General features: G+C 69.7%; 50 protein-coding genes. 33 read left to right on the plus strand and 17 right to left on the minus strand.

Annotated features, from left to right (window positions below; translation table 11 throughout):
• Positions 1 to 1275 (plus strand): HNH endonuclease signature motif containing protein (locus B141_RS0121705; RefSeq protein ID WP_020577291.1); only part of this gene is annotated, 1275 nt, incomplete at its 5' end.
• 205 nt (positions 1276 to 1480) lie between these two features.
• The gene (locus B141_RS0121710; RefSeq protein ID WP_026257451.1) at positions 1481 to 1909 is read left to right on the plus strand and encodes an OsmC family protein; all 429 of its coding nucleotides are present in this window, start codon (positions 1481 to 1483) and stop codon (positions 1907 to 1909) included.
• Between the two features lie 155 nt (positions 1910 to 2064).
• Here the strand turns inward: B141_RS0121710 and B141_RS0121715 are convergent, their stop codons facing one another.
• Complete coding sequence (locus tag B141_RS0121715) at positions 2065 to 2991, minus strand: mechanosensitive ion channel family protein (RefSeq protein WP_157181188.1); 927 nt, start codon at positions 2989 to 2991, stop codon at positions 2065 to 2067.
• 275 nt (positions 2992 to 3266) lie between these two features.
• Between B141_RS0121715 and B141_RS42010 the strand changes: the two genes are divergently transcribed.
• The 3 genes from B141_RS42010 to B141_RS0121730 are packed head-to-tail and all read left to right on the plus strand — an operon-like array spanning position 3267 to position 4904.
• The gene (locus B141_RS42010; protein WP_157181189.1) at positions 3267 to 3665 is read left to right on the plus strand and encodes a hypothetical protein; all 399 of its coding nucleotides are present in this window, start codon (positions 3267 to 3269) and stop codon (positions 3663 to 3665) included.
• Positions 3652 to 4041 carry a DUF5130 family protein gene (locus B141_RS0121725; protein ID WP_020577295.1) on the plus strand — a complete coding sequence of 130 codons (390 nt, stop codon included), beginning with the start codon at positions 3652 to 3654 and terminating at the stop codon, positions 4039 to 4041. The genes B141_RS42010 and B141_RS0121725 overlap by 14 nt, the downstream gene beginning before the upstream one ends.
• Before the next feature lie 14 nt (positions 4042 to 4055).
• Positions 4056 to 4904: an aminoglycoside 6-adenylyltransferase gene (locus B141_RS0121730; protein ID WP_020577296.1), complete on the plus strand. Its 849-nt coding sequence runs from the start codon at positions 4056 to 4058 to the stop codon at positions 4902 to 4904.
• Between the two features lie 102 nt (positions 4905 to 5006).
• On the opposite strand, the gene pepN is transcribed toward B141_RS0121730, so the two are convergent.
• Entirely contained in the window at positions 5007 to 7562 is a 2556-nt protein-coding gene (pepN, locus tag B141_RS0121735; protein WP_020577297.1) for an aminopeptidase N, read from the minus strand.
• A 141-nt stretch (positions 7563 to 7703) separates the two neighbouring features.
• Here pepN and B141_RS0121740 point away from each other — a divergent pair, with 141 nt between their 5' ends.
• Entirely contained in the window at positions 7704 to 8333 is a 630-nt protein-coding gene (locus tag B141_RS0121740; RefSeq protein WP_020577298.1) for a mycothiol-dependent nitroreductase Rv2466c family protein, read from the plus strand.
• Positions 8334 to 8341: 8 nt separating this feature from the next.
• On the opposite strand, the gene B141_RS42015 is transcribed toward B141_RS0121740, so the two are convergent.
• The 3 genes from B141_RS42015 to B141_RS0121755 form a co-directional block, all read right to left on the minus strand.
• The gene (locus tag B141_RS42015) at positions 8342 to 11461 is read right to left on the minus strand and encodes a M36 family metallopeptidase (RefSeq protein ID WP_020577299.1); all 3120 of its coding nucleotides are present in this window, start codon (positions 11459 to 11461) and stop codon (positions 8342 to 8344) included.
• Between the two features lie 997 nt (positions 11462 to 12458).
• A complete protein-coding gene (locus B141_RS42020) occupies positions 12459 to 13730 on the minus strand; it encodes an MFS transporter (protein WP_020577300.1) in 1272 nt (423 codons plus the stop codon).
• Positions 13727 to 15055, minus strand: a complete 1329-nt coding sequence (locus B141_RS0121755) for an MFS transporter (protein ID WP_020577301.1) — start codon at positions 15053 to 15055, stop codon at positions 13727 to 13729. Before B141_RS0121755 ends, B141_RS42020 begins: the two co-directional genes overlap by 4 nt.
• A gap of 183 nt (positions 15056 to 15238) precedes the next feature.
• Here B141_RS0121755 and B141_RS42025 point away from each other — a divergent pair, with 183 nt between their 5' ends.
• Positions 15239 to 16414: an ROK family transcriptional regulator gene (locus tag B141_RS42025; RefSeq protein ID WP_020577302.1), complete on the plus strand. Its 1176-nt coding sequence runs from the start codon at positions 15239 to 15241 to the stop codon at positions 16412 to 16414.
• A 72-nt stretch (positions 16415 to 16486) separates the two neighbouring features.
• Entirely contained in the window at positions 16487 to 16948 is a 462-nt protein-coding gene (locus B141_RS0121765) for a ribose-5-phosphate isomerase (protein WP_020577303.1), read from the plus strand.
• Between the two features lie 49 nt (positions 16949 to 16997).
• Here B141_RS0121765 and B141_RS0121770 read toward each other — a convergent pair whose 3' ends face one another.
• Positions 16998 to 18227 carry a GNAT family N-acetyltransferase gene (locus B141_RS0121770; protein WP_020577304.1) on the minus strand — a complete coding sequence of 410 codons (1230 nt, stop codon included), beginning with the start codon at positions 18225 to 18227 and terminating at the stop codon, positions 16998 to 17000.
• A 267-nt stretch (positions 18228 to 18494) separates the two neighbouring features.
• On the opposite strand from B141_RS0121770, the gene B141_RS0121775 reads away from it, so the two are divergent.
• The 6 genes from B141_RS0121775 (at position 18495) to B141_RS0121800 (ending at position 24298) form a co-directional block, all read left to right on the plus strand.
• On the plus strand, positions 18495 to 19406 hold the full coding sequence (locus tag B141_RS0121775; protein WP_020577305.1) for a Gfo/Idh/MocA family protein: 912 nt from the start codon (positions 18495 to 18497) through the stop codon (positions 19404 to 19406).
• Positions 19407 to 19542: 136 nt separating this feature from the next.
• Positions 19543 to 20637 (plus strand): Gfo/Idh/MocA family protein, encoded by a 1095-nt coding sequence (locus tag B141_RS42030; RefSeq protein ID WP_272944099.1) that lies wholly within the window; start codon positions 19543 to 19545, stop codon positions 20635 to 20637.
• Complete coding sequence (locus B141_RS51575) at positions 20634 to 21689, plus strand: Gfo/Idh/MocA family protein (RefSeq protein WP_020577307.1); 1056 nt, start codon at positions 20634 to 20636, stop codon at positions 21687 to 21689. Before B141_RS42030 ends, B141_RS51575 begins: the two co-directional genes overlap by 4 nt.
• Before the next feature lie 43 nt (positions 21690 to 21732).
• Positions 21733 to 22506 (plus strand): TrmH family RNA methyltransferase, encoded by a 774-nt coding sequence (locus tag B141_RS0121790; RefSeq protein WP_020577308.1) that lies wholly within the window; start codon positions 21733 to 21735, stop codon positions 22504 to 22506.
• A 40-nt stretch (positions 22507 to 22546) separates the two neighbouring features.
• A complete protein-coding gene (locus B141_RS0121795; RefSeq protein ID WP_020577309.1) occupies positions 22547 to 23308 on the plus strand; it encodes a class I SAM-dependent methyltransferase in 762 nt (253 codons plus the stop codon).
• Positions 23309 to 23800: 492 nt separating this feature from the next.
• Positions 23801 to 24298 carry an NUDIX domain-containing protein gene (locus B141_RS0121800; RefSeq protein WP_020577310.1) on the plus strand — a complete coding sequence of 166 codons (498 nt, stop codon included), beginning with the start codon at positions 23801 to 23803 and terminating at the stop codon, positions 24296 to 24298.
• A gap of 29 nt (positions 24299 to 24327) precedes the next feature.
• On the opposite strand, the gene B141_RS0121805 is transcribed toward B141_RS0121800, so the two are convergent.
• Entirely contained in the window at positions 24328 to 26220 is a 1893-nt protein-coding gene (locus B141_RS0121805; protein WP_020577311.1) for an ABC transporter ATP-binding protein, read from the minus strand.
• Between the two features lie 102 nt (positions 26221 to 26322).
• Between B141_RS0121805 and B141_RS0121810 the strand changes: the two genes are divergently transcribed.
• The gene (locus B141_RS0121810; protein ID WP_020577312.1) at positions 26323 to 26769 is read left to right on the plus strand and encodes a MarR family winged helix-turn-helix transcriptional regulator; all 447 of its coding nucleotides are present in this window, start codon (positions 26323 to 26325) and stop codon (positions 26767 to 26769) included.
• Between the two features lie 105 nt (positions 26770 to 26874).
• Here B141_RS0121810 and B141_RS42035 read toward each other — a convergent pair whose 3' ends face one another.
• The 6 genes from B141_RS42035 to B141_RS0121840 form a co-directional block, all read right to left on the minus strand.
• The gene (locus tag B141_RS42035; RefSeq protein WP_020577313.1) at positions 26875 to 27786 is read right to left on the minus strand and encodes an SWIM zinc finger family protein; all 912 of its coding nucleotides are present in this window, start codon (positions 27784 to 27786) and stop codon (positions 26875 to 26877) included.
• Positions 27783 to 30698 (minus strand): DEAD/DEAH box helicase, encoded by a 2916-nt coding sequence (locus tag B141_RS0121820; RefSeq protein ID WP_237742768.1) that lies wholly within the window; start codon positions 30696 to 30698, stop codon positions 27783 to 27785. The genes B141_RS42035 and B141_RS0121820 overlap by 4 nt, the downstream gene beginning before the upstream one ends.
• A 120-nt stretch (positions 30699 to 30818) precedes the next feature.
• Positions 30819 to 31370 carry a Uma2 family endonuclease gene (locus B141_RS0121825; RefSeq protein ID WP_020577315.1) on the minus strand — a complete coding sequence of 184 codons (552 nt, stop codon included), beginning with the start codon at positions 31368 to 31370 and terminating at the stop codon, positions 30819 to 30821.
• Positions 31371 to 31453: 83 nt separating this feature from the next.
• Positions 31454 to 33109: a DUF1841 family protein gene (locus B141_RS0121830; protein ID WP_020577316.1), complete on the minus strand. Its 1656-nt coding sequence runs from the start codon at positions 33107 to 33109 to the stop codon at positions 31454 to 31456.
• 99 nt (positions 33110 to 33208) lie between these two features.
• Positions 33209 to 33886 (minus strand): TetR/AcrR family transcriptional regulator, encoded by a 678-nt coding sequence (locus B141_RS0121835; RefSeq protein ID WP_020577317.1) that lies wholly within the window; start codon positions 33884 to 33886, stop codon positions 33209 to 33211.
• Positions 33883 to 35391 (minus strand): FAD-dependent monooxygenase, encoded by a 1509-nt coding sequence (locus B141_RS0121840; RefSeq protein WP_157181191.1) that lies wholly within the window; start codon positions 35389 to 35391, stop codon positions 33883 to 33885. The genes B141_RS0121835 and B141_RS0121840 overlap by 4 nt, the downstream gene beginning before the upstream one ends.
• A gap of 368 nt (positions 35392 to 35759) precedes the next feature.
• Here B141_RS0121840 and leuS point away from each other — a divergent pair, with 368 nt between their 5' ends.
• The 5 genes from leuS to B141_RS0121865 all read left to right on the plus strand — a co-directional run bounded on the left by leuS (position 35760) and on the right by B141_RS0121865 (position 43060).
• Positions 35760 to 38261 (plus strand): leucine--tRNA ligase, encoded by a 2502-nt coding sequence (gene leuS / locus B141_RS0121845; protein WP_020577319.1) that lies wholly within the window; start codon positions 35760 to 35762, stop codon positions 38259 to 38261.
• Positions 38262 to 38526: 265 nt separating this feature from the next.
• Complete coding sequence (locus tag B141_RS0121850; protein WP_020577320.1) at positions 38527 to 40815, plus strand: class I tRNA ligase family protein; 2289 nt, start codon at positions 38527 to 38529, stop codon at positions 40813 to 40815.
• A 115-nt stretch (positions 40816 to 40930) separates the two neighbouring features.
• Complete coding sequence (locus B141_RS0121855) at positions 40931 to 41665, plus strand: hypothetical protein (RefSeq protein ID WP_020577321.1); 735 nt, start codon at positions 40931 to 40933, stop codon at positions 41663 to 41665.
• Positions 41662 to 42345, plus strand: a complete 684-nt coding sequence (locus tag B141_RS0121860; protein WP_020577322.1) for a DUF4166 domain-containing protein — start codon at positions 41662 to 41664, stop codon at positions 42343 to 42345. The genes B141_RS0121855 and B141_RS0121860 overlap by 4 nt, the downstream gene beginning before the upstream one ends.
• A gap of 85 nt (positions 42346 to 42430) precedes the next feature.
• A complete protein-coding gene (locus B141_RS0121865; RefSeq protein ID WP_020577323.1) occupies positions 42431 to 43060 on the plus strand; it encodes a TetR/AcrR family transcriptional regulator in 630 nt (209 codons plus the stop codon).
• Positions 43061 to 43136: 76 nt separating this feature from the next.
• On the opposite strand, the gene B141_RS0121870 is transcribed toward B141_RS0121865, so the two are convergent.
• Positions 43137 to 43664, minus strand: a complete 528-nt coding sequence (locus B141_RS0121870) for a pyridoxamine 5'-phosphate oxidase family protein (RefSeq protein ID WP_026257454.1) — start codon at positions 43662 to 43664, stop codon at positions 43137 to 43139.
• 86 nt (positions 43665 to 43750) lie between these two features.
• On the opposite strand from B141_RS0121870, the gene B141_RS0121875 reads away from it, so the two are divergent.
• The 5 genes from B141_RS0121875 (at position 43751) to B141_RS0121895 (ending at position 49448) form a co-directional block, all read left to right on the plus strand.
• On the plus strand, positions 43751 to 44626 hold the full coding sequence (locus B141_RS0121875; protein WP_020577325.1) for a DegV family protein: 876 nt from the start codon (positions 43751 to 43753) through the stop codon (positions 44624 to 44626).
• 62 nt (positions 44627 to 44688) lie between these two features.
• Entirely contained in the window at positions 44689 to 45636 is a 948-nt protein-coding gene (locus B141_RS42040; RefSeq protein ID WP_020577326.1) for a phosphotransferase family protein, read from the plus strand.
• Between the two features lie 189 nt (positions 45637 to 45825).
• A complete protein-coding gene (locus tag B141_RS0121885) occupies positions 45826 to 46734 on the plus strand; it encodes a ComEA family DNA-binding protein (RefSeq protein ID WP_026257455.1) in 909 nt (302 codons plus the stop codon).
• A gap of 7 nt (positions 46735 to 46741) precedes the next feature.
• Complete coding sequence (locus tag B141_RS42045) at positions 46742 to 49003, plus strand: ComEC/Rec2 family competence protein (RefSeq protein ID WP_020577328.1); 2262 nt, start codon at positions 46742 to 46744, stop codon at positions 49001 to 49003.
• Between the two features lie 76 nt (positions 49004 to 49079).
• The gene (locus tag B141_RS0121895; protein WP_157181192.1) at positions 49080 to 49448 is read left to right on the plus strand and encodes a hypothetical protein; all 369 of its coding nucleotides are present in this window, start codon (positions 49080 to 49082) and stop codon (positions 49446 to 49448) included.
• Here B141_RS0121895 and B141_RS0121900 read toward each other — a convergent pair.
• Genes B141_RS0121900 through B141_RS0121910 form a run of 3 tightly spaced genes read right to left on the minus strand, consistent with a single transcriptional unit; the run spans position 49445 to position 51062 of the window.
• The gene (locus tag B141_RS0121900; RefSeq protein WP_020577330.1) at positions 49445 to 50296 is read right to left on the minus strand and encodes a helix-turn-helix domain-containing protein; all 852 of its coding nucleotides are present in this window, start codon (positions 50294 to 50296) and stop codon (positions 49445 to 49447) included. The two genes, B141_RS0121895 and B141_RS0121900, sit on opposite strands and share 4 nt — an antisense overlap.
• A 17-nt stretch (positions 50297 to 50313) precedes the next feature.
• Positions 50314 to 50877 (minus strand): DUF6879 family protein, encoded by a 564-nt coding sequence (locus B141_RS0121905; RefSeq protein WP_020577331.1) that lies wholly within the window; start codon positions 50875 to 50877, stop codon positions 50314 to 50316.
• On the minus strand, positions 50862 to 51062 hold the full coding sequence (locus B141_RS0121910) for a hypothetical protein (RefSeq protein ID WP_020577332.1): 201 nt from the start codon (positions 51060 to 51062) through the stop codon (positions 50862 to 50864). The genes B141_RS0121905 and B141_RS0121910 overlap by 16 nt, the downstream gene beginning before the upstream one ends.
• A gap of 426 nt (positions 51063 to 51488) precedes the next feature.
• On the opposite strand from B141_RS0121910, the gene B141_RS45945 reads away from it, so the two are divergent.
• The 8 genes from B141_RS45945 (at position 51489) to B141_RS0121955 (ending at position 57503) form a co-directional block, all read left to right on the plus strand.
• Positions 51489 to 53654 (plus strand): hypothetical protein, encoded by a 2166-nt coding sequence (locus B141_RS45945; RefSeq protein WP_020577333.1) that lies wholly within the window; start codon positions 51489 to 51491, stop codon positions 53652 to 53654.
• Between the two features lie 3 nt (positions 53655 to 53657).
• Positions 53658 to 54263, plus strand: coding sequence for a hypothetical protein (locus tag B141_RS49495; RefSeq protein WP_020577334.1), 606 nt, complete (start codon positions 53658 to 53660; stop codon positions 54261 to 54263).
• 1 nt (position 54264) lies between these two features.
• Complete coding sequence (locus tag B141_RS0121925) at positions 54265 to 55029, plus strand: metal-dependent hydrolase (RefSeq protein ID WP_020577335.1); 765 nt, start codon at positions 54265 to 54267, stop codon at positions 55027 to 55029.
• Positions 55029 to 55736 (plus strand): hypothetical protein, encoded by a 708-nt coding sequence (locus tag B141_RS48730; RefSeq protein WP_020577336.1) that lies wholly within the window; start codon positions 55029 to 55031, stop codon positions 55734 to 55736. Before B141_RS0121925 ends, B141_RS48730 begins: the two co-directional genes overlap by 1 nt.
• Positions 55736 to 55987: a hypothetical protein gene (locus B141_RS0121935; RefSeq protein ID WP_040422017.1), complete on the plus strand. Its 252-nt coding sequence runs from the start codon at positions 55736 to 55738 to the stop codon at positions 55985 to 55987. Before B141_RS48730 ends, B141_RS0121935 begins: the two co-directional genes overlap by 1 nt.
• A gap of 41 nt (positions 55988 to 56028) precedes the next feature.
• Positions 56029 to 56220: a hypothetical protein gene (locus tag B141_RS0121940; protein ID WP_020577338.1), complete on the plus strand. Its 192-nt coding sequence runs from the start codon at positions 56029 to 56031 to the stop codon at positions 56218 to 56220.
• 466 nt (positions 56221 to 56686) lie between these two features.
• Positions 56687 to 56875: a hypothetical protein gene (locus B141_RS0121950; RefSeq protein WP_020577340.1), complete on the plus strand. Its 189-nt coding sequence runs from the start codon at positions 56687 to 56689 to the stop codon at positions 56873 to 56875.
• 160 nt (positions 56876 to 57035) lie between these two features.
• Complete coding sequence (locus tag B141_RS0121955) at positions 57036 to 57503, plus strand: hypothetical protein (RefSeq protein WP_020577341.1); 468 nt, start codon at positions 57036 to 57038, stop codon at positions 57501 to 57503.
• Positions 57504 to 57671: the final 168 nt, after the last annotated feature.

Genomic DNA, 57671 nt, shown 5'->3' on the forward strand with positions numbered 1-57671 from the left:
GCGGGCCGGCACCCGTTCTCGGTGCTGGTCGAACGGATACGTGTCCGCCTCGCCGAGGAGTCTGGTGCGCCGTTGTGGTCGACTCCAGGGGACGAGCTCACCGACCTGCTGGTCAGTCTTGAAGCTCTCTCGGCGCAGCTCGAGGCGGTCCAGCTGCAGGTGATCCGCGAGGCGGACCGGCGTGACCTGGGTGCCAGTGTCGGTGCGACGGGTACGGCGGCGTTGTTGTCGTCGCTGCTGCGGATGCGCCCCGAACACGCGCGGGCGGCAGTGAAGCTGGCCAACGACCTGGACACCGTGCTCCCGCTTGTGCAGTTGGCGTTGAACGCGGGCGAGATCAGCGCCGATCACGCCCGCGTGATCGCGAAGGCGATCCGCGATCTGCCGAAGGAAGCCGGCCAGGAGACCCGGGCCGAGGCTGAGCAGGTGCCGGTCGAGCACGCCCGGGTCTTTGACCCCAAAGACCTTGCCGGCTTGGGCAAAGCGGTGTTGAACGCGGTCGACCCGGAGCTGGCGGACAAGGTGTTGGCGAAGAAGCTCGCCGAAGAGGAAGCGAAGGCTGCCCGGCAGCGCGAACTCACCCTGTACGACGACCCCAACGGCTCCGGCACCCATATCCGCGGGAAGTTGGATCCGGTCACAGCGGACATGCTGCGCACCGCCCTCGAACCCTTGTCGAAGCCGCTGCCCACCACCGCCGACGGGCCGGATCCCCGCAGCGCGGCCCAGCGTAGAGGCGACGGGTTCGCCGAACTCATCCGCCGCTACCTCAACGCAGGTGTTTCGCCATCGCAGGGCGGGGAGAAACCGCACATCGTCGTCACCATCACCGACACCGACCTGGTCAACGGCACCGGACTCGGCCGGCTGCTCCGCACCGGCACCTACGTCTCGGCTCGCACCGTGCAGGAGTGGGCGTGTGATGCCAAGATCAGCTGGTTCGGCATCCGCGACGGCGAAGTCGCCCTCTCCGACGGCACCCGCTTCTTCACCGGACGACTCCGCAAGCTGCTGGAGCTACGAGATCGGGGCTGCGCCTTCCCCGGCTGCGACCGGCCACCGGCGTGGTGCGACGGGCACCACGTCAGGTCGTGGCTGGAAGGCGGGCCGACCACGCTGTCCAACGGGGCCCTGCTTTGCGGTCACCATCACCGCCTCATCCACCAAGACACCTGGCAAGTCCAGCTTGCAGCCGACGGGATGCCTGAATTCATTCCCCCCGAATGGATCGACCAGCAACGCAACCCCATCCGCAACAACCGCCTCCGAACCTGACAGGTAAGGAGCAGCAGAACTTCGCCCGACCGCGACCGGAGTTTCGCGGTCGGACCCCATTCCGGCTGGTGGCGTTCAGACGTCGTGTGGCCGCGCCGCCACACCGGTGCGAAGCGGCGGTCGAGAGCCACCTGCGGCTGTGTAGTTTGAGGACATTGCTACCCCCTCACGTGTCGGCTGGGGGTAACGACCAACAGGAGGATCCATGGCCACAACGCGAACGGCGAATGCCCATTGGGAGGGCTCCCTCATGCAGGGCGCTGGCCGTGTCTCGCTCGACTCGTCTGGACTCGGGACGTACGACGTCACCTGGGCGGCGCGTTCGGAGGAGAAGTCGGGCGGGAAGACCAGCCCCGAGGAGCTCATCGCCGCCGCGCACTCGACCTGCTTCTCGATGGCACTCTCGCACGGGCTCGCGCAGGCGGGCACCCCGCCGGAGACCGTCGACACCCGGGCGGACGTGACCTTCCAGCCGGGGGAGGGCATCACCGGTATCCACCTGACGGTCCGGGCCAAGATCCCGGGCATCGATGCCGACACGTTCGCCAAGGCGGCGGAGACCGCCAAGGCCAACTGCCCGGTCTCCAAGGCACTCGCCGGCACCACGATCACCCTCGACGCCGCCCTGGTCTGAAACCGCGGACGACACACCCGGTGCCGCAACCGCAGGACGCGACGGCGACCTGCCAGAGGAAAGCTTCCGAGCTGAGCCGCTGGCGGGTCGCCGTCCCCCTGAGCGGAGCGGGAACGCCTAACGGAGCGGGAAACGCCTAACGGAGCGGGGAGTGGCTAGCTGGGTACGTCGACCGCACCGGCCGCGCCCGCCGACTGGCCGGGCCAGAGCGGCGCGGGTACGCGAACACCCTCCCGGTCGAACACGTCCTTGAGCCGGAGCCGCAGCTCCCGCTGGACCCCGAACTGCTCGTTCGGAGCGCACCGGCCGACGACCCGGATCGTGACGGCCGCGCCGTTGATCTGCTCGAGCCCGACCACGTGCGGCGCCTCCAGGATCCGGTCGCGCCACTCCTCCTCGTCGGCCAGCGACCGGGCCACGTCGTTGATCAGCCCTTCCAGCCGCGGGATGTCCTCGTCGTAGGCGACTGAGACGTCGAGCACGAGGCTCGACCAGCCCTGGCTGCGGTTGCCGACACGGATGATCTCGCCGTTGCGGACGTGCCAGAGGATGCCGTCACCGTCCCGGAGCCGGGTCACGCGCAGGCCGACGCCCTCCACGGTGCCGGTGGCCTGGCCCATGTCGATCACGTCGCCGACGCCGTACTGATCCTCCAGCAGCATGAACACGCCGGAGATGAAGTCCTTGACGAGGTTCTGGGCCCCGAACCCGAGGGCGACACCAACGACACCCGCGCTGGCGAGCACCGGCCCGAGTTGGAAGCTGAGTTCGTTCAGGACCATCAGCGCGACCATGCCGCCGACGACGACGGTCGTGATGCTCTTGAAGAGCGAGCCGAGCGCTTGGGCCCGCTGGCCCCGGCGTTCGTTGTAGAGGGTGGAACTGTTGCCGATGATCTGGGCCGCCCGCTTGCTGCCGAACAGATGCTTGGGCGGCGCGAGTCCCGCGGCCTTGGCGACGAGCCGGTCGATGACTCGTTGGACCACCAGCCGCAGCACGATGCCCATGACGATCAGGAACACGATGCGGGTGGGTGCTTCTGCCGCCTTGGCAAATTCGTCCCAGGTCAGTGCGGAAACCATCTGGCCATTCTGCACAGCCTGACCAAACCGCACAGTCGTGGTCCTGCGGCTACCTGAAAGCGCGAAGGTGGTTCGTCACCTTCCTCCCTTGGTGTCCTGTCCGTGCCCCGTCCTACTCTGAGGTGGACCACGAAGGGAGCCCGCGTCGATGTCCACGCACACCACCATCCATCGCTCGGCGAGGGCCGGATGGTGCTGCTCGGCGACGTGCGTGGATCATTCGCGATCCCGGGTCGACCGCTGGAAGCAGGAGTGGAGTGGGTACGGTGTCGTTCGTGAAGAATGCTCAAGGGATGGTTGGCCGGGCCGTACGCCGGGCCCTCGTGCTCGGTGCCGCGACCGGCCTGGCCATGACGGCCATGGTTTCCGCTGCCGGAGCGGCGACGCCCGACAGCTGGGAGAAGGAAGACCCGATGCCGATGATCGAGGTGCTCGGCATCTATGCCGGCATCCCGCTGGCGATGTTCGGTCTGATCACCCTTCTGGTCTTCACACCGTCCCTCATCCGCGGGTCCGGCAGCCGGCCTGGTGGCTCCTGGCAGGCGGAGTCCGAGTGGTTCGGTGCCCGGCCGGCCAGCGACTCCACCGGCGGCGAGGAATCCACGAGCGGGGCCAAGGCCTCGCTCGAGGCGCCCTCGAACCCAACCCAGGGGGGCGCGGGTGGCCAGTGGTGACACCTTCAGCCCGCGCGAGCGTGACGAGCTGGATCGGGCGGTCCGGGTCGCGGGGGAGTTCTCCGGCCTGAGCTTCTCGGCCTACGTCGGGGAGCCCGACGGAGACTTCCGCTCCTACGCCGAACACCTGCACGCCGCCCTCCCCAACGCCGCCCGTAGCGTCCTCGTCGCCGTCGATCCCAGGGGACGGCAGCTGGAGATCGTCACCGGCAAGGAAGCCCGTCGGGTGTTGAGTGACGCCGACTGCCAGCTGGTGATTCTCGGGATGCAGTCGGCCTTCGCCGGGGGCGACCTCGTGGGCGGCCTGGTCACCGGCATCCAGCAACTCGGTGAGCACGCCCGGCAACCCCCGACCGTCCATACCGACGAGCCGTAAGGAGCGGGGTACCCGTGAGTGAGCTGTTCGTTGACCGGCAGCCCGCCGCACTGGGGCCGCTACCCGCCGGTTACCACCGTCTTTTCGCCCGGTTGCTTGACGTCGTGGAGCACGACGAACGGATCCGGGCGCTCTGGCTTTCGGGATCGCTGGCCCGTGGGGTCGCCGACGCCGGGTCGGATCTCGACATCATCCTCGCCGTTCGCGACGCGGACTTCGACACGTACGCCGCGACGTGGCGGGACTGGCTCGCCACGGTGACGCCTACCCTCCTGGCGCGGGAGTTGTCGTACGCCGCCGGCTGCTTCTACTCGACGACGACCGAGTGCCTGCGGCTCGACGTCGTAGCCGAACCCGTCAGCGGTCTGGGCGAGACGCCGCACCGTCGCCGGGTGGTGGTGCTCGACCGCGACGGCCTGGACGCACTGGTGCCGGAGCCGAAGCCTCGGCCGGGACCTGACCCCGCTCGGATGGCCGGGCTGGTTGAGGAGTTCTACCGCCAGCTGGCAATCTTTCCGCCCGCCGTGGTCGCCCGCGCCGACTGGCTGCTCGGTGTGGTCGGCGTACAGGGAAACCGGCAGATGCTCTATGACCTGTTCGTCGAGGCGAACCAACCGCTGCCGCCGATGGGCGTCAAGCAGTGGAGCTCGAAGCTAACCCCCGAACAACGCGCCGCGCTCCAGGCCCTTCCTCCGCTGGACGCGCGGCCAGAGTCGTTGGTCGCGGCGATGCGGGCCACCGAGCAGGCGTGGCGTACGACCGGCCGCGCCACTCTCGAAGCCGCTGGCGGCGCGTGGCCGGCGGAGCTGGCCGACGCCGCGACCGTGTACTTCGAACGCGAGGTCGGCCGCGGCCCTGAATGATCACGTTTACGTGGTCATTACCTGCCTCACATGGCATCCATGCCATGCAAAGCGGACAATGACTACGTAAACGTGATCATTCAGGGCGGCTCGCGCGCCCCGTCAGCCTTGGGCGTCGCGGGCCTGTGCCCGCAGGGCGCGTTGTACGTCGGCGACGCCCTCCATCACCAGCCGGCGCACGGCTGGGACGGGTTGGTTGTCGTCAAGCCAGGCTTGCACCCTGTCAACCGTCGCCTGCGTGGCCAGCTGGCGCGGGAACAGCCCGATGAGGACGTACTGCGCCATCTCGTTGCCCTTGCGGTCCCAGACCCAGCCGGCGGCGTCGAGGTAGCGGTCGACGTAGGGCTCGAGCAGCTCCTCCTGACCCGGCTGCCAGAAGCCCCGGATCGTCTTGAACTGCGTCTGGTTGGGGACGTCGTCGCGGTCGACCGCGTCCCGCCAGGCGCGCGCCTTGGCCTCGGCGCTCGGCTGGGCGGCCCGGGCGTGCCCGGCTTCCTCCTGGCCCTTGATCGTGCCGTCGCGCTCCTGCTCGGCGTCGATCTCCGCCTCGCCGATCGCGCCCAGGCGGGCGAGGTTCTGGACGAGCGTCCACCGCAGCTCGGCGTCGACCGCGAGGCCCTCGAGGACCACCGATCCGTCGAGGATCCCGGCGAGGTAGCCCGCGTGCTCCGGCGTGGCCGCCGCGACGAACGCCCGGACCAGGGCCAGCTGGTGGTCGCTCCCCGGTGCCGCGCTCTGCGCGAGCGGCAGCAGGCCGGCCGCGAACGCCAGCCGAGCCTCCTCCCGGCGCTCGGGCGCGGTGTAGATCTGCACCGCGGACGTGACGGTACGGAGCAGGAGCTGGACGACGTTGATGTCGGGCTCGGTCGCGACCCCGGCGAGGACCAGCGCGATGTAGTCACGCGCGGACATCTCGGCGTCGCGGCACATGTCCCATGCGGCGGTCCAGCACAGCGACCGGGGCAGGGAGTCGGTGAAGTCGCCGATGTGCTTGACGAGCGTGGCGAGCGAGCGGTCGTCGAGCCGGATCTTGGCGTACGTCAGGTCGTCGTCGTTGAGCAGGATGAGGTCGGGCTGCGCGGCGCCGACGAGCTCCGGCACCTCGGTCCGCTCGCCCACGACGTCAAGCTCGACGCGGGCACGCCGGACGAGCCCCGCCTCGGTGCGGTCGTACAGCCCGATCGCGACGCGGTGTGACCGCAGCGTCGGCTGCTCCTCGATCGCGGACTGCAGGACGTCGAAGGAGGTGAACCTGCCGTCGCCGTCGACCTCGAACGCCGCCCGGAGCGTGTTGACCCCGGCCGTCTCCAGCCACTCCTTGCTCCACGCGTCGAGGTCGCGGCCGCTGGTCGCCTCCAGACAGGCACGCAGGTCGGCGAGGGTGGCGTTGTTCCAGTCGTACGTCTTGAAGTAGTGCCGCAGCCCGGCGAAGAACTCCTCGCGCCCCACCCAGGCCACCAGCAGCTTGAGCACGCTCGCGCCCTTGGCGTAGGTGATGCCGTCGAAGTTGACCTCGACGTCCTCCAGATCGCGGATGTCGGCGGCGATCGGGTGGGTCGAGGGCAGCTGGTCCTGGCGGTAGGCCCAGGTCTTGTCGGTGTTGGCGAACGTCGTCCACGCATGCGACCAGCGGGTCGTCTCGGCCTGGCAGAGCACGCTGGCGTAGGTGGCGAACGACTCGTTGAGCCACAGGTCGTCCCACCAGCGCATGGTTACCAGGTCGCCAAACCACATGTGGGCCAGCTCGTGCAGGATGGTGTTGGCCCGTGACTCGTAGTAGGCATCGGTCACGCGGCTGCGGAAGACGTACTCGTCCCGGATCGTCACGCAGCCGGCGTTCTCCATCGCGCCCATGTTGTATTCGGGCACGAAGAGCTGGTCGTACTTCTCGAACGGGTACGGATAGTCGAAGAGCTCCTCGAAGAACGCGAACCCGCGCTTGGTGACGTCGAGGATCTCGTCGGCGTCGAGGTGCTCCTTCAACGACTGGCGGCAGAACACGCCGAGCGGGACCTCGCCGCGCTTGCCGAGGTAGGTCTCGCGCACCGCGTGGTAGGGCCCGGCGACCAGGGCGGTGATGTACGTCGAGATCCGGGGCGTCGGCGCGAACCTAAAGACCGCCCCACCGTCGCCCACCGACTCGGGCTCTGGCGTGGGGGAGTTGGAGACGACCTGCCAGTCAGCGGGCGCGGTGACGGTGAGCGCGAACGTCCCCTTGAGGTCGGGCTGCTCGAACGTCGCGAACATCCGGCGCGCGTCGGGCACCTCGAACTGCGTGTAGAGATAGGGGCGCTGGTCCACCGGGTCAAAGAATCGGTGCAGGCCCTCACCGGTGTTCATGTAGCTCGCGTCGGCGACGATGCGGACCTCGTTGTCGGCGGCGAGGCCGTCGAGGGTGATCCGGGAGTCCTGATAGACGCTCGCTGGGTCGAGGGTGGTGCCGTTGAGCGTGACCTCACGCACGTTGGGTGCGATCAGGTCGACGAAGGTGCTGGCGCCGGGTTCGGCACAACTGAACCGGATGACCGTCGTGGACTGGTAGGTCGTCGCGTCAGGGTTGGTCGCCGAGGTGAGGTCGAGGTCGACCTCGTATCCGCTGACCGACAGGAGGCGGGCCCGCGCGTGGGCCTCGTCGCGGGTGAGGTTGGTGCCTGGCATGAGGCTCATCTTTGCACGGTGGCACGCGCGGTGAGCGGTCGTACGTGGCCGGATGCTGATCGCTTTCCGGCAGGGGCCGTGAGGACGGGAATGCGTGCGCGCACAGACGTTGTTGTCCTGCCAGGCGACTAAGGAGCGATCATGGCTGGGAAGCGGGAGACCGCCGATTTCTGGTTCGACCCGATCTGTCCGTGGGCGTGGATCACCTCCCGCTGGATGCTCGAGGTGGAGAAGGTACGCCCGGTGGAAACCCGCTGGCACGTGATGAGCCTGGCGGTCCTCAACGCCGGACGTGACCTGCCCGAGGACTACAAGAAGTCGATGGAGACGGCGTGGGGTCCGGTCCGGATCGCGATCGCCGCCGCGCAGCGAGCCGAGCAGGCCGGGGAGGACCCGAGTCCGGTGCTCGGCCGCCTCTACACCGAACTCGGCACCCGCTTCCACCACGAGAAGAAACCCCGCGAGCGCGCGACGTACGAAGAGGCGCTCGAGGCGGCCGGCCTGCCCCGCGACCTCGCGGACGCCGCCGACGTCACCGACCATGACGACGCGCTGCGCAAGAGCCACACCGAGGGCATGGACCAGGTGGGGTACGAGGTGGGTACGCCGGTGATCAGCGTGGCCGGCTCGGCGTTCTTCGGTCCGGTCCTGTCGCCGATCCCGCGCGGTGAAGACGCCGGCAAGCTCTGGGACGGCGTACGGCTCGTCGCGGGCACCGACGGCTTCTTCGAGCTGAAGCGCAGCCGTACCCGCGGGCCGGTCTTCGACTAGGAGTCGGCTCAGTCCCACACCGCGTAGGGCAGCGGCGACCGGGCCGGGGCGGGATCAGAGCCGTAGACCATGAACTCCGCGAGCGCGGCGTCGTCAACCTTGCCGGACGCCAGGCAGTTGGAGGTTGACAGCGGATCCGACTCCTGCTCGCCGTGGTAGGTGCTGTTGCCGGTGCACTGCGTGTCGAGGATGACCAGCCGTACGTCCGTGGCGGGCGTGTCGGGAACGTCGAACGCACGGAAGGTGAGGTCCGGCGTGATCGGACGCGGCCGCCCAGCGGGGAACGCATCGCCCGGCGAGGTGTAGATCCGCTGCCACTGTCCCGGCGCGTCGACGGCACAGGGGTTGGATGGGGCGCGGACGCAGGTCTCGATCGCGAACCTCCGGAGCGCGGCGAAGCGGTCGGCGGTGCGGGCACTCACCTTCACCGACCGCACCGTCCGGGGCGCGGACCCGGCGAGGTCGACCGCGATGGCGCTGCCCCGCACGTCGGGAGTGGACCTGCTGACCGTCCAGCTCGACGCCTCGTTGTCGTCGATGAGGGCGGCCGGTCGCGTGCCGCCCGGGCTGGTCACCACGGTCGCGCCGTTGCTGGCTGAGGCGAGGTTACGGCTGAGGTGGAGCGTGAGATAGCGGGTACGCCCCGCCTTGATGGTGGTCGTCGTACGCCCCATCCCGAAGCCCGGTGCCGACCAGGTGAGGTCGTAGGTCCCGGCCACCAGGGCGAGGTCGCGGGCCAGCGGGCTGCCGGGATCGGTGTCGACCACCGGCGTCGAGGGCGCGGCGTACCTCCCCAGGTACACCGTGACGTTGATGGGTGTTCCGGTGTGGCGGTCGCGGGCGTCGACGATCAGGCGGCCCGACCGGATGCGGGGAGTGAGGTCGGCCGGTGCGGTGAAATCCGGAACGCCGGGCCGGCGGCCGGCGGGTGGCTTCGCGTCCGGTCCGAGGCCCCGACGCGCGAAGGCCGCCCAGAGTTCGCTGGCGTTCGCGCCGTCGAAGCGCATCCGGTCGGCGGCGAGAAGCGCGTCGCGGGCATCCACCATCGTGACGCTGCTCTGCTGGAGCAGGAGCGAGTCGAACAGCAGCTGTATCCATCGCCGGTTGCCCGGACACCGTGCGACCGGGCGGTCGCCGCCGGCACACAGCTGCTGCGCGACCTTGTCTGATGCCGGGGCCTCGCCGTCGTACTTCCTGACCAGCGCCTGCCGGATGTCCCAGTTGATGGCGGACCAGATCTCGCCGTCGGCGGCTCGGTTCCCGGGGTCGAAGCCCGCGTTCGTGACATTGAGCGGGCTGGATCCGAGGCGGTAGTTGCGGACGCCGTGCCGTGGATTGCCGGCGACGTACGCTCCGATCGCGGTCGGCGGGCTGCCGTCGAGACTGCTGCCGCCGTACTCCAGGAGGAACTCCGCGGCCAGCAGGTCTGACCATGCCTCGCCGACCGGGTGTCCCTGCGTACCGATGATCCCGGTGTCGGGTCCGCCGACCATCCGGTTGGTGACCGCGTGGGCGTACTCGTGCGCTACCACGGTGGCGTCGAAGGCGCTGTCGACACAGGGTCCGTACCACCCGGCCGCCAACGGCTGGAAGAGATAGTGGCTGGCGATCGCGGGGAGGCCGTCCTGCAGGGTCACCTGGTTGGCGTTGTTGCGGCCGAGATAGGTCGGGTACCCACCGGTGAGGGCGCCGGCCTGGACATAGCCGATCTGCCGGTCCCCGCCCAGGCCCCCGTGCCCGGCGTCCTGCTGGAGGTTGTGGTTCGCCTCGGTGAAGCCGAGCCGATAGGTCCAGTCGTGCAGCTGGTTGTGGAGGTCGAAGACGTGCGCCGCCGCGATGGCGGCGTCGTTGCCGCCCGGCCGCAGGTTGGCGGCGTCGCATCGCGACCGCCGCCAGGCATTGCCGAACTCCCCGCCCACGGGCATCGGTTCGGCGGCTGACGACGCGCCGGCCCCGACGGCGAGTGGGCTGGTCCAGGCCGGTGAGGTGATCGCCTTGGAGTTCACGGTGAGGTGGGCGCCGGCCTGCTCGGTAAGGGTGAGGGTGCTGCCGTATGCACCGGCGTCCTCGCCGTAGGGTTCGCTCGGCCGGTAGATGAACGCCCACACGGGACCGGACGTGGTGGTGGTCCTGAGGAGAATTCCGCAGCCGGGGACGCACCCGGACGCGTCGGGGTCGAGGAGGCTCGGGTCGAGCAGGCTTGGGTCGAGCAGGTGGTCGACCCGGTCGTGGCGGATGAGGACGGCGCCGGTACCCGCGTCCACGAACGACGTCGAGGCGGCCGCGGTGCCGTCCTGCACGTCGACGACGTTCGTTTCGTACGCCGGCCGCACCCCTCGGCCAGGTATCCCAACCGCGACGAGCCGGGCCTGCTGGGACTGTGCCATCCCCGCGACGGTGAACGTCGTCCAGTCCCGGAGATTGGCGGCTTGGTCAATGGGACCGACGGCGTTGGGGGACACCGGCTGCCCCACCGCCGTGGCCGCGCGCAGCCAGGCCTGGACGGCGCTCAGCCTGGGGGGTTCTGGTGCGGGCGCATCGCCGTACGCCGACGAGGAGACGTAGACGACCGCGTCGTCGGCGACGCCCACGGTGATGAGGCCGCCGGCGCCGGCCGGCAGGTCCCCGAAGCGCTCGCGGAAGACGACCACGTGCGCACGGCGACCGCCGTCACCGGCACCGGCGGCGGCGAGGGCTCCGACGCTGAGCAGCTCGAGGCCGCGAACGCGGGCTGCCGTCATGTGGAAGAGCACGCGGTTGTCCTCGACGAACCGGCGTGCGACGGCAGCGGGCGTCCCGCGAAGGTCGGACGCGAGTGTGCCGTCGGCGGGCAACACTGACGCGGCCGTGCCAAACCGGGTCCAGCGCGCGGTCGCTCCCAGCGCGCGGATCCGGCGGAGCTGCTGAGCGGACGGAGCCACCCGCCCTTCTCGTACGTCGATGTCTTTGTTGATGGCGGGACGGCTGAGCACGTCTGTCCTGCTCGCCTGACTTGAGCCCTCCTCGCCCTCGGCGACAGCCGAGGTGGCGGGCAGGGTGAGGCTGCCCGTCAGGGCGAGCATGGGTACTCCCACGGCGGTCGCGGCCTGCCGAGCGATCCGCGTGACCCAGCTGCGCGGTGTCCGCATCGCACCCCTCCGGAGCCGATCCCGTCGTGCGGGACGAAGAAGAGATGGGTTCCTTACCGAAACGACCGTGCCACAGAGGGTTACACAATGAGACGAAATCGCCGAAAATTCTACGGAGAGTAGTCACTGAAGCTTTTGTGTGGTGCCCGTCCACGAACCCGCTGCCCACTCCCGTGATCATGATCGTGATCGTGAAGGCGGGAGGGGACATACGTCCCGATGGCCTTCATGATCATCGGCTTCGCGGGCTTCGCGGGCTTCGTCGGCGTTTCTCGCTCACTATCCGATACACCTGGGTGTACGCCATTCGAGACGGTTGCTGTATTCAGTGAGACCCTGAAGACTTCAGGGTGTTATAGAGCCTGTTGCTTAATGCGCGCCCTTTTGTAAAGAGTGGGGAAAGCCCGCGGATTCCAGCGTTGGACGAGCACTCAGTGGAACCCTGCGCTCAGAGCAGCTCGCCTGCTGAGCGTGGGGCTGCGGCCTCCGGTAGACCTCAGGGATGAACATCGTTCTCATCTATCAAAAAGCAACAGGCTCTATAGCACCCCAAAATCTTCACGATCTGAGATGGCCCGCCCATCCGAGACTGCCGCGCCCGCCTGCTGCCGGACGTCGCGCGGCAGAGTTCCCTTGCATGGTGGGAACTTCCGCGTTCCACCCCGGAGAAGGCGTAGACAAGTAGGCAAGGTGAGCCGCTACCCGCGGCGCGACCGGTATGGCGGTCCAGGCCCGCCTGATGCAGGGCGCCCACCGGCGGTTTCGAGTACCCACCGAAGAAGTTCGAATAACCCTCCACTGAGACCGAGTAGCCGCAGGTGGCAATTTCTCCACGCGGGTCCCCCTGATCATTTCCGCGTGCGAGCAGTTCTTCGGCTGTCTTGCTGACCTTCAAGATCATGAAGGCAAAGAGGGCTATATGTCCTGATGGCCTTAACGATCACGATCACGATCACGATCACGATCACAGGGAGCGGTGATGGGATCGGGGGCGGGGTCAGGCGGGGATGCTCTGCTCTGCTTCCTCCGGGGATCGGCGGCGGGAGGTCGTGTGCTCACGCAGGACGAACCCGAGCACTGCGGCGATGGCGGCGAGAATGGCGATCGTGCTCAGGGCCGCCGGGAGTCCGAGCTGGTCCGCGAGGAACCCGATCAGCGGTGGCCCGGCGAGCATGCCGGTGTTGCCGATCGTCGAGGCCAGCCCAACCCCGCGCGGTCCGCCGATCGCCCCCGCCCGCGCGATCGCGATCGGGAACATGTTGGCGAGCCCGAACCCGACCGCGACCAACCCCGCGAACGCGAGACCGAGATCCTGCGCCCATGCCGCGACGAGAATGCCCGCACCCGCGATCAGCGCACCACCCGTGAGGACCCAGGTCTCCCCGGCGAGATTGATCAGCCGGCCGCCGATCAGGCGCCCCGCCGCGATCGCGACCGAGTACGCACCGAACCCGTACGCCGCCACGCCAGCCGCAGCGCCCAGGTCGTCGCGCAGATGCAGGGCGGCCCAGTCACCGACCGCGCCTTCGCCGTACGCCGTACACAATGCGACGACGCCGAACAGCACCACCACCAGGCTCACCGGGCGGCGTCCAGAGCGGCGTCCCGAACGGCGGTCCGCCGGCTCGGCTGGCGCGGGCTCCCCGGCATCCCCGTTGACGCCGGCAGCGCCCACACCGCCCAGGCTGGCAGCCGCGTCCGGGCGCAGCATCCGGCCTCCGACAAGCAAGGTGACCAGTACGCCGGCAACCGCGATCAGGCTCAGGTGCTGCGGGGTGGACAACAGGTCTGCCAGGACGCCGCCGATCACCGCGCCCACCAGTCCGCCGAGGCTCCAGAGTCCGTGCAGCGGCGACATGATGGCGCGCCCGGTCGCGGCCTCGACCTCGACGGCCGCGCTGTTCAACGCGACCAGCAGGACGCCGTAGATCACCCCGAAGAGCAGGAGGATCGCCCCGAGCTGGACCACCGAACGCGCGAGTCCGGGCAGGATCAGCGCCGCACATACCAGGGGGAACGACGCCACCGTGACCGCGCGGGTGCCGAAGCGTTCGCAGAGTCCGCCGGCGAAGTACATCGACACCGCCGAGCTGAACGTCATGCAGAGCAGTGCGAACCCGAGGGCCGTGGCGGACGCGCCGACCTGCTCCTTGATCTCGGGTACCCGCACGACCCAGCTGGCGAACACCACGCCGTCGGCGGCGAAGAAGACCGTCAGTGGGTACAACCGGGTCACCGGACGGTGGCTGCGCAGGCGTGCTCGGGTCATGCGGACCGTCCTTCGGTAGAAGCAGAAGCAGAAGCGGAAGCGGCGACCGGGGAGGGTGCGGGCGGTGCGGTGCTCCAGCGGCGCACCACCAGGGCGAGCACCGCGGCGCACACCGACAGGACGGTGACCGTCGAGAGGGCGGTCGGTAGGCCGTACCTGTCCGCGAGGAACCCGATCAAAGGTGCCTGTCCGAGGACTCCGAGGCTCGAGATCACGGAGACCCGACTCACGCCCCTGGGTCCGCCGAGCACACCGCCGCGGGCGATCGCGATCGGGAACACGTTGGCGAGACCAAGACCGACGACGACGTAGCCGGCGACCGCGAGTGGTAGGCCAGCGTGGGGGAGGTGGCCGGACCAGCTGGCCGCGACCGAGCCGACCGCCGCCAGCGCGAAGCCGCCACTGAGCACAACGGTGTCGCCGAACCGGCGGATCAGCCGGGCGCCGAGGAACCGCCCGACAGCGATCGCGCACGCGTAGGCCGCGTAGCCGAAGCCCGCGACCGCGGCGGTGGTACCAAGGTCCTCGCGCAGGTGCAGGGCGGCCCAGTTGTTGCTCGCGTACTCACCGAACGCCGTACACAGGGCGATGACACCGAACGGCAGCACGATCCAGCGAGCAGCCCGCCAGTCTGGTACGAACGCCGCCGGCGTCGAGGTGGCCCGGTCCGTTGTGGTGACGCTGTCCGTCGTGGCGGCCCTGTCGGTCGTCGGCTGGGGCGAAGGGAGGGGACTGCGGAGCCGGGGTCCGAAACGAAGGGTCACCGCCAGTCCGAGGACCGCCATCAGCCCAAGGTGCGGTGCGGGTGCGAGATGGTCCGCGGCGAACCCACCGACCACGGCGCCGGCGAGCGCCCCGACGCTGTAGATGCCGTGCAGCGTAGGCACCATCGGGTTGCCGCTGGCGGCGGCGGCCTCGACGGCGGCGCTGTTGAGCGCGATGTTGAACGTGCTCTGGGCCAGGCCGTGCACCACCAGCGCGACGCCGAGCCAGGCCACCGAGCCGGCCAGGGCGGGCAGGACCACGACGAGGCTGAGGAGGGTGGCGCCGGCGACGAGGACCTGCCGGGTCCCGAACTTCAGACAGAGCCGGCTGGCCAGCAGGGTCGCGGCGAGCCCGGCGAGCGAGCCGGTCAGCATGGCCAGCCCGAGGCCGCCGGCCGTCGCACCGACCTGGGCCTTGATGTCGGGGACGCGGACGAGCCAGTTGGCGGGAAGGAAACCGACGAGGCCGAAGAAGACGGCCAAGGCGTACGGGCGGCGGGCTGGCCCGGGACCAGTCGGAGTGGCTGGCCGGGCAGGTTCGCCGCCCCGTCGTTCTGACACAGGTGCTCCTTGGCAGGACGGGGGAGCGGGGTGAGAGGGGCGCCGGGACGAGGAACCGTCCTTGACCGTGCGCACCATCGGTCGTTACGGTCACAGAAACTAACAGGCAGGCTTCCTAATGAAAAGAGGCCGTCGATTCCTCATGCGGCCACACCCCGGACCGCCCGGCTGATCAACGACCGGGTGGCGTTCGAGTTGCTCCTTGACCGCGGCCCGCTCACCCGCCGCCAGCTGCGGTCGCTGACCGGGCTGTCCGGCCCCACCGTCGCCGACCTGGTCCAGCGGCTCGAGGCCGCGGGACTGGTCGCGCCGGTGGGCGAGGCGGGCACCGAACGCCGGGGTCCCAACGCGACGTTGTACGGCGTGCTCGCCGAGCGGGCTCACGTGGCCGGCGTGGAGGTACGCCCTGACCGGGTCATCGCCGTCGTCACCGACGTCACCGGCGCGCCGGTCGGGGTCTCCGAGGTAGCGCAGGATCCGCGGATCGCACCGCACCAGTTGGTGTGCGCGGCCATCGACGGCGCGCTCGCTGACGCCGGGCTGGCCCCCGACCAGCTCCGCATGGTCGTCGTGGGAACGCCTGGACTGGTCGACCCGGCCAGCGGCGACGTGACGTTCGTGGCCAGCCTGCCGACCTGGCACGCCAACCTGCTGCCCGGACTTCGCGAGCGGTACGGCGACCGGGTCCTGCTGGAGAACGAAGTCAACCTTGTCGGCCTCGCCGAGCACCGGCTTGGTGCGGCTCGCGGTCGCGACACCTTCGCCCTGCTGTCTCTGTCGACCGGGATCGGCGTGGCGATCGTCCTCGGTGGCCGGCTGCACCGGGGTGCGTCGGGCGGCGCGGGCGAAGCGTCGTACATCCCGCTCGGCGCGCTCGGCAGCGGAACCTTCCAGGACCATGCCGGCGGTGATGCCATCGTGGCGCTGGCCCGCGAGCACTGCCTGGACGACCCCGACGGCGGTCTCGGTGCGCTCGTCAGCGCGGCGGTCGCTGACGGTCCGCGACACGAGGCGTTCCTCGACGCCATCGCCGACCGGATCAGCGTGGGCGCCGTTGCCATCTGCGCGGTCCTCGATCCGGGGGTCGTGGTGCTCGCGGGGGAGGTGGGGCTTGCTGGCGGCGCGGACCTCGCCTGCCGGGTGGCGGAGCGGCTCGCCGCGCGGATCCCGCTCCCGACCGAGGTCGTCCCCGGCGCCGTCGGCGTGGGCGGCTGGGGCGTGCCGGAGGGAGGCGTGGTCGGGCCCGGTGACGAGGCGCGCAGCGCGGTCGACGGCAACCCGGTGGTGCGCGGGGCCGTCCTCGTCGCGCTCGACCTGCTGCACCAGGAGACCTTCGGTGAACCAGCCGGGGGACGTTGACCTCGCGGACCTCGTGGCGACAGTGGGTGGGGACGTGTCGGGCAATCCATCCCAGCCTGGAAGACTGCCGCCATGCGCGTGCATCTGGGATCGGACCACGCGGGCTACGAGCTCAAGCAGCACCTCGCCCGTTGGTTGGCCGAGCAGGGTTATGAGGTGGTCGACCACGGGCCGTCGGTGTACGACCCCGAGGACGACTACCCGCCGTTCTGTCTGGCGACCGGACAGGGAGTGGTGGCTGACCCGGGGAGCCTCGGCGTCGTGATCGGAGGCTCGGGCAACGGCGAGCAGATCGCGGCCAACAAGGTCACTGGCGTGCGTGCCGCGCTGGCCTGGAACACCGACACCGCCCGGTTGGCCCGCCAGCACAACGACGCCAACGTGCTGTCAATCGGTGCCCGGATGCACACCACCGACGAGGCGACGGGCTTTGTCAACGAGTTCTTGACGACGGTGTTCTCCGGCGAAGCCCGCCACGCCCGCCGGATCGCGATGCTCACCGCCTACGAGGAGTCCGGGACCATCGGCCTCTGACCCGGCCCTACCGGCGGTGCGTGGCTCCGACCTACCGGTGTCGAGCGCTCTAGAACGACGTGTCGAGCAGGGGTAGCGGGTCGTGAAGGAACGCCTGGGACACCGCGGCCAGGCTGCCCGCCGTGCGTTCCTCGATTAGGCCTGCACCGCCGGCCGCCTGGAGTGAGGGCCGGCCGAGGTATGCCGAGGCAAGGTCGCGAATGTCGAGCACCAGGTTGGGTTCGCGGGTGACCCGGCCACAGGAGGCCCCGGTGGCGTCGCCGGCCAGGTGCCAGCGTCCGGCGTTCCACGGACAGAACTCGTCCCGCACCTCGAGCACCACGTCGACAGGGCGGGTGTAGGTGCGGGAGCCGAGCGCCCGGCCGACCTCGACGAGCCGCACCCACAGGCTGTCGCGGAATCCGAGTGCGGCCTGGCGAATGTCGACGAGCCAGCGCAGGAGCGGGTCGTCCATGGCGAGGCGGCGGTGGATGGTCGTGGCCATGAGGTCCTGGTCGAGCAGGAACCTCCACAGTGCGGCGTACGACGCGAGGTCGGTCGCCTGGACCCGCTGCACCGTGGTCCTGCCGGCGGGCCCGCGTTGCTCCCAGGACTGGCGGGTCTGGAAGTAGGCATAGCCGGTGGGCGCTCCGGAGCGTTCGGCGACCACGCAGCGCAGCGGCGAAGCGCCCCCGCGCATGCTCGGCGGGTCAGCGATCTCGCCGCGCGCCCATGGCTCGGTGTAACGGAACATCCCGGGACGCGTGGCCACGACCGACTCGCGAATCGCGGTGCAGATGTCGAGCGACTTCTCGGCGTCGGCGTAGCGGATCGTCACCTCGTCGGTGCCCGGCACGGGGCGGAGGGCGCTGCCTACCTTGGGGATCTCGACGCTTGCCCAGTCGCTCGCGTGGCCGTATCCGAACCGGCCGTAGATCGCTGGCTCCGATGCGGTCAGGGCCGCGACCGGCTCGCCGCCGGTCTCGTGCAGCGCGGTGAGTTGGTGCCGCATGAGGGAACGAAGCACGCCACGACGGCGATGGGTGGGCAGGACGCCGACCATGCTGACGCCGGCCACGCCGAGCGGGCCGCCCGGGACCGTCATCGTGAAGGTGTAGGCGCCGGTGTGCCCCACCAGGTCGTCACCGTCGAAGGCGCCGATGCTGCGGTCGGCCTCGAACCGACGGCGCTCGACCTCCAGCGCGTCCTCGGGCCAGGCCTCGCCCCCGAAGGACAGCTCTATCAGCCTGATAGCTCGTTGCGACTCGTCCGCGCCGAGCGGGCGTACTTCGATCGTCATGCGGCCTGCCTATCAGAGGGCTCCGACCATCGACCATGGGATTTCGGGCGAGCAAACCTCCGACGCGTCGGCCACCGCCGGGGAAAGCCCGATCTACGGGCTGCACCGGCTGGAGATCACGGCAGTGTCAGGCGCGGGCGAGAAATCCCAACGTTGACAGGCCGTTACGGCGCCTTTACGTTCAAGGGCCGGGGACGAAGGCCGGAGCGCACCCGGCCAGCAGGGCAGCTCTGCGGATCACATCCGCTGTCGAAAGGGCAGACCCTGGTGACCAACACAACCGTCCAGCATGATCCGGTCCAGCTCCGGGTCGGACTGCTCGGCGTCAACACCAGCCAGGCATCCGTGTTCGCGCGGATGCTGAACGCCGAACGCGTGATCCCAGGTGCGCGCATCAGCTGGGTCTGGGGTGGTGAGCTGCGCCCTGACCAACCCGATGCCACCACGTTGGCAAGGACGTACGCCATCGAGGAGGTCGTCGGCGAGCCCACCGAAGCGCTCGCCGAGACCGATCTCGTGCTGGTGGTCGAAGGTTCCGACAACGGCGCCAACCACGTACCCCTGGCCCGTCCGTTCGTGGCGGCTGGCGTACCCACGTTCATCGACAAACCGATGAGCGCGGAGCTGGTCGAGGCGCGGATGCTCTTCCGGTTGGCGGCCGAGAGGGGCGTGCCCGTGACGAGCTCGTCGGCGTTGAGGTACGCCCGGGAACTCCGCGAGAACCGCGACCGCATCGCCCGCATGGGTCGGCTCTCGTCTGTCGTGAGCGTCGGGCCGGGGCGGTGGTTCTTCCACAGCATCCACGGACTGGAGCAACTCCACACGCTGCTCGGGCCCGGAGTCGAGTGGGTGCGGCGCTTCGCGTGGCCCGACCGCGACGTCGCCGTGCTCGGCTATCCCGACGGGCGACCCAGCGCCGTGGTGCAGACGCTGCGCGACGCGGAGTACCGCTTCCATCTCACGATGTACGCGGAGAAGGGCTGGTACTCCCTGGAGACCAACGACTACGACGCCTTCTACAGAGGGCAGTTGCGGGCAGTGGTCGAGATGGCGCGGACCGGTATCCCGCCGGTGGCGCCGGAGGAAACCCTGGAGCTCTTGGCGATTCTTCACGCCGGTGTCCGGTCGGAGGAAGCGGGTGGGCAACCGGTCCGGGTCGCGGACGTCCTCGCGGAATAGGCGTTCGCGGAGTAGGCGTTCGCGCAGCGTTCCCGGGGGTGGCCGGGAGTAGCGTGCTCGCCGTCCGCAGGATGGACGGGGCTTCCGCTCGGGGGCCCGTGCGGCTATGAATATGGTCCGTACCAGATAGCGGTGACTGGCGCGCGGTTCGTGTGCGGGTCGCCGTGGTGGTACGCCACGAGAACGAAGCTGGAGGGTGACCCGGGTGAAGGTCTCACGCGTAGGGGTCGTCGGCCTCGGCGGCATTGGTCGCGTCCACATCGCCGGCCTGCGGCGGTTGGGTGTCCAGGTCCACGGTTACGACGACATACCCGATGCGAGGTCCAAGGCCAACGAAGAGCTCGGGGTCGTGGTGCACCCCGATCTCGCCTCGCTCATCGATGCGGTGGATGTCGTCGACGTGTGCACGCCGACCGACACTCACGCCGCCGCGGCCCTCGCGGCGATCCGCGCCGGGCGTTCCGTCATCTGCGAGAAGCCGCTGGCCCGCACGTTGGGTGAGGCGGACGCGCTCATCGCGGCCGCCGACGAGGCCGGAGTGGCGCTGCACGTGGCGCACGTCGTGCGGTTCTTTCCGGAGTACGCCGCGGCGCGAGCGGCGGTCGCGGCAGGCCGGATCGGCCAGCCGGGTGTGCTCCGGCTCACCCGCGAGGGTGGCATGCCCAACCCCAACGGCTGGTACCACGACGTCGCCCGCTCCGCCGGGATCATCGGCGACGTCATGATCCACGACATCGACTTCGCCCGGTGGATCGCGGGCGACGTGGTCCGGGTCTATGCCCGCACGCTCCGGCCCGCGGGTCCATACAACGGCGCGACCCATGCGTACGCCCTCCTCACCCACGCGAGCGGAGCGATCAGTCACCTGACCGCCTCGTGGGCCCGCACCGGCGCGTCCTTCCGCACCAGCTTCGAGTTCTCCGGCAGTCAGGGGATGCTCGACTACGCCACCGACCAGCGGCCGTTGCTGCGCACCGCACCACCCGACCTGGCGCACGCGGGCGGGCCCATGCTCGACGAGGATCCCTGGGCGGCGGAGCTGCGGGAGTTCCTCGCCGCGATCGAGGGCGGCCCGACGCCCCGGGTGACTGCCCACGACGGCCGGGCAGCGCTCGCCATCGCGCTGGCGGCGCTCGAGTCCGCCGAGACCGGCCGTGCGGTGGACCTGCCGCCCGCGGCGAACCCGTTCCCTGGAAGCGCCCCCTCGCCCGCGGAGGTCGTGTCGGTATGACCAGTCCTGAAAGCCCAGCCGCCGCGTCCGGTGAGGCGAGGCCGGTCAAGATCGGCATCATGTCGTTCGCGCACCTGCACGGCGCGGGCTACGCGGGTGTCCTCGCGGGGCGACCCGACATCGAGTTGCGGGCCGCCGACGAGAACGCCGACCGCGGCAAGCCGATCGCCGACGGCTTCGGGATCCCGTTCACCTCGTCGTACGCCGAACTCCTGGACTGGCAGCCCGACGCCGTCATCGTCTGTTCCGAGAACGCCCGGCACCGGGTCCTGGTCGAGCAGGCCGCCGCGGCTGGTGCGCACGTCCTGTGCGAGAAGCCGCTGGCCACCTCGCTCGTGGACGGGCGCGCGATGATCGACGCCTGCGAGGCGGCCGGTGTCACGCTGATGACTGCGTTCCCCGTGCGGTTCGCCCGACCGGTGGTCGGTTTGGCGAAGCTCGCCCACGACGGCGCCCTCGGTCGCATCCACGGCGCCGCCGGGACCAACCCGGGCAGGATGCCGGGTGGGTGGTTCGTCGACCCGGACCTGGCCGGTGGCGGCGCGGTCATGGACCACACCGTGCACGTGGCCGACCTGCTCCGCTGGATCCTCGGAGTCGAGGCAGTAGAGGTCTACGCCCAGGTCAACCGCATCCTCTACCCCGACCTGCCGGTGGAGACGGCTGGGACGTTGGCGATCACCTTCGCGGACGGCACGGTCGCGACCATCGACTGCAGCTGGGGTCGCCCGAAGTCCTATCCGACGTGGGGCGGCGTGACCCTCGAACTCGTTGGTGAGCAGGGGATCGCGACCGCCGACGCGTTCGGCCAGACCATCAACTCCTACCACGACGGGCCGGGGCGTGCCGGCGGGCAGGATGTCGCCTGGTCGCCGTGGGGTGACAACCCCGATGCCAGCATGCTGGCGGAGTTCATCGCGGCGATTCGTGAGGGCCGGCAACCACGGCCTGACGGCTGGGACGGTTACCGCGCGACGGAGATCGCGTTCGGCGCCTACCTTTCCGCGGAGTCCGGCCAACCGGTGTCACTGCCGCTGCCGGTCGACGGTTAGGGCGTGGCTGGCGTCCCGCGCGCCGGGTGCGAGACTGGGCGGCGTGCGGGAAGAGGTGTCGCCACGGGACCGGTTCGTCACCGTCTACGGCTTCCGGCCGGTGCTCGCGGCGCTGGCGGACGACCGGCTCTCCATCGACAAGGTGCTCGTCGCCGAGGGGGCGCGGGGCCCGTCCTTGCGCGAGATCGTCGCGGCTGCGGATGCGCGTGCGGTGCCGGTTCGCCGGGTCCCGCCGCACCGGCTCACGTTGCTGTCGGGCAACCCGCGCCATGACAACGGCGTACTCGCCGATGTGGTGGCGCCTCGGATGCGAACGCTGGCGACGGCACTCGAGGCGCGACCACACGAGCGGCCCCAGACCATTCTGGTCCTCGACGGCATCAAGACCCCGGCGAACGTCGGGATGATCCTGCGGACCGCGACCGCCGCTGGCCTCGACGGTGTGGTGGTGCCGCATCGCGGGGTCGCCGACCTCGACCCCCTGGTGGTGAAGGCGTCCGCGGGCGTGGCGTTCCACGCGCCGGTGCTGCGCTGCGACACCGCGGAGGAGGCGGCCGAGCGGTTGGTCGAGGCCGGCTACACCCTGGTGGGGCTCGCGGCCGACGGGTCGGAGTCACTCTTCGAGGCGGAGATCCCGAGCCCGGTGGCATTCTTCCTGGGGGGCGAGACCGACGGCGTGAGCCCGGCCGCGCGGGCGTACATCGGCGCATGGGTGAGCATCCCGATGCCGGGCGACGTGGAGTCGCTGAACGTCGCGAGTGCCGCGGCGGTCGTGGCGTTCGAGGTCGTCCGCCGCCGTCTCACGGTGCGCGCGTAGGGATACCGAGGGCTGAGCCGGTCGCTGTACGGTGCGACCGGTGGACAGCACTTCTGAGCACACGCGGCGGGCCAGCTCCTTCGGGGCGCAGGCGTCCGCGTACGCCGAGTACCGCCCGAGCTATCCCGACCAGGCTGTCCGGTGGGCGCTGGAACCCGTCACCGACCGGGAGCAGGTGCGTGTCTGCGACCTGGCGGCGGGCACCGGAAAGCTCGCCGAGGTGGTTGCCCGGCAGGGGTACGACGTTCTGGCGGTGGAGCCTGACCTGGCCATGCTGGCGGAGCTGCGCCGGCGGCTGCCGGGCGTACCCGCGTTGAACGGCCGCGCCGAGGAGATCCCGCTGCCGGACGGGAGTGTCGACGCGGTCGTGGTCGGCCAGGCGTTCCATTGGTTCGACGTCGACCGGGCACTGGGGGAGATCGCGCGCGTGCTCAGGCCGGGCGGCGTCGTCGCCGGGCTCTGGAACTTCGAGGACGACCAGGAGGATTGGGTCGCCGGCCTGGCGGCGGTGTACGGGCGCCTCGGGTCCATCGGGCAGTGGCGCGGCGATCGGACCTTCCCTGCGCACGAGAGGTTCGGCGCGTCGGAGAGCGCGGAGTTCGCGTACGTCGAACGCCGGACCACCGAGTCGCTGGTCGGGGCGATCAGCACCCAGTCGACAATGCTGGTGATGCCGGACGGCGATCGCGCCCGGCTGCTCGGGCTGATCCGGGACTACCTTCGCGGCCGACCCGAAACCGCATCCGGGGAATTCGGCGTTCCGATTATCGCCGGCGTCATTCGGGCCGTCCGCCTTTCCTGAAAAGGACCTCGGTCTCCTGCGCGGGTGGCGCGTGCGTCGACGTTGGTGGCCGATTTCTGCACGTTGATCATGAACGAGCTGACCACGAGTTTCGAATAGGCCTCCAGCGGGGGCCCGCATGTCTCGGCATTCGGATAGACGAGGCTGCGCGGCGTACAACACCAGTCCGGACGCGGTTTCACCGGGCGCGGGGGCCTGGTGAAACCACTGGAAGGCCCGTGGTGGGCAGGCCATCTCAGATAATGAGAAACCAGCCTTCTGTCTCACATTGTGTACACCCTTTGCTGGACCTCACGCGCCAATTCCCCACCCCGCTAGGTGAATTTGCCTTGCCTGGTGGGGACATACCCTGCCTCGCACCTGAGAAGGTGTACGCAATGTGAGGCGCCACCCGCGGCTCGCCCCGACTTGGCGGAGGTATGCCGGTTTCTTTCCCGAAACAGCTCCACCGGGCGGAAGGAAGCGCCAGCGGACGGGTCATACGCTGCGCGGATGGGTTTCGAGGATTCTTATCTGGGGCGGCTCCGGCAGCGGGTCGGCCACGACCTTCTTCTGGTCCCCGGCGCGCAGGTGCTCGTGTTCGATGACAGCGATCGGCTTCTGCTCGTCCGCCGCACCGATACCGACACGTGGGGAGTGATCGCGGGTAGCGCCGAGGAGGGTTTGTCGTTCGTGGGGACGGCGCTCGCTGAGCTTGCCGAAGAGGCAGGGCTCACCGCAACACCCGCGGACCTCGAGCCGTTCGCGTGCACCTCCAACCCGGCCGATGTTCTGACCTATCCGAACGGCGACCGGGTGCACGCGTTCGCGATGTGTTTTGCCGTACGACGCTGGACCGGAGTTCCGCGCCCCGACGGCGTTGAAAGCAAGGCGGTCGCTTTCTTCGGTACAGGCGCAGGCGAGCTACCCGAGAGCCGGCACCCCGAGGTGGACATTGCGCTCCGCCTGTGGCGGGCCTACCAGGCGAGCGGAACCTTCCAGGCCGGCTGATCGCTCGCCCGACCTTCAGGTCCTCCCGATCATGAGGGAAGGACCTCGGCCTGGGGTTCGAACTGCGTGCGGTAGAGCTCGGAGTAGAGCCCGCCCGCGTCGACGAGTTCCTCGTGCGTGCCGCGTTCGACCAGCTGGCCCTGATCCAGCACGAGGATGGTGTCGGCGTTGCGGACCGTCGAGAGCCGGTGTGCGATGACGAGGGAGGTCCGGCCCTCGAGTGCGGTGGCAAGTGCGCGTTGCACCGCCGCCTCGGACTCGGAGTCCAGGTGGGCCGTGGCCTCGTCCAGAATCACGATCGAGGGCGCCTTGAGGAGAAGTCGGGCGATGGAGAGTCGCTGGCGTTCGCCTCCCGAAAGCCGGTAGCCGCGATCACCCACGACGGTGTCGAGCCCATCGGGAAGGGCTGCCACGAACTCACCGATCTGGGCGGCGTCGAGCGCGTCGAGGAGTTCCGGGTCGGTCGCGCCCGGACGGGCCATCAGCAGGTTGGCGCGGATCGTGTCGTGGTACATGTGCGAGTCCTGGGTCACGACACCGATCACCGCCCGCAGGGACTCCTGCGTCACCTCACGTACGTCCCGATCGCCGACGAGCACCGCACCGTCCGTCACGTCGTACAGCCGGGAGACCAGCGAGGCGAGCGTGCTCTTGCCCGCACCTGACGGGCCCACGAGCGCGACCATCTGGCCAGGTTCGACGCGGAAGCTCACGTCCCCCACGACGTCGACACCCGTCTCGGTGGACAGGATCGCGGTCGACTCCAGCGAGGCGAGTGAGACCTCTGACGCGGCTGGATAGTGGAAGCGCACATGGTCGAACTCCACGGAAGGCCGCACGTCCTTCGGCAGCGTCCGGGCGCCCGGCAGGTTGGCGACCATCGGTGGTAGGTCGAGGACCTCGAGGACGCGTTCGAAGCTGACCAGGGTCGTCATGACGTCGACCTGCAGGTTGGAGAGTGCGGTCAGCGGCCCGTAGAGCCTGGTGAGGTAGGCCGTCAGGGCGACCACGGTCCCGATGCCCAACGCGCCGCCGACCGCGAACACTCCACCGACGCCGTACACCAGCGCCACCGCGAGGGCTGCGACCAACGTGAGGGAGACGCGGAAGATGCCGGCGTACATCGCGGTCGTGACGCCGATGTCGCGCACCCGAGCGGCCTTCCCGGCGAACTCGCCGGAGGAATCCTGGGACCGGCCGAAAATCTTGGCCAAGGTGGCACCGGCGACGTTGAACCGTTCGGTCATCGTCTGGGCCATGTCAGCGTTGAGGCGATAACCCTCTGCCGTCGCGGCCCGCAGCCGGCCGGCCATGAGTCGCGCCGGCAGGACGAACAACGGCAGCAACGCCAGCGCCAGCAGGGTGATCTGCCAGGACATCACAAACATCGCTCCGAGCACGAGCACCACACTGAGCAGGTTGCTGACCACGTTGGACAGCGTGGACGTGAACGCCTGCTGGGCGCCGAGCACGTCGCCGTTGAGTCGCTGGATGAGCGCGCCGGTCTGCGTACGACTGAAGAACGCCACCGGCATGCTCTGCACGTGGTCGAAGACGGCGGTGCGCAGGTCGAGGACGAGTCCCTCCCCGATCCGGGCCGAGAACCACCGCTGGGCGAGCGTCGCGCCGGCAGACGCGAGCGCGAGTGCCGCGACACCGAGCGAAAGAGCGACCACGACGTCGGTCCGGCCGCGCGCGATCCCGCGGTCGATGATGTCGCGGAAGAGCAGGGGAGTGGCGGCACCGATCGCGGCGTCGATCGCGACCAGGAGCAGGAAGATCGCCAGAAAACCCTTGTAGGGAACGGCGAACGACAGGATGCGACGGGCGGTGCCGGGGGCCAGCTTGTGGCCCTTGACCGAGGAATCCTGCAGGAACGACCGCATCGCGCGACCGCCACCCGCGCCGCGAAGCATCGACATCCGGGTCCTCCCCTCCGCGCCGTCCTGGGCAGACGCGCGATTTAGAGAGGTTACCTCCCTATGAGGTAGCCTCTCAACCAGTGGCCGGCGTACGCTGTCCGCGTGCGGAAGAAGGACGACTCGGCGGAGCGGATCGCCGCGTTGTTGGAAGGGATCGTGCGCCGGCAACGGCGGGCGTCGTGGGAGCAGCTGGGTGCGCTGGACGTCACGCCCGCTCAGGTGCGGGTGCTGCGTACCCTCCACCATGCCGGCGCGGCCATCCGGGTGAGCGACCTCGCCGCCCGGTTGGGGATCGTCCCCCGCTCAGCCACGTCTGTGGTCGATGACCTGGAGACCGCGGGGTTGGTACGCAGGGCAGCCGATCCGGGTGATCGCCGCGCGACGCTCGTCTCCATGACGGCCAAGGGTGCTCGGGTGCTTGCCGCGGTACGCCGGAGCAAGCGGGACGCCACCGTGGCGCTGGTCGAGCGGCTTGATCGGAGCGAGCGGGAGCAGTTGCTGTCCCTGCTCGCGCGGCTGGCGCCCGATGACGCGGTCGAGGATCGGTGACGGGGAATGATCACGTTTGCGTGGTCATTCCCCACGATGCGCGGCAAATTGAGCTTGCTTCGTAGGGAATGACCACGCAAACGTGATCATTCCCGGCTCGAAAGGTTATGCGTCCGCTTCGCCTTCATGATCAGGATCACCGGGGGTTGCGGTCGCCAGCTGCCATGCGCGGTGGGCCGCGGCGGTGGCGAGGGCGCGTAGCACTTCGGGATCGATCCCTGACTCAGGTGGCGGGTCGAACGCCACGGTGACCGGGTGCCCGGGGCGCTCCGGGGGTAGGGGAGGGGCCGGGAGTTCGGGCCGGGGTTCGGACGCACCGGCGTACGCGTCGCGGGCCACGACTCCCTCCGCGCTGCTGCCGGCGAGTCCGGCGCTCGGTCCCGCGGACGAGCCGGGCCCGGGGGTGCGCCGGGCGCGCAGGGCACTCAACACGTCGGCACGGGACTTACCGCGCAGCCGCAGCAGGGTGAAGGGGTCCTTGTCCAACGCGTCCGCGACCAGGTAGCAGACCGCGGCGGCATGCTTGCACGGATCACCCCAGTCTGGGCAGGAACACCGGGGCTGGATCTCGCCGGCGCCGGGAAGCAGGTCGAGTCCGGCCGCGGCGACGTCCGACACGACCTCGGGCGGGAGCTCGCCATCGAGCAGGGCGGCGGTACGCCCGATCTGCGCGGCGATCGCGTCGAGAACCCGCTCCCAGTCGTCGCGCCGAAACCTCGGAACCCGCACGGTCACGGTGTAGGGGACCGCCCGGCTGCCCTGAACCGCCGCCATCACCAACCCCGGCGCGACGTCCATCTGGCCCACCGCGCCGCGTCGGGCGTAGGAGCGCCCTCGGGAGAGGCGACCGGGATCGAGGGCCGCCCGGTGTTCGAGCGCGTCGACCCAGGCTCGCCCCCACCAGGTCTGTCCGAAGCCGCGCCGGCTTCCGCGCCCTCGGGCGGCAGGAGGCCGGTGGTTCTCTTCCGTCTCGTCGGACCACCAGTCGCCGGACGTACGCCGACCAGCGGGACTCATGTCGGGCTCCCCAGAGCGACGAGATCGGCGAGCTCGGCGTCGGACAGCTCGGTCAGCCACGCCTCACCCGACCCGACGACCGCGTCGGCCAGGTCCCGCTTGGCGCGCATCAGGTCGGCGATCCGGTCTTCGAGGGTGCCTTCGGTGACCAGCCGGTGGACCTGCACGGGACGGTCCTGCCCGATGCGGTAGGCCCGGTCGGTCGCCTGGTCTTCGACGGCGGGGTTCCACCACCGGTCGAAGTGGACGACGTGGGTGGCCTGGGTGAGGGTCAGCCCGACCCCGCCCGCCTTGAGAGACAGCAGGAACACCGGAGCCTCGCCGGCCTGGAACGCCGTCACGAGTTGTTCGCGTTTCTTCGCTCCGACACCGCCGTGCAGGAAGAGTGTCCGGACTCCACGCGCGTCAAGGTGACCTTGCAGCAGCTGGCACATCTCGACGTACTGGCTGAACACCAGCACCGACTCGCCCTCGGCGAGGATCACGTCGAGCAGCTCGTCGAGGGCGGCCAGCTTGCCCGAACGCCCGGGCAGCGGACCGGCCTCGTGGAGGTACTGCGCGGGGTGGTTGCACACCTGCTTCAGCGCGGTGAGCAAAGCGAGGACGAGCCCGCGCCGGGCCATGCCCTCCGAACTCCTGATCTCCTCCATCACCTCGTCGACGACGGCCTTGTAGAGCGTGGCCTGCTCCGTCGTGAGTGGGACGACCACGTCGCTTTCGGTCTTGGGTGGCAACTCGGGCGCGATCCCGGGGTCGGACTTACGTCGCCGCAACAGGAACGGCCGGCTCAGCCTGCCCAGCCGGGCAGTCGCGTCGGGGTCGCGGTAGCGCTCGATGGGCACCGCCAGCCGACGCCGGAAACGGTCCAGCGAGCCCAGGATGCCGGGTGTCGTCCAGTCGAGGATCGACCAGAGTTCAGTGAGGTGGTTCTCGACCGGGGTGCCGGTGAGCGCGACCCGGGTGGCCGAGGGGATGGAACGCAGGGCCCGGGCCGTGCGGGCGAGGGGGTTCTTCGCGTGTTGGGCCTCGTCGGCGACGACCATCCCCCAGGTGGCGGTGGCGAGCTCGTCGTGGTCGCGGCGTACGACGCCGTATGTCGTCAACACCACCTCGTCGGGGGCCGTCTCGTCGAGGTGCCGGCCCGCACCGTGGAACCGCCGGACCGGGATCGTCGGGGCGAACTTCGCGAGCTCGCGCTGCCAGGTGCCGAGCAGGGACGTCGGGCAGACCACCAGGGTGGGTCCCTGCCCGAGCGGACGGCGGTGCAGGTGGAGGGCGATGAGCTGCAGAGTCTTTCCGAGCCCCATGTCGTCGGCGAGGCAGCCGCCCAGGCCGAGGCCGGTCAGGTGGGCCAGCCAGGCCAGACCGCGTTGCTGGTAAGGGCGCAGCGTGGCCTGGAGATCGGCGGGCGTCGAGATCGCGAGATCCGACTCGGCGGCCCTGAGCCGCTCCGCGAGTTGGGCGACCGGGCCCTCGGCCGTGAACTCCACCCGCTCCTCGTCCACCTCCAGCTCTCCGGTGAGCGCCGCCGCCAACGCCTCCGCCGCACCCAGCGTGCGGGGGGTACGCCGCCGCAGCCGAGCGAGAACGTCCCGGTCGACCTTGACCCACCGGCCGCGAAGCCACAGGAACGGGCGCTTGGCCTCGGCGAGCGCGGCGATCTCGTCGTCGGTCAGCGCTTCGCCGTCGATGGTCGGCTGCCAGCGGAACGTCAGCAGGTCCCGCATCGAGAACGTGGGTTGGGCGGCACCGGCTGGGGTGGGCGTGGCGGCGCGGGCCCGGAGCTTGAGTCCGGTACCGAAAAGCTCGGTCGGCCACAGCACCTCGATCCCCGCACCATCGAGCGCTTCGGCACCCCGGGTCAGCAGGTCCTCGAGGTCGTCGTCGCCGAGGTCGACGCCGGTGGGGGTCGCGGCCGTCAGGGCGGTGCCGAGCGGGGGCCAGGCGCGCGCGCCGCGGCGCAGTGCGAGCAGCAGGTCGGTTTCGGCCTGGGCGCCGAGCCGGGTGAGTACGGCGGCCGGCGCGGTCCACAGGTCGGCGACGTCGACGAGCAGGCTCGGGTCGGTGGTGCTCCGCAGCCGGAGGAGGCCGCGGAAGGAGCCCGCCTCGGTGTCGACGGGTTCGGGCTCCTCGTCGACGGGTTCGACCTCGTCGACGCCGCCGCTCGGGGGTTCGATGCGCAGCACCAGGCGGGCGCCCGCGCGCTCGAACTGCTCGATCTCGTCGAGCCAGTCGGTCGGGCCATCGAGACGGGCGGGATCGGGGAGCGCGAATGGCTCGGCCTTCGCGGCGAGGGGTCTGGGGCTCGTCCGGGTCCTGGCGTTCGTGAGTGTGTCGGCGTACGCGCCGTCTGGGCGGGCCAGCGTGTCCGCGATCGCGTCCCAGAATGCCCGGATCAGACCTTCCGCGGTGTGGATGCGTACCGGCCGGCTGCCCGTGATCGGCACGGCGTGCGCGAGGGGTGGCATCGCCGCCGCCAGCTCCCGGAGCCAGGCATGGTCGGCCGGATCGAGCGGGCCGACCCGCCAGGCGCCGAACCCCTGTGGGGATCGCGCGGGCGCCAGCTTGCCGTGCGCGACCAGCCCGAGTCCGGCGAGAGCGGCGGCACCCCAGGCGCGGTGCGAGACCGGAGCCATCGGGTCGGGCTCGGCAGTGAAGTGATCGATCGCCTCGGCGATGGTGAGCAGTCGTGCCGGCACCACCGACCGGCGTACCCGCGAACCTGCGGGCAGCACCACCTCGACCGTCGCGTCGCCCCCGCTGCCAGCCGCGTTGCCAGAACCGCTGCCCGCCCGCGAGGGCTCCCAGAGCGCGATCGTGCCCGTCCGCGGAGGGTCCGCGGGAACGAAGACGGCCTCGACTCCTACTGGCTCGAACCCCACCGGCACCTGCGGCACGTTACTCGGTCTCACCGACAGACCCACCGGCACCTGCGGCACGTTACTCCGTCTCACCGACAGACCCACCGGCGACGCGGCCGGTGAGCGTGCCGCGCTGGCGACGGGCCGCGCCCGGGCGAGGCAGCCAGGTCCTCAGGCGACGAGCTCGGCGGGAGTCAGGCTGAGTGGGTACGGCATGGCGGCGTGGAACGTCTCCTCGGCCTTGACCTCGGCGGCCTCGACGTAGCTGCCGTCGCGCAACTCCAGCGCGAGTATCGAAGGGACCTCAGGATCGATGAGCCAGTACGACGGGCAACCCGCGCTCTCGTAGCGGTTGCGCTTTGACACCAGGTCGATGCCGCGGTTGCCAGGCGAGAGCACCTCGACGGCGAGGAGCGGTGGGACAAGGACGAGGCCTCGGTCGGTCAGATCAGATCGGCGGGCAACGATGAGATCCGGCTGCACCAGGGTGTCGTTCGCAAGTCGGACATCGACCGGTGCCACGAGGGCCTCGAACTCGGGTGGACACGCGTCAGTAAGTTTTCGTACGAGCTGCACGACTACCCGTTGGTGAAGCGGTCGCGGGGCCGGGCTCACGATCAGTACCCCGTCGATGAGCTCGTAGCGGTGCCCGTCATCGGGTGCCGACTCGAGATCGACCCAGGTGAGCGGTCGGCCGTACGGCAGGCGCATCACGGAACTCATCGTGCCTCCTCGTCGCCATGCCGTCCAATACTGGCCGATCCGGATGGCGCGCCGTCGCGTCTATCCACAGGCAGTGGAGGCCCTCACTTGTCGCCGGCGAAGGTGCTCTCCCACGAACCCGGCAAGGCGTCCAGCGCTGCGCGATAGGCCGCTGGATCATGGGGTTCCTGATCTTCCAGGCTGCCCCACACCTGCTGGGACAGCACGAACGTCAACGCGTGCAGGACGTTGTGCCGGTCGTAGCCGGCGTCAAGGAGACGTTGCGCGGTGGTCCACACCTCGGGCGGATCGTTGAACCACAGCTGCCGTGCCACCGCGGTGTGCATCGCCACGTGCAGTCGCGGGTCGACGCCATCGACCACCGGGCGGGCGTTGGGGTTCGTCAGGTATCCGGCGTACTCCGGGTGCTCCTCCTCGACCAGCTGCGCGAAGCTCTTCTCGTCATCGGCGTCGAAGCCAGGCTCGGGCACCTGCCCGACGGCGAACATCCGCCGGGCGAATACCTCGTCCGCGTCCTCCTCGTCCGGATCCAGATCGGCCAGCAGCGACTCCACGGCGGCGCGCGCGGAACCCCAGAGGGAGGTGTCGTCGTACGCGTCGGCGAACTTCGGCGCCAAAACGTCGACCGCCCCCAGGGTCTCGTCCAGTGATGCCTGGGAGAGCTGGGTACGCCGGGCCACGTATCGCACCCAGGCCGGCAGGACGTCCGGCACCTGGTCGACGTACGCCCGATCCAGGAGTCCGGTCTGCGGAAGCCAGTTGAGCAGGAGGATCTCCAGCTTGGCGGGGCTGACCCGCAACGGCTGTCCGTGGTCCTGCTCGCAGCCGTAGCTCACCAGCTCCAGGGCGACACCGCGCGCGGCGTCCTCGGGCAGCTCCGCGGCTTCGGGACTGGCGAGGAAGTCCTCGATCAGCTCCGTCTGCTCGTCCTGCGTCCATGGCTCGGCCTCGGCGCGTACGCCACCGTCGGGCAAGCCGCGGACCCGGGCGAGGGCCAGTGCACGGGTATGCCGGAAGGTGTCGTGGACCGGCGGGTCGACCACCTGGTCGGTGGCGGCGAACGCGTCGTCGAGCGCCACCTTGAGCGCGGCAGGGGATGCCTCAGAGAGGGAGAGGGTCGGGTCGCCGGCGACCGTCTCGCGCACCTGCGCGAGGAGTTCGGCCGCGTCGCCAGTCGCCCAGGTGTCGCGAGCGAGGCCGCCGAGATTGTGGTCGACGAGCACCACCAACGCGTGCGGTGGCTCGGCGGCATAGGTGAACGACATGATCACCTGGGTCGCGTCGCCAAGCTCCTCGTCGACTGCGAAGCAGTCCCCGACGCTCACGCGTCCGGCGACCTCCGCCCACTGCGGCGGCGCGAGCTCCAGCCTGGCCGCGAGGTCCGCGAACGCGGCGCGTGCCTGCTCGGCGAGCACCGGGTCGCCGATCGCCGCCAGCCCGTTGAGCAGTGCGACCGCTTCGGGGCTCTCGGCCCGCTGCGCACCGGCCACCAGCGCCGGACCGAACGCCACGGACTCGGACGGCTGCTGCCACCAGGTGCCGATCACGCTGGAGACGAAGGCCTCGGCGTCAAGCGGCGAATCGAGGGTGAGGAGCTCGGTCGACGCGCGGAGAACGTCGGTGACGAAGGACGCGGTGCGGTCGTCTTTTCGCGTACGCGTGGTGGCACGGTGCTGGGATCTCCGCCGGTCGGAAGGGCGGCGCCTGTCGCCGCGCCGGCCTCGGCTCCTCGGACTCATGGGGCGAAGCCTCTCACGACCGGTTGGCTGCTGTCCGGCATAGCGCTTGGCGTACTCCTCGGCGTCGGAGTCCGCTCCACAGGCGATCGTTTGCCATGCTCATCTCCCTTCCTTCGCACGGCCGCCGCGTTCCTGTCGTGATGTTGACCCGGGACGCGGCTTGGCCGGTGCGTCGGCGGGGAGCAGGCCGACCTGCCGGTAGAGCTCTCGAAGGTAGCGTCGCATCTCCGCTGTGTCGGGCGGATCTGGCTGGAGTACGCGGTAGATGACAGCGCCGGCCATCATGTCGATCAGTACGTCAAGGTCGGCGTCGGCTGGCAGTCTGCCCGCCCGTTTCGCCTGGTCGAGCATCGCGCTCGCGGCTTCCCGCCGCGGCACGATGTAGTGCTTCCAGTACGTCGCCATCAGCGCGGGGTGGCTCACGCTGGACCCGAGGATGCGCGCGACCAACGCGCGGAACTCCTGGCTCGCGGCCAGCTCGGCCGACTCGTCCAGCATGCTCTCCAAGAGTTGTCTCGGCTCCGCGCGTTCCATTTCGGCGTTCGAGGGCCAGTCGCGGTGATCCTCGATCATCCACTCGATGGCGTGTGCGGCGAGCACCTCCTTCGACGCCCACCGCCGGTACACAGTCAGCTTGCCGACTCCGGCTCGCTTGGCGACCTGCTCGATGCTCATGCCCTCGACGCCCCGCTCGATGAACAGCTCCAACGCGGCCCGCAGGATCGCTCGGTCGACCTCCGGATCGCGAGGGCGACCGCGGCCACGCGGCTGTGTCACTGGGAGACCTGCCCACGCTGTAACGCGGTCTTCAGCCAACGGTCCAGGCTGGCCACATCGCTGCCACGCCAGGCCAGGTGGGCGTCCGGCCGTACGAGCATGGTCTGCTCGTCGTCGTGTCGAAGCATGCCGACATGATCGCCGAGTCGTTGCCGGACGGCGGTTTGGAGGTCGTCCCCAGCGGCGCGGGCCATCAAGAGTGCCCAGCGCCCGCCAAGCTCGGCGTGCAGCCGAGAGGCGCTGCCGTCCGCGCATACGACCGCGAGATCGGGTACGCGATCGCCCGGCCGAGGCTTGGCGCCGCGGCCGCCCAGCGGCCCCTTGCGGTAGCTCACCCACAGCTGCGATGTGGTGTAAGTCGCCCAGCGTTGGATGCTCGGCAGGTTGAACAGCCGCACGATCATGCGGTCCCGCAGGAACCGCCCGATCGGGCTGCTGGCGATGTTTACCTTGGTGACGTTCGCGGTGCCGCGCAGCACATCGGTCGCGAGTGGGCGCCGTTCGGCTTCGTAGGAGTTGAGCAGTGCCGCGTCCGCCTTGCCTTGGACGACGAGCGCGAGCTTCCAGGCGAGGTTCTCCGCGTCGCCTACGCCGGTGAGCATGCCCTGGCCACCGAACGGCGCGTGTGCGTGCGCAGCGTCGCCCGCGAGGAAGATGCGCCCGTGCCTGTAGCGGTCGGCCAGCCGACGGTGGATGGTGAACAGCGAGAGCCATTCGGCCTCGCAGATGTGCACTTGCTTGCCGCTGCGTTCCGGCAGGATCTGCCGGAACCGGTCGAGGATCTCCTGCTCACTGGGCTTGTCGCCGTTGCCACGCCCTGGGTCGTAGGCAATCAGCCGCCACAGGTCGTCGCGGCCGCTCGCGGGGGCGGGCATCGGCATCGCGCCGAGCATGCCGCTCGGGTGAATCCAGCCGCTGGTTCCGGTGCGGTCGAGGTCCCAGTCAAGACGCAGGTCGGCCAGCAGGAAACGCTCGCTGAGCTTGACGCCGGGAAAGCCGATGCCCGCCAGCTTGCGGGTTGTGCTTCCGGTGCCGTCGCAGCCGATCACCCAGCCGGCGCGCACTACCTGTCCGTCGCTCAGTGAGACGGTGATGCCGTCGGCGTCCTGGTCGACGTCGACGAGCGCCGTCTTCCACTCGGGTACGCCGCCGAGCTGGGCCAGACGGTCTCGCAGGGCGGCTTCGACCTTCGCCTGGGACACCACCATCGGCGGTGCGGCTGTCTGGTGGCCCGGGTCGCCGAACTTCAGCTTCATGATCGGACGGTCGCCCAGATAGGTGGTGACCTGCGTGGCCCGCAGAGACTCCTCGGGCAAGGCGCCGAGCGCGCCCAGCCGGTCGAGCACCTCCGAGCCGCGAGCATGCAGAAAGTTGGCCCGGGACGTGGTGGCCGGTCCAGGCGCCCGGTCGACTACACGGACAGGAACACCGTGCAGAAGCAGCCCACATGCCAGCGCGAGTCCGGTCGGTCCGGCGCCGACCACCAGAACTTGGGTGGAATCCAACGTCACTCCTTTTATTTACGAACCGGTATCGATATGTAAATGTACCGTAATCCCTTCAGCTCGTCATCGGTCGACGCCACCACAGTGCGGCCGGGAGAACTACGGGCTGGCGTCGGATCCCTGGCCTCTGACAGCGTGCTGAACGGGAGCGCTGGCTGGCGCCATCGATGCGCTACCCTGACCGCATGCGAGTGGCTCTGCTCCTTACCGAGCCGCGCTGACCACCAACGGGTGCGGACGCACCGCGTCGGCGCGGCAACCCCTCCTGCGTGAGGGGTTTTTTGGTACTCCGGGGGTTCCGGGGGTCGCCCCCTCGGGCCACTCAGATTGAGCCACCTTCCGCCACAGTCCTCGACGGAGCAGGAACGATGAGCCAAGCCAGCCCAGCCACGCCCGACGCGTACGATTTCGGGACCATCCAGAACAAATGGCTGCCCGTGTGGCTGCGGATGGACCCCTTCCGCGCGGACCGGCTCGCCGGCGACGCACCCGACTCCGAGCCCGACACCCGGGAACGGCGCTACCTGCTCGACATGTTCCCCTACCCCTCCGGTGACCTGCACATGGGTCACGGTGAGGCGTACGCCTTCGGTGACCTGGTGGCGAGGTACTGGTTCCAGAAGGGCTACAACGTCCTGCACCCGATCGGCTGGGACTCCTTCGGCCTGCCCGCCGAGAACGCCGCGATCCGGCGTAACGCCCACCCGTCCGAGTGGACCTACGCCAACATCGAGACCCAGGCCGAGTCGTTCAAGCGCTACGGCGTGTCCTTCGACTGGTCGCGGCGCCTGCACACCAGCGACCCCGACTACTACCGCTGGACGCAGTGGCTGTTCCTGCGTTTCTACGAGCGGGGGCTGGCCTACCGCCGGGCGTCGTACGTCAACTGGTGCCCCAAGGACCAGACGGTCCTGGCCAATGAGCAGGTCATCGCGGGCAACTGCGAGCGGTGTGGTTCGCCGGTCACCAAGCGCGAGCTGACCCAGTGGTACTTCAAGATCACCGACTACGCGCAACGCCTGCTCGACGACATGGGTCCCCTGGAGGGCAGGTGGCCCGAGCGGGTGCTGACCATGCAGCGCAACTGGATCGGGCGCTCGGAGGGCGCGTACGTCGACTTCGTGATCGAGGGGCGGGACGAGCCCGTCACGGTCTTCACGACCCGGCCCGACACGTTGTACGGCGCGACCTTCTTCGTCGTCGCTCCTGAGGCGAAGCTGGCCAGCGAAATCGTCGCGCCCTCCCAGCGGGCGGCGTTCGAGGCGTACCTCGAGCAGGTCAAGCGCGAGACCGAGATCGAACGCCTCTCGACCGAGCGCGAAAAGACCGGCGTCTTCCTGGGCGTGCACGCGATCAACCCCGTCAACGGCGAGCGGATCCCGGTCTGGGCCGCCGACTACGTGCTGGCCGACTACGGCACCGGCGCGATCATGGCGGTGCCCGCGCACGACCAGCGCGACCTCGACTTCGCCCGGAAGTTCGACATCCCGGTGCGGGTCGTCGTCGACACGGGTGAGCCCGACCCGGCGGAGACCGGCGTCGCGACCGCGGGCGAAGGCGTCCACGTCAACTCGTCCCTGATCGACGGACTCGGCAAGATCGACGGCGTCCGGACCATGATCGAGGCGCTGGAGCAGCGGGGCGTCGGCAAGGGCGCGGTGACCTACCGCCTGCGCGACTGGCTGATCTCCCGGCAGCGGTTCTGGGGCTGCCCGATCCCGATCGTGCACTGCCCGAGCTGCGGCGAGGTCCCGGTGCCCGACGACCAGCTGCCCGTCGAGCTGCCGGACCTGCGCGGCGCCGACCTGTCGCCGAAGGGCACCTCGCCGCTGGCGGCCGTCTCCGACTGGGTCCAGGTCGACTGCCCGAAGTGCGGCGGCGAGGCCCGGCGCGACACCGACACGATGGACACCTTCGTCGACTCGTCCTGGTACTACCTGCGCTACTGCTCGCCGGGTTACGACGGAGGGCCGTTCAACCCCGAGGACGTCCAGCGCTGGATGCCGATCGACCAGTACGTCGGCGGGGTGGAGCACGCGATCCTGCACCTGCTGTACAGCCGGTTCTTCACCAAGGTGCTGCACGACATGGGGGTCGTCGACTTCACCGAACCCTTCAAGGCGCTCCTCAACCAGGGCCAGGTCGTCAACCAGGGCAAGGCGATGAGCAAGTCCCTGGGCAACGGTGTCGACCTGAGTGAGCAGCTGGGGAAGTACGGCGTCGACGCGATCCGGCTGACGATGGTCTTCGCCGGACCACCCGAGGACGACATCGACTGGGCCGACGTGTCGCCGAGCGGCTCGCTGAAGTTCATACAGCGGGCCTGGCGGCTGGCGGGCGATGTGACCAGCGAACGCGGAGTCGATCCGGCGACCGGCGACACCGCGCTCCGCAAGGTGACCCACCGGACGATCAAGGAGTTCACCGAGCACGTCGAGTCGTTCAAGTTCAATGTCGGCATTGCCCGGCTGATGGAGCTGACGAGCACCATCCGGAAGGCGATCGACAGCGGGCCGGGACCGGCGGATCCGGCCGTGCGTGAGGCGGTCGAGGCGCTCGCGGTGATGCTGAGCGTCGTGACGCCCTACACCGCCGAGGACATGTGGGAGCGCCTCGGCTTCGAGCCGACCGTGGCGCTGGCCGGCTGGCCGTCGTACGACGCCGACCTGGCCGCCGCCGAGTCGGTGACCGCGGTGGTGCAGATTGCCGGCAAGCTGCGGGACAAGTTCGACGTGTCGCCGGACATCTCAGAGGACGAGCTGCGTCAACTCGCGCTTGCCTCCGAGAAGGTGCGGAACGCGCTGGGAGACCGTGAGATCCGCCGGCTGATCGTCCGCGCACCCAAGCTCGTCAACATCGTTCCCGGCTGAGAACGCCAGCGGCCTTGACTCCGGTTGGGGCTCCGCACTTGTTAAGGAGTGGAGACTTTCCCGTGTCCGAACACGGGAAAGTCTCCACTCCTTAACATTGGCCTTCCACTGCGTCCCAATACGCCGGTAGTCTTGGTTTGTGCGCATGGGTCGCCTCCTTCTTAGGTAGCCGCGCCGATCTTCAGCGGGTGCTCTCAGCACCGCGTCGGCGTGGCTCTTACGCATGCCGACCAGGATGCTTTCCTAAGAAGACGAGGGCCCCATCATGTCCGACACATCGTCTGCGGTCTCCCATCGTTACACCGGGGAGTTGGCCGCCACGATCGAGGCGCGCTGGCAAAAGTACTGGCGCGAGCACGGCGCCTTCCACACAGCCAATCCCGTCGGCTCGCTCAGCGCGCAAGGCGACGTTGACAGACAGGCAGTTGCCGAGAAGCCGAAGTTCTACGTACTCGACATGTTCATCGGGCCGTCGGGCACGATGCACGTCGGCCATCCGCTTGGATACGTCGCGACTGACGTCTACGGCAGGTACCTCCGCATGCGCGGCCACCAGGTGCTGCACGCGTTCGGCTATGACGCGTTCGGACTGCCGGCGGAGCAGTACGCCGTCCAGACCGGCCAGCATCCGCGGATCACCACCGAAGAGAACATCGCCACCATCGCGGGCCAGTTGCGCCGTCTGGGGCTGGCGCATGACGAGCGGCGTACGGTCGCGACCACCGACGTCGGCTTCTACCGCTGGACGCAGTGGATCTTCCTGAAGATCTTCCACGCGTGGTACGACACCAAGCAGGACAGGGCCCGGCCGATCGCCGACCTGGTGGCGGCGTTCGAGTCCGGCGAGCGTGCGACCCCTGATGGCCGGCCGTGGTCGACGCTGACGGAAGGCGAACGCCGGCGGCTCATCGACGCGCACCGGCTGGCCTACCTCGACGACGTGACCGTGAACTGGTGCCCAGGGCTTGGCACCGTCCTGGCCAACGAGGAGGTCACCGCCGAAGGCCGCAGCGAGCGCGGCAACTTTCCGGTGTATCCGCGCACGATGCGGCAGTGGATGCTGCGCATCACCGCGTACGCCCACCGGCTGCTCGCCGACCTGGACCTGCTGGACTGGCCCGAGTCGATCAAGGCGCAGCAGCGCAACTGGATCGGCCGTTCTGAAACAGTTCCGAACGAAGGCGAAGGCGAAGGCGAGGCAGGCAAGGGCACATTGACATACCAGCTGCGCGACTGGGTGTTCAGCCGGCAGAGGTACTGGGGTGAGCCGTTCCCGATCGTCTACGACGAGCATGGCCCGGTCGCGTTGCCCGAGTCGATGCTGCCGGTCGTGCTGCCCGAGACGACGGACTTCGCGCCGCGCACGTACGACCCCGAGGACGCGGGTTCGGAGCCAGAGGCGCCACTGGCTCGCCTCCGGGAGTGGGTTTCGGTGCGGTTGGACCTGGGTGACGGGCCGAAGGACTACCGCAGGGAGACGCACACGATGCCGCAGTGGGCCGGCTCGTGCTGGTACGAACTCCGCTACCTCGACCCCACCAACGACGAAGCCTTCTGCGATCCCGCCAACGAGCGTTACTGGATGGGCCCGCAAGGTGACCTTGACGGTGGCGGTGTCGACCTCTATGTCGGTGGCGTCGAGCATGCGGTGCTCCATCTGTTGTACGCACGCTTCTGGCACAAGGTGCTCCATGACCTCGGCTACGTGTCGAGCCGGGAGCCGTTCCGCCGCCTGGTCAACAACGGCTACATCCAGGCGTACTCCTACACCGATGCCCGAGGTGTGTACGTTCCCGCGGCGGAGGTGGAGGAACGCGACGGCGGCTACTACTGGCGGGGCGAACTGGTACGCCGCAGCCTCGGCAAGATGGGCAAGAGCCTGCGCAACATGGTGACGCCCGACGAGATGTGCGACGAGTACGGCGCCGACACGTTCCGGGTCTACGTAATGTCAACCGGACCTTTACACGCCTCGCGTCCGTGGGACCCGCACGGCATCGTCGGCGCGCACCGGTTCCTGCAGCGGGTGTGGCGGGCGCTTGTCGACGAGGAGTCCGGCGCGCTCCGGGTGACCGACTCGCCGGCCGACGACGCGACCAGACGCCTTCTCCACAAGACGATCGACGCGGTACGCCAGGACCTGGACGACCTGGCGTTCAACACCGCGATCGCGCGGCTGATGGAATTGGTGCGGGGTGTCGTGGCGTTCGAGGCGGTGCCGCGCGAGGTGGCCGGGCCGCTGGTCCTCCTGTTGGCGCCGTTCGCACCACACCTGGCCGAGGAGCTGTGGTCGCGGCTCGGGTCGGCTGACTCGCTGGCGTACCTGCCTTATCCGCAAGCCGATCCGGCGTACCTCACCGAGGATCTGGTGACCTGTGTCGTCCAGGTGGCGGGCCGGGTGCGGGACCGGCTGGAGGTGCCGGCGGCGATCGCGGAGGAGGCGCTGCGTCAACGCGCCCTTGCGTCGGAGAAGGTACGTGCGGCGCTGGCCGGCCGTGGCGTCCGCACGGTGATCGTACGGGCCCCCAGGCTGGTCAACGTCGTCCCTGGCTGACGCCGCGTTCTCCCGTCCCAATCGGGGTCTTGAGCGACCGCTCAAATCGGCGGTACGCTCACGGCCAGCGGTCGATTGAGCGATCGCTCAAACTGTGTGGGATCCGGAGGCGGACATGGGAGAACGGATCTATGTCGAGGTCGAGATCAACACTGACCTTGACCAGGTGTGGCAGGCAACCCAGGATCCATCGGCGCACCAGCAGTGGGACGCGCGGTTCGGCGAGATCACCTACCTGCCGAAGGATCCGGAGGACGCGGCCGCACCGCAGCGGTTCCGGTACGCCACCCGGGCGCTGCCGGGGCTGACCATCGACGGCGTGGGCATCAGCGCGGGCGAACGCCAGCGCCCGGACGGCACCCGTACGTCAGCCCTGCGGTTCGCCTCTGACCATTCGCTCAGCCTGATCCGCTCGGGTGCGGGCTACTGGCGCTACGTCCCGGTCCACGGCGGAGGCGTGCGGTTCCTCACCGGTTACGACTACGAGCCCGGTTGGGACCGGCTCGGCCCGTATGCCGACAAGGTGTTCCGGCCGCTCTTCGGATGGCTCACCGCGTGGTCGTTCGACCGGCTCCGGCTGTGGCTCGAGCGCGGGATCACGCCTCGACGAGCGCGCCGCACCGCGCTGGCCGACGCCGGAGCGAGGGTGGCGGCCGTGTTTGTGGCCGTGCTGTTGACCCGCGACCTACCGGCCGCCTTGACCCTGGGGGCAGCCGCGGCGTTGGCGGTGGCCGGCGTACTCCTGCCGCCCTCACCCGTCACTCCGGCCGCCCGCCGTTGCCGGCGGAGGCCATCGGAAGGCCGTGGCGCGGTCGCGCCCGCCACGCTCGCGCGGTTGGAGCGACCATGACCTCGATCTTCGCGCGCGCCCTCGGCCCCGACTTCGGCCAGCTTCACCCCGAACTCCAGCGGAGGTTCGGGTTCGACAGCACCGATGGCGCCGCCTGCGTGGGCACTGGGGTGATGGACGAGGTGTGGCGGGGTGGGGCGTTCACCCTGCCGTTCCTCTACCTGGGGACGACCCGGCACATCCTGTTCCCCGAGCGGGGGAGGAACGTACCTTTCTCGATCGAGAATTTCGCCTACCGGGACTCTTTCGGGCGCGAGACCGTGACGTTCGTCCGCACCTTCGACCTGGCGCCGGGGATGCGCCGGCGCTTCGACGCCACCATGGTCTACAGCCCACCGCGTGGCCGGATCGTCGACTACCTCGGCACCCACCAGCACCTGGCCGTCGACCTCGACCTTCGGGTCGACAGCGGAGGCGGGCTTCAGATACGTACCGGCAGCCAGCGGTGCTATGCGGGGTTCCTCGGCGTCCGCCTCCCGTCCGGGATGACCGGAAGTGCGCGCGTACGCGAGTGGTACGACGAAGCGGCCCGACGTTTCCGGATCGAGGTGGCGGTCGGCAACAAGAGGTTCGGCCCGCTCTTCGGCTATCGGGGCAGCTTCACGGTCGCGTACGTCGACACCAGGCGGCACGTCGTACCCGCGTCGGTACGCCCGCTGCGGGAGAACCCCCGGGTCTGAGAGGGTCGTGGCGCGCGACCCGCGTCGCACCACCGAGCGGACGACCAAGCGCACGACCAACCGCACCACCAGCTGAGGAGCTCGATTGGCGGACACCAGGCAGCGCCTGCTCGACGGCGCGATCAGCACCATCCGCAGCCACGGCATCGCGGGTGTGTCCGCCCGGACCATCGCCGCCACCGCGGGCGTCAACCAGGCGCTGGTCTTCTATCACTACGGCAGCGTCGACGCGTTGCTGGTGGCGGCCTGCGAGGCCGCCACCGCCGATCGGCTCTCGGCGTACACCGAGCGGCTCGCGAAGGTGACCACGCTGCGCGAGTTGCTCGACGTGGGGCAGGCGCTGCACGCCGAGGAGCGGGAACGCGGCAACGTGGGTGTGCTCGCGCAGATGCTCGCCGGCGGCCAGCAGGACGAGAAGCTCGCCAGTGCCACCGCGGGCGCGCTGCGGCTGTGGACCGACGAGATCGAGTCCGTACTGCGAAGGGTGCTGGCGGGATCGCCGTTCGCCGAGATCGCCGACATCCCTGGGCTCGCCCGTGCGGCGTCGGCCGCTTTCATCGGCTTGGAGCTTTATGAAGGCGTGGACGCCCCAGGGGCGCAGCGGGCGCTTGCGGCGCTCGAGCAACTGGCCGTGCTGGTGGAGGTCGTGGACGACCTTGGTCCGGTCGCCCGCCGGGCGCTCCGCTCCAGGGTGGCTAAGAGGTCGCGCAGATAGGCGCTCGCTCTCCGCGCCCCTGTCTGCGCGACCTCCCAAGAAGGCGACCCGTCGCCGCTGAGCGGAGGGTGCACTGTCAGGTCGAGATGCCCGCCTGATCGAGCATCTTCGCCGGGTCGGCGGCGTACGCGACCATCCAGTGCGGCACCACCCGCATATAGACGATGTTCTCGCCCCAGGTGGTCGGCGAGTTGCCATAGTGGCGGATCAGATGCGCGTCGATCTCCGGCCAGTCGGGATGGTCCTGCGGCAGGAACTCCACCGTCCCGTGGGTGAAGACGCCGAGGTCATCGCCACGGATGTGGGCGACGCTGACCGCCGGTCGGGCTCGCAGGTGCCGGGTCTTTGCCGCCGTACCATCCGTGCCGAACACCCACCGCCCGTGCAGGAAGTGACCGTCGACCCCGCTGATCCGCGGCTCGCCCTTGGCGGTCACGGTGGCCGCCGAGAGCGTGCACATCCCGGTGAGGACTCCGGCCAGTTGGCGGGCCGAAAGTGTGCGCTCGCCCGGCTTGACGATCGAACGCAGGTGCTCCGTCGATCGACCGAGCGAGGCGTCGAGGAGGCGCTGAAGGTCATCGAACTCGGTGTCGGTCTCGTACATGCCGCCCACTCTGCAGCAGACCACCGACACAGGTGCGAAGTTCCGCGCCCGGCCCGGCGCCACCGAGCAGGTCATAGCCTCGTCGTGTGGGCCCCCGGGTAGCGCTGGTCACCGACTCCACGGCGTACCTCGCCGCCGAGGAGGCCGCGGCGTACTCCATCTCGGTCGTACCCCTGCGGGTCGTCGTGGGCGACACGACGTACGCCGAAGGCCCGCCGTCCGTGACGCGCCTGGTGAGCGAGGCCCTGCGGGTCGGCGAGCGGGTCACCACCTCACGCCCGTCGCCACTGGACTTCCTGGAGGTCTACCGCGCGGCCGCCGACGCGGGTACGCGGGCGGTGGTCTCGGTCCACCTCTCGGGTGAGCTGTCGGGCACCAGGGACGCCGCCCGACTCGGCGCGCTGCAGGCGCCGCTCCCCGTCACCGTCGTCGACTCGCGCCAGGTCGGCATGGGTCTGGGGTTCGCGGTGCTCGCGGCGGCGGGTGCGCGCGACCGCGGGGCCGCCGCCGACGAGGTGGCGGAGACGGCGCGCCGCCGGGCCGCGCGCACCCGGACCCTGCTGTACGTCGACACCCTCGAACACCTCCGCAAGGGTGGGCGGATCGGTGCTCCGCAGGCGGTCCTCGGGTCGGCGCTGGCCGTCAAGCCGATCCTGCACCTGGTGGACGGCCGGCTGAGCCTGCTGGCGAAGGTGCACACGGCCGGCCGTGCGCTGGCCGAGCTCGAACGGCGTACGGTCGCCTACGCGGGGGACCAGGACGTCGAGGTCGCGGTCCACCATCTCGGGAACCCCGGCCGCGCCGAGGAGCTCGCGACCCGGCTGCGGGACCGCATACCTCGACTCGCCGGCAGCGTCGTGCGTGAGGCGGGGAGTGTCATCGGCGCGCATGTCGGACCCGGGATGATCGCGGTCGTGGTGTCCCCGCTGGAGGCCGGCGTTCAGCGGGTCACGGGGGAGTAGCTGAGGAGGTCTCGTCGCGGTGACGAGCCCTGGCGTGCCTTGTTGCCCTACTCTTTGCGACCGTGAGCCTGGGTGGGGAATCACGACGAGAGACGCTGACCGCGATCGCCGACCGGTACCAAATTCCGTTCGAGGACATCGCGCTCGCGCCGGCGCCTGGGAGCGCCAACGACGTCTACTTCCTGGGAGAGCACCTGGTGCTCCGCATCCCTCGAGGTGCCGGTGCGCGGTACGCCGAGCTGGCCAAGGAGGCCACGGTCATACCGGTCGCCCGGCGAGCGGGCGTACGAACCCCCGCCGTCGCGACATACGACGACAGCTGCACGGTCGTGGGCGTTCCTTACCTGGTGGTCGAGCGGGTACGCGGCCGCGACCTCGCGGCACTCGGCACGCCGCCGGCCTTCGCCGCGGACGCCTACGAGGAGGTCGGCCGGTCCCTGGCGCGGCTGCACCAGCTCACCCGGCGGTTGACGGGGCCACTGCCTGGCGTCGGCGTCATGGACGAGGACGACCCGCGGCCCGCGGTGGCGAGCCTGGCCGAGGAGGGATACATCGACCTGGACGCGGCCCGCTGGCTGCTCGGGTGGTTCGACCGGCTGGCCGGCTGGCGCCCACCCGACGTCGAGCCGGTGGTCCTCCACGGCGACGCGTCGCCCACCAACATCGTGGTCGAAGGTACGTCGGGAAGGCTCGCCGGGCTGGTCGACTGGGGTGACGCGGCCTGGGGAGATCCGGCCCTCGACTTCGCCAAGCTGCCGTTGCGGGCGGTGCCGTTCGCTCTCGACGGCTACCTGGCCGGGGTTCCTGATCGGGTCCGGGATGACGCCGTACGGGCCTGGTCGGCGCGGGTGCTGTGGTACCACCTGGCGTGGGCACTGCACCGGCTTCCGCAGGACCCGGGTGCTCGTCGTTCCGAGCGGGTCTGGACAGCGCCTCCGGCGAGCCGGCTCCTGGAGATCCTGCGGTTCTTCGCGGAGTCGCCGCCTGAGCCCTGGCCCTCGCTGGCCTGACTCTCGATGGTCTGGTCCTCGCTGGCCTGACTCACCTCGGCCTGATTCTGCTGGTCTGGCTGGCGCTGGCTGTTGGCCTGCCCCTGGTCCGTGCCGCGGATTTGTCCACAGAAGGCGAAGTGGTGGATCTATCCACAGCCTGAGCTCGACGCCCGCCGAGCCGGGTCCTCGCTTCGTAGCGTCGACCTCGTGTTTCGTCGCCGTCACCCTCGCCATCGGGCCCATCCCGAGGACACCGCGCTGGCCGAACGCCGGGTGCGGGCACTGCGCCGACCATCACCCCCACTTCGCGTGGGCGGATGGGTGCCGCGGCGTGACGCCTCGGCGATGACGGGTTCGCGCGCGACGGGGCAGCCGACGGAGGTGGAGACGCGGCGACCGGAGGAGCCGATGGAGGTTGGGGCGCGAGAGCCCGAAGGAAAGCTGTTCGGCCGTCCAGGTGAGGCGCTGGCCGCTGCCTGGGGTCTGCGGCGCGGGCACGTGGTGGTCGTCGCCGGCCTGCTGCTGCTCGCCGTGATCGGTGCGGGCGTCATGGTGCTTCGTGCCCGGCCCGTGCGCGAAGGCGCGCCTCCTACTCCGGCCGCGACAGTGGCGGCCGGTCGACCGGTGACGTCTCCCGCCGCGTCGGCGCAGGCGTCATCAAGCCCGTCGACGCTGGTGGTGCACGTCGCCGGCAAGGTCCGCAAGCCCGGCGTCGTCCACCTCCAGTCGGGCGCGCGGGTGATTGACGCGGTGTCCGCGTCGGGTGGTGCGCTTGCCGGGGTGGACCTCGGCACACTCAACCTCGCGCGCCCACTCGCCGACGGGGAGCAGGTGCTCGTCGGGATCACTCCGCCGCCCGGTGCCGTGCCGCCGGACGCGGCGGGTCCCGGCAGCCCTCAGGCGGCGGGAGCTTCAGCCGGGGCGCTGCTCGACCTCAACACCGCGACTCTCGCGCAGCTTGAGGAGCTACCCGGGGTCGGCCCGGTCCTCGCCCAGCGGATCAGCGACTTCCGTTCCGATCACGGGCGCTTCACCAGCGTCGACGAACTCCGGGAAGTCACGGGGATCGGCGAACGCAAGTTCTCCGACCTGCGCCCCCGGGTCACGGTCCGGTGAGCCGAGCATGGACCGTGGGAGTTCCGAGCCGTCGCGGGACCCGACTCCGCCCGAGTTTGCGCCCGAGCCCGGGCCAGACGCGCGGCTGGTGCCACTCGCCGCGACGTCATGGCTCTTCGCGCTGGTCGTCCCCGTCATACCGCCACCGATCGCGGTCGTGGCCGCGGTCGCCCTGGGCGTGCTCGCGCTGCTTGTCCTGGCCTTCGGCGGGCGGTTCGTACGCACCGCCGGCGTCTCGGCTGTCGCGGTGGTCTGCCTGGGTGGGGCCGTCTCGGCAACCGTGGCCACGCTGCATGTGGTCGCATCGCGGAGCGGGCCGGTTCCCTCGCTGGCGGAGCAGGCCGCCGTCGCCACCGTCGAGCTACGGATCACCAGCGACCCAAGGCTCCGCGAGCGCCGCGGACACCGTCCGCCTTACGTCGTCCTCGACGGCGACGTCCTGCGAATCACCGGGAGGGGAGAGACGTCGCGGGTGACGACCCCGGTGGTGGTGACAGCGCCCACGTCATGGGCGCGGGTCCAGCCGGGAGCGCGGATGCGTGCGGTGGCCCGGCTGGCGGCGACGGGCCGCGGAGATCGTGCGGCGGCGGTCCTGGCCGTGCGGTCCCCGCCCGTGGAGCTCGAGCGCCCGGGCCGACTCGACCGCGGTGCGAGCCGGCTCCGTGCGGGGCTGCGCGCGGCCGTCGCTGGACTGCCGCCGAACGAACGAGGCCTCGTGCCCGCGCTGGTGGTCGGAGACGTCTCGCGCCTACCCGAAAAGCTGGTCGATGACTTCCGGACCGCGGGGCTGTCCCACCTCACCGCGGTCTCGGGCACCAACTTCACGATCCTTCTGGCGTTCGTACTCGGCGCGGCTCGCTGGTTGGGCGTCCGGTCGTGGGGGCTACCAGTCCTCGGTGCGGTCTGCGCCCTGGGCTTCGTGCTCCTGGCCCGGCCGGAGCCGAGCGTCCTCAGGGCGGCGGCGATGGGACTCGTCGGTCTCGCGGGCCTGGCGACCGGCTCGCGGCGGCACGGCATTCCGGCGTTGGCGCTGGCCGTCATCGTCCTGCTGCAGGTTGATCCGTGGCTTGGCCGCACCTATGGCTTCGCACTGTCCGTGCTGGCGACCGCCGGGATCCTGGTCCTCGCGCCCCGCTTCACCGAGCCATTGAAGCGGTGGCTTCCGGGGTTCGTGGCGACGGCTCTGGCGGTGTCCCTGGCGGCGCAGCTCGCCTGCACACCGGTAGTGGCGATGCTGTCGGGGTCAGTGAGCCTGGTCGCCGTGCTCGCCAACCTGGTGGCGGCGCCGGCTGTCATCCCGGCGACGGTCCTCGGGATCGCCGCGACCCTCGTCGCGCCATGGAGCGTCACCCTGGCGTCCGTGCCCGGTCACCTTGCGGGGTACTCCGCGCGTTGGATCGTCGAGGTCGGCACCAGATCCGCGGACGCGCAGGGAGCGAGTCTGTCGTGGTCGGCGGATGGCCCGGACATCGCCGTTCTGACCCTGTGGTGCGCGGTGGTGGCGGCCACCGCGCCCTGGCTGCTGCGCCGGCGCGGCCTCACCGTGCTGGTGGCAGCCATGGTGACGGTCTGGATCATCCGCCCCATCAGCACGCCGCTGCCCCTCAGCTGGGTGACCGGATGGCCGCCCAGGGACTGGACCGTCGTCGCCTGCGATGTGGGGCAGGGTGATGCCCTGGTCATACGTGCCGGCCCGCGGGCAGGAGTCGTCGTCGACACGGGACCCGATCCGGTGGCGGTCGACCGTTGCCTGTCCGATCTGGGGATCCGGCGGGTGCCCTATCTCCTGCTGACGCACTTCCATGCCGACCACGTGTCCGGTCTTCCTGGAGTTCTGCGTGGCCGGACCATCGGCGAGATCGCGGTGGGTCCGCTCGACTCGCCGCCGGGCCAGGTCAGTCTCGTACGCGCCTGGGCCGGCGAGGCGGGGGTTCCCGTGCGCCGCGTCGGCGTGGGGGAGCAGCGCCAGATCGGTGAGCTGCGTTGGACGGTGATCGGACCGCCTGCGGCGGGTGCCGCGGACTCACCCGCTCTCCGCTCCGACGCCCCGGTTGAGGGTGGCGAGGAAGGCTCGCCTGAAAATGACGCGAGTGTGGTGATCATGGCGGAGGTCCGCGGGGTGCGCATCCTGCTGACCGGTGACATCGAGCCACCAGCACAGGAGGCACTCCTGCGAGCGGGTGCTGATCTCCATGCCGATGTGCTCAAGGTCCCCCACGGTGCCTTCACTTGGGACACACTGTCGGCCAGGTGTTGCCCGGCGCCTTGACGGCCACCACGTCGGGCACTTTGCTGAGGATCTCTCACTGCGGGCGGCCCGCCGCTCACACCGAGTGGAGGGCGTGATGACCACAGCGCTTCTTATCCCGGCCGAAACGTACAAGCCGGCCCAGCCGCTCGACCTGACACCAGACGTGTTCGGCACATTCTGGAACGCCAGCACATGGCGCAAACGGATCCAGCCAGTAGGCGCCTACTGGTACGCCTACCTTGACGAGGACGCCGAGGCGACGAGTCAGCCCGCCAACACCCGAGCCACGTCCATGATGAAACGGCTTGGCTGGCATGGGGGGATGCTGTACGGGCCTGTCGTATTCCTCGCCGACGAGCCCAGCGACTTCGCTCACCCATTGATGGACAAGATGTTCACAGTCGGCGCCGAACTGCCCGCGGAGGTGCTCGAAGCGGCAAGGCAGGTAGGGATCGACCTTTAGGCGAGCAGCCTGTAATCCGACCCGATCCGCGCCAACTCCCGCCGAGCGTCCTCACCGAACGACGCGACCGCCTCCAGCCGGGCGAACGCCCGCTCGTACGACTCCACGTCCGCCGGGTCGCCGAAGGGCACCGAGTTGGCCTCCGTGCCCACCACCGCCGCTGTCGAGTCGTAGATGTCGAACGAGTGGGTGCAGAACGTCGTCATCGGCCGCATCCACGGGATGATGCCGATGGCGACGTTGGGCATCCGCGACGCCTCGGCGATCGCCTCGATCTGCTCCACCATCACCGCCGGTGCGCCGAGCAGCCAGCGCAGTGCACCTTCGGTCATGACAAGCCGGAACCTGCGGCCCTCATTGCCCAGCGCCGCCTTCCGCCGGATTCTCGCCGCGACTGCCTCGTCCAGGTCGTCGCCTGACAGCGCGGTCGCCATGATCTCCCGCGTGTACGCCGGGGTCTGCAAGATGCCGAGCACCACCGCCGGCGAGAACGACCGGACCAGGCTCGCCGTCCGCTCCATCCGCCCGATGTGTGACTGCAGCTGCGCAGCGCCACGCGGCATCACCACACGAGACCGCTTGGACACCTCCAGGATGTCGGCCGCCAGCCTTATCAGGGCCTCCTGCTCTGACGGGGAGGCGTTGTAAACCGCGCACAGGGTGCGGATGTCGTCGAGGTTCGGGAGCCGGCTGGCACTCTCCAGCCGACTGATCTTCGACTGGCTCATGCCTGCCCGGCGCCCGGCCTCGATGCCGGACAGGCCAGCGCGGTGGCGAAGTTCGAGCAGCATCTCGCCGAGGCGCGCCTGGTCGTGTGCGACGCGTCGGGCGGGTGCCGATGGGCCCATTACTCACCTCATTGGGTTCAGGCGGCCATCCTGTTGGTCCGCCATTCTTCGGGGTGTCTGGCCCACCAGGTCGTGAAGTCTTCGCTCGCGGCGATTGCGGCGTCCCGCGCGGCCCGGTATGGGATCGGGTCGTCGACGGGCTCGCCGCCGATGAAGGCGCCGCCGTCGTCGTAATGCATGACTATGACGTGGGCGTCGTCGAGGAGCCAGAACTCCTCGGACGGCACCTCGTCTGGCCTAGGGGTCTCCGATAGGTCGAGGATGCGGATGTCCTCGCCGGCGGCGACGTTCGGCGCGTACCCCCACTCGCACTCGTAGCGGAGGTAGTCGTTGAGGGGTGTGCGGAGGACGTGCACTCGGTGCCGGCGCTTCCCGGCCGCCTTTTCGTCCCGCAGTAGTTGTAGCCATTGGTCCTTGAACCCGGGTTCCGGGTCTTCGCCGGCGAGGTAGCGGCGGTACTCGTCGCCGTCGGACTCCACGTCGTAGCGGTCGAGCGTCTCCAGCCGGAACGCCGTGCGGGTGAAGTGCCGGGCGAAATAGTCGACCGTCTCGTCCAGGGACAGCATCAGCGTGCGTCCCACATGGTGCGGGGGATGCGAACGAGGGTCTCGTGTTCGGGGATGTCGGAGAGCCCGATGTCGCCGGCGGTGGTGGTTGTGCCCTGCACGTAGACGTGGTCGGGGTCGCCGTTGTCCCAAACACCTGGGCAGGTGACGCCGTTCGAGCAGTCTCCTCCGACTGCGGCGATCTTGATCGGCTGGTGCATGGTGTGCCCCCTGTGGTCGCGGCTCTGGCGGTCCCAGGATAGGCCCCGCTGGCATAGCGGTGGAATAGGTGACCGTTTTTCGGTCAGTCGCCCCCGCGAAGATTCTGCTTATGCCACTTCGAGTGGCATAGTTGCCATAGGCGGAGCGGCCAGGCCTCGCTCTGGCCCCCGAACCTGGCCGCTCCACCACACCGCCAACATCGCGCCGGAGGTGCCAATGCCGCTCTACAGCCCATGCCACTCCGCCCCCTGCAACGGAGGCCCAGGCACCGTCACATGCAGCGAATGCGGCACCACTCACCCCGCCGATCTCGTCGCGCTGGCCAACATCGCCGCCGGCTATCCCATACCGATACCGGCGGCTCGGCCCCACCTTTCGCTCGTCCCGCCGCTCACGGAGGTTCAGGAGGCGTCATAGACGGCAACGTGATCCAGTTCCCCGGCCCAACGAAGGAAGGGCCGGGGACTCATGCTGCCCAGGAGCCGAGCGAAACCCCGAACCTTCCCGCCGTCATTGAACCCACCTCCGTCGAGTTCGCCCCGATCCCTGCCGGCTTCGAACGGCCCCGACCCACGAAACGGCTACAGCGGCCCTCGTGGCTTGGGATCCACGCCGAGCACCGCGCGGCCGCCGTCGACGCCGTCCGCCGCGGCGCCTCAGCCGCCTTCGGCCGGCTCATGTTCGAGATCTGCAAGGGGATCCCGACCCGGCTGTGGCTCCTCATCCGCTGGTTCTTCCTCGGCATCCCCGGCTGGCTCGCCCTCATCATCTGGGTGTTCGCCGTGAAGGAACGCGACGACGTCGCCGCCCCCGCGACACCGCAGCGTGGGAAGAGGGGCGGTCGGGCAGTGTCGGCCGGCCGTAACGCGGACCGGCTGTCCTGGTGGCGCGGCGGTGTCGTCGTCGTTCCGCACCTGCTGCTGTTCTTCGCGATCCGCCACTACTTCGACGACCGGCTGCAGTGGCTGGCCTTCGCCCCTGCCGTCATCGCCACCATCGTCTACGGCGCGGTGCACGACACCAAGCCGGCGCCGGCGATGGCCGCGCCGCGCAAGCGGACCGACATCACGATCGAGTCGGTCAACGCGGCTCTGCGGGCGGTTGGCATCCTCGACAAGCCCACGGCGCAGCGACCAGACCCCGAGGGCATCACGCTGTCCCGCCTGCCCCGGTGGGTCGGCGGCGGCCTCGAGGTCGTATTCGACCTGCCAGCCTCGGTGAAGTTCGAGGCCGTCGACGTGGTCAAGCAGCGCGGCCGGCTGGCCGCATCATTCGCCACCCCGCTGCCGCAGCTGCAGGTTGAACAGGGCGCCCACCCTGGGCAGGTCGTGGTGTGGCAGGCGCCGCACGACCCGTTCACGGCGAAGCCGAAGGAACACCCCCTGCTGGACGAGCAGTCCTGGTCGGTGTTCGACCCGGTGCCGTTCGGTACGGACGCCCGGACCCGACCCACGGCGGTACCTCTCGTGGGCACCCACTTCCTCGTCGGTGCGCTACCCAACGCCGGCAAGACGATGGCGGCGCGGATCCTGTCCGCCGGCGTCATCCTCGACCCGTACGCCGAGCTGCACCTCTTCGACGGGAAGCAAGGCAAGGACTGGTCGGCGGCCGAGCCGTTCGCCATCACCTACCAAGCCGGCGCCATCCGCGACCAGGCCGAGCATCTGCGTGACCTGCTGAAGACGTTCATTGCTGATGGTGACGCCCGGTTCGCGGCGATGCGTGGCATGTCCGACGAGGAGTGCCCGGAGAACAAGCTCACGTCGGCGATGGCGGCGAATGGGATGCCGTTCCGGTGGCTGGTGATCGACGAGGGGCACCGCCACATCGCCGACGAGAAGCACGGCGACGAGATCCTCCAACTCCTCATCGACTACGTGAAGGGGTACCGGGCGGTCGGGTTCGGGCTGTTGTTCTGCACGCAGGATGCCGACTCGGCGCTGGCCGAGAAGTTCACGTCGCTACGCCGGGTGATCGGCTCCCGGTTCGCGTTGCGGGTCATGGACTGGCAGGCGTCGAACATGATCCTCGGTGACCAGATGAACACCCGCGGGTTCAACGCCGCTGAGATCCTGACCTCCCAGCAGGGCACCGGGATCCTGCGTGGTGACGCGGACGCGGACGGGCAGACCGACGCGGTGGCGCGGCTGGTCCGCACCTACTACATGAACAACGCGCAGTGGTCCGCGCTGTGCGACGTCGGCCGGCAGCTGCGCGGCGGCTCGCCGCTAGCACTCCCTGCCGCGAAGGCCGAGCCGGTGTACGCGACGCCGGCCGACCTGTTCGCGCTGCTCGCCGAGCGGGCGCTGGACGTGCTCGGTTCGGTTGGCGCCAGCAACGCGCACGAGATGGGGATGCGGCTCCCAATCAAGACCGAGGACAAGAAGGTCGGCCGCCGCCGCGTCTACGAGCTGCGCCGCGTCGAGGTGACTCTCGGCCTGGCTCTTGGCTGCCTCACGGCCGACACCGAGGTGCCTCCGGACGGTGGGGGAGTCGCCCCCGAGTCAGGTGCGAGGCAGCTCGGTGGCAGCCGGCGAGACAGCTCTGAGGCACCCCAGAAGTCACCCACCACTACAGGAACGGAGAACTGAATCATGCTCGTCTGGTGGATCGCCGGCGGCGCCGTGGCTCTGCTCACCGGGATCGGCAGCCTGATCTGTTGGAAGTCACCCAAGGCGCGACGCGGGTTGAAGCGGGCTCGGGCCAAAACGTGGCGGAAGGTCAAGGGCGTCACCCGGTCAGCGTGGGTGGCCAACAAGCAGGCCCGCGCAGCGACGGCTCGAGGACAGCTGCGGGCCAAGCGTGCCCAGCAACCGCACCGGATGACATTCGGGCACCGCCGCACCGATGACGACCCGACCCTGACCAGGCGTGCTGCCAGGGGCGCGGGACGGACGGCGAAGGCCAAGGCGTCCGGTCTGGTCGCGAAGGTTCGGCTGGCACGGATGAACAAGAAGGCGTCCCGTCCCGAGAAGCCGAAGGTGCTGGAGCTGGTCGCCACGAAGATGGCGTCGTCCCCGCCGAGGAGGACACCGCCGGGTGGTGCGTCCCAGCCTGCAGGTGACTTGCGGTACACGTGCAACGCCACCACCCAGGACGGGACCGGCTGCCAGAACATGCAAACCGTCCGGTCCGACGGGACGAGGGCGGGCGCCTGCTGGATTCCGTCCCACCAGCGCCAGGTCCAGAAGGCAGGCTGACGTGCTCGCCCTCGGACACACCCTGTCCGGCGCGGCCGCCGGTCTTGCCACGCTGCCCGTCCTCGAGGGTCGGTCGGTGGGGGAGAAGGCCGCCTGGGTCGCCGTGTGGGCAGGGTGCGCCCTGCTCCCCGACCTCGACGCGCAGGGGACGAAGGTCACCCGCATGTGGGGGCCGCTCACCGGAGGCGTCCACGTGAAGTTCTGGCGTGGGGGACGGCGCCACCGAATCGTCCCCGGCATCACCGACATCGTGGGGACGGTCGCAGGCGGGCACCGCCGGGGTACCCATTCGGTCCTGGGGCTGCTCGCCGTCCTCGTCCTGGTGTGGGTGGCGTCGTGGTCCCGGGTCGGGACGGGCATCGTCCTGGCCGTCTGCATCGGGCTGGGACTGGCGGCGGCCGCCGTCGTCCTGCCGGGACGTCAGCCGCAGGACTACTGGCCCGTGAATCTCGGCGTCTCCGTCCTCGGCGCGGCCGTCCTCGTCGAGCGGGGGACGACGCTGCCGGGGTGGCTGGCGTTCGCGATGGCAGGTGGTGCGGCGGTGCACATCCTCGGCGACATGATCACGGTTCAGGGCTGCCCGCTCGGCTGGCCGACCGGCACGCACCGTGTCTCGCTGCTGCCGCTGAGGGCGGACGGTTTCGTGTGCCGGTGTGTCATCACACCGCTGCTCGGTGTCTGGTGTTTCGTGATCGCGGCGGATCTCGCCGGTTACGACCCGCTCGGCGCCTTCTTCACCGCCCTATTCAGCGCTTGGAGGATCTGATGACCTGGCGTCGAATCGCCTTCCTGCTCGTGCTCGCGCCCGCCGCCGCGGTGGCTTCTGCGACCGCGTTGGCTTCGCTGGCCCGTGCGACGGCGTGGGCTGGCTGGTCGTCGTGGCTGCTGCCGGTCAGCCTCGACGTGCTGGCAGCGTTCGCAGTGTTCGAGTGGGCATCGAAGTCGACACCGGATGTGGCCCGGGCGTACGCCCGTGTCCTGGCAGTTGCTGCGTTGGGTGTGTCCGTCCTCGGCAACGCGGTCTCACACCTGGTGTCGGCTGGGATCGTCCGTCCCGGCTGGCTGTTGGTCGTCCTGGTGGGTGCGATCCCGCCGGCGGCGTTGGGGACGGCGGTGCACCTGGCGGTTCTGGCGTCGGCGCCGGTGCAGTCCCGCCGCTCTGGCCGACGAACCGTCCCGGCGGCGGCTGCGGAGAATTCTGTCCCCGTCGACAAGGGTGCGCGGCCGTCGACGAAGTCGTCCGCCACGGCTGTCCGGTCGCCCCGTCCTGAGCTGTCACCGAGGCCGGCGCCCGTGCAGCTGCGACCGGTGCCGTCGGGGGACGACGAAGAGCTCGTGACGAGGGTGCGGCAGCTTGACGAGCAGCACCGCGTCGAGCACGGCCGGCCGATCAGCAGGGACAAGCTGAGGGCGGCGCTGGGCTGCAACAACGAGCGGGCCGGGCGGCTGCTGAAGGCGGCGAGGGCAGCGTGATGCGGCCGCGGGTGTTTGCGCTGTACCGCAGCGAGGACGTGTCGGGTGTCTCGGGGACGGGTCTGGTGGCGTGGGGTTGTGTGTTCCCGAATGGGAAGGCGGTCCTGACGTGGAACAGCGGCGTGATGTCGGTGGGGGTTTACGACAGCGTGGAGGAGTTGGAGGCGATCCATGGGCATGGTGGGTCGACTCGGATCGTGTGGGTTTCCGATATTGACAACTCCTCTTCTGTTGCCCAAACTGACAACTGACGCATACGTCAAACGGCAATATCAGGTGGAGGGATCGCGACATGTTGTCTCCGTGGAAGCGCTACAAGGACGAGCTGGAACGCGCGAACCGTGAGTGGGAGCGTCAGCAGAATGCCGCCCGCGACGTCATGCGGAAGTACGGCAAGGACAGCTCCCAGTACCGCCAGGCGGACAGGCGGGCGCTGGAGGCTGCCCGTGCGGCAGGTCGGATCAGCCGCAAGATCTTCCGGTAGCCGACCGACAGGCGAAACGGCCGGCGCCGATGATGCCGCCCGAGCCGCCTGGATCCCGGCAGACAGCTACGCCGCCCTCGTGGCAGCCCTCAACACGCAGTACGGCGGCACCATCTTCGCCTCTCACGTAGACATCCTCCGTGGCTCTCTCTGACGAAGTCCCCAAAGAAGAAAGGGAAAAGATCATGGGTTGGTTCAGTAGCAACAGCAGCAATACCGACCAGCAGCAGCGGCAGGCGCGGCAACTGGCAGAGGCACGGCGTAGGGCGGTCCGGGACGCAGAGCGACGCCGACAGGAACAGTCTGTGCGGGAACATAACCGGCAGATGCAGCGGCAGGCAGAGACACGGCTGCAGGCCGAACGGGAGGCACGGCGGCAAGCCGAACGGGAGGCGGAGCGGCGGCGGCAGGAACAGCGGCGACAGGCACAGCGGCAGGCAATGAGGGCGTACAGGGGGCGGTTCATGTGACCGATTCAGCGGCCGACCGGGATGCCTACGCGGGCAGCAGCAACGACCGGCATGAGGTGGAAATCTCCTACACGGACGGACAGACGGTGCACAAGTCCGTGTCTGCCTCAGAGGCTCGGCGGATCGAAAAGGAGTTCGAGCGGAACAAGGACATCACCGTGATCCGGGTTACCCCAGCGAAGTGAGGGAGTGGTGGGCCCCGGCATGGAGTAGATGCCGGGGCCCACCCGGATTGTCAACCAACCAGCCGTCCGGCTACCCCCGTGAGCATCTGTCCGAGCCGCCTCGACGCCGCCATGATGTTGATCACCATCACCGCTGCTCGCAGAAAGGAACCACCCGCCCATGACCGCACGTCCCGGGACTTCGTACGACCTGCTTGTGGACCGGCTCCGTCTGTGGGCCAGAGGTGAGGACCCCCACGTGCCGGCGGCGCTGGAGCTGCTGATCGGTAACGACTTTTGGCTACGGCAGGACGCCCTGGTCAGGGAACGCGTCCGGATGGAACCGCGCCCCCGGTTGAGCTTCGAGGCCCTGGAGCGGTTCGCGGATCAGCATCGGCGACTGGGATCGCTGAACGAGCAGATCGTCCTCCGCTACGCGATCATCCTCGGTCGCGACCGGTTCCGGTTCGTCAAGCTGGACTCTCACAACGCGCGGCTGGTCGCCGAGGCCACCGTCCGGGCCCTCGGCTGGGACGGGATGGCTATGGAACAGCGCAGTACCCAGAGGTGTGTTCAGTGCGGTGACCATTGGGCCGCCGAGTATTCGGAGCTGTGTGACAGGTGCATGGACGATCGGTCGTGCTGGTGATGTCCGGTCGACAGTCAACGAATCGCGGTGGCCGGCCCAGGGTCGGCCCCACGATCAGCACTGCGTTCACTGCTGAGCAGCTCGCCCAGGTCGATGCGTGGGCAGAGGTCAACGGCATGACGCGTGCAGCCACGATCCGGCACATGGTCGCCGACTTCCTCGCCTGCG

It is taken from the genome of Actinopolymorpha alba DSM 45243, from assembly GCF_000373925.1.
Classification (GTDB): domain Bacteria; phylum Actinomycetota; class Actinomycetes; order Propionibacteriales; family Actinopolymorphaceae; genus Actinopolymorpha; species Actinopolymorpha alba.

Excerpts from the sequence above, each read along its gene's own strand:
- B141_RS0121710 (WP_026257451.1), top strand. The coding sequence starts at position 1,481 with ATGGCCACAACGCGAACGGCGAATGCCCATTGGGAGGGCTCCCTCATG.
- B141_RS0121715 (WP_157181188.1), bottom strand. The coding sequence starts at position 2,991 with ATGGTTTCCGCACTGACCTGGGACGAATTTGCCAAGGCGGCAGAAGCA.
- pepN (WP_020577297.1), bottom strand. The coding sequence starts at position 7,562 with ATGCCAGGCACCAACCTCACCCGCGACGAGGCCCACGCGCGGGCCCGC.
- B141_RS0121740 (WP_020577298.1), top strand. The coding sequence starts at position 7,704 with ATGGCTGGGAAGCGGGAGACCGCCGATTTCTGGTTCGACCCGATCTGT.
- B141_RS42015 (WP_020577299.1), bottom strand. The coding sequence starts at position 11,461 with ATGCGGACACCGCGCAGCTGGGTCACGCGGATCGCTCGGCAGGCCGCG.
- B141_RS42020 (WP_020577300.1), bottom strand. The coding sequence starts at position 13,730 with ATGACCCGAGCACGCCTGCGCAGCCACCGTCCGGTGACCCGGTTGTAC.
- B141_RS0121765 (WP_020577303.1), top strand. The coding sequence starts at position 16,487 with ATGCGCGTGCATCTGGGATCGGACCACGCGGGCTACGAGCTCAAGCAG.
- B141_RS0121770 (WP_020577304.1), bottom strand. The coding sequence starts at position 18,227 with ATGACGATCGAAGTACGCCCGCTCGGCGCGGACGAGTCGCAACGAGCT.
- B141_RS51575 (WP_020577307.1), top strand. The coding sequence starts at position 20,634 with ATGACCAGTCCTGAAAGCCCAGCCGCCGCGTCCGGTGAGGCGAGGCCG.
- B141_RS0121800 (WP_020577310.1), top strand. The coding sequence starts at position 23,801 with ATGGGTTTCGAGGATTCTTATCTGGGGCGGCTCCGGCAGCGGGTCGGC.
- B141_RS0121805 (WP_020577311.1), bottom strand. The coding sequence starts at position 26,220 with ATGTCGATGCTTCGCGGCGCGGGTGGCGGTCGCGCGATGCGGTCGTTC.
- B141_RS42035 (WP_020577313.1), bottom strand. The coding sequence starts at position 27,786 with ATGAGTCCCGCTGGTCGGCGTACGTCCGGCGACTGGTGGTCCGACGAG.
- B141_RS0121825 (WP_020577315.1), bottom strand. The coding sequence starts at position 31,370 with ATGAGTTCCGTGATGCGCCTGCCGTACGGCCGACCGCTCACCTGGGTC.
- B141_RS0121830 (WP_020577316.1), bottom strand. The coding sequence starts at position 33,109 with ATGAGTCCGAGGAGCCGAGGCCGGCGCGGCGACAGGCGCCGCCCTTCC.
- leuS (WP_020577319.1), top strand. The coding sequence starts at position 35,760 with ATGAGCCAAGCCAGCCCAGCCACGCCCGACGCGTACGATTTCGGGACC.
- B141_RS0121850 (WP_020577320.1), top strand. The coding sequence starts at position 38,527 with ATGTCCGACACATCGTCTGCGGTCTCCCATCGTTACACCGGGGAGTTG.
- B141_RS0121855 (WP_020577321.1), top strand. The coding sequence starts at position 40,931 with ATGGGAGAACGGATCTATGTCGAGGTCGAGATCAACACTGACCTTGAC.
- B141_RS0121860 (WP_020577322.1), top strand. The coding sequence starts at position 41,662 with ATGACCTCGATCTTCGCGCGCGCCCTCGGCCCCGACTTCGGCCAGCTT.
- B141_RS0121870 (WP_026257454.1), bottom strand. The coding sequence starts at position 43,664 with ATGTACGAGACCGACACCGAGTTCGATGACCTTCAGCGCCTCCTCGAC.
- B141_RS42045 (WP_020577328.1), top strand. The coding sequence starts at position 46,742 with ATGGACCGTGGGAGTTCCGAGCCGTCGCGGGACCCGACTCCGCCCGAG.
- B141_RS0121895 (WP_157181192.1), top strand. The coding sequence starts at position 49,080 with ATGACCACAGCGCTTCTTATCCCGGCCGAAACGTACAAGCCGGCCCAG.
- B141_RS0121900 (WP_020577330.1), bottom strand. The coding sequence starts at position 50,296 with ATGGGCCCATCGGCACCCGCCCGACGCGTCGCACACGACCAGGCGCGC.
- B141_RS0121910 (WP_020577332.1), bottom strand. The coding sequence starts at position 51,062 with ATGCACCAGCCGATCAAGATCGCCGCAGTCGGAGGAGACTGCTCGAAC.
- B141_RS49495 (WP_020577334.1), top strand. The coding sequence starts at position 53,658 with ATGCTCGTCTGGTGGATCGCCGGCGGCGCCGTGGCTCTGCTCACCGGG.
- B141_RS48730 (WP_020577336.1), top strand. The coding sequence starts at position 55,029 with ATGACCTGGCGTCGAATCGCCTTCCTGCTCGTGCTCGCGCCCGCCGCC.
- B141_RS0121935 (WP_040422017.1), top strand. The coding sequence starts at position 55,736 with ATGCGGCCGCGGGTGTTTGCGCTGTACCGCAGCGAGGACGTGTCGGGT.
- B141_RS0121940 (WP_020577338.1), top strand. The coding sequence starts at position 56,029 with ATGTTGTCTCCGTGGAAGCGCTACAAGGACGAGCTGGAACGCGCGAAC.
- B141_RS0121955 (WP_020577341.1), top strand. The coding sequence starts at position 57,036 with ATGACCGCACGTCCCGGGACTTCGTACGACCTGCTTGTGGACCGGCTC.